The sequence below is a fragment of the Neisseria sp. HMSC069H12 genome (genome assembly GCF_001812735.1).
GTDB lineage: Bacteria > Pseudomonadota > Gammaproteobacteria > Burkholderiales > Neisseriaceae > Neisseria > Neisseria subflava.
Genome location: NZ_KV810284.1, coordinates 15508 through 73178 on the forward strand (window position 1 = coordinate 15508; position 57671 = coordinate 73178).

Here is a 57671-nt window from a genome sequence, read left to right on the forward strand (position 1 = left end):
GCCTTGTCCTGATTTAAATTTAATCCACTATACCGTTTATTCAAAAGCAAAACAGCCCGAAACCTGATTGACAAAAGGTTTCGGGCTGTTTGCGCCTGTTCGCCAGACGAAGCGGGTAGGGCGCAAGGCGTACCAGTTTGGCGGATAGAGGCCTTTGCAAAGGTCTCATGAGGAGGCAGGGCTTTCTTTGGGAAAGAACGATCGTTCCTGATTGATGTAAAAAAGCCTGAACAGAAGTTCAGGCTTTTAAAATTTGGCTCCCCGACCTGGGCTCGAACCAGGGACCTGCGGATTAACAGTCCGTCGCTCTACCGACTGAGCTATCGGGGAATGGGGCGTATTATAATGGCTGGAAAAAATGTGTCAATCAATATTTTTAAGAAAATGGTACAAAATATTTCAAATGTTTGAATGTTAAAAATATTTTGTAATCAAGTTTCACATGCTTCCCAGCCGTTTCAGACGGCCTTTAGTATTTGGCGTTAACCAATTTGCCGTTTCGGAACACTTGCTGCTGCATTACCGTGCCGTTGTAGGCGTAAGTGGTCAGCGAGCCGTTGCTTGGCGTGGCGCGGAACTGCATCAGTTGGTTACGGCTGAGGACGTAGGGGTCCGTGCGTTTTTGGCTGTTGTCGCTGTAAAAGTCTTGGACGACATATTCGTTGTTGCGTTTGCTGATCAGTTGGCGATGGAAGCCGCCTTTGACTGCGCTGTTGCTGGGTGTGCCGTGCGCATCAAAATAGGTTACGATTTGTTCTTCTGTGATGCGGATGCCGTCCGAATCTGTGTCTTTGGTGGTTTTGGTTTTGTCCAAGCCGACAGGGATGTTGATGGATGTACCCAAGCCGACGTGGCGGCCGATGCTGGTGCCGACGCCTAAGCCGACGGAAACGCCGGGTGTGCCGACTGTACATGCGCTGAGTGAAGCGGCCAAAAGGGCAGGTAAGAGAACTTTTTTCATAATGTGTATCCTTGTAATAAGAAATGTTTGTAATGTGGGAAGTATAGTATTTTTGCGGGGTGGCTGGTGTTAGTATTGGTAAAAGGGCGCAATGCCGTCTGAAAAACAAGATAGAAACGGATATATCATTCTGGTGTAGAATGTGCCGAAATAATGATTTAATAAGAATGTGAATGAATAATGAAAACTTTGAAATTTACGAAGATGCACGGCTTGGGCAATGATTTTATGGTGGTCAATGCCATCAATCAGGACTTTGATCCGTTGGCTGCGCCGCTTGCCCAATGGGCGGACCGTTATCGCGGCGTGGGTTTTGATCAGTTTTTGGTAGTGGAGAAGCCTTCTTCTGATGCGGTCGATTTTCGGTACCGCATTTTCAATGCCGATGGTCGGGAAGTAGAACAGTGCGGCAATGGCGCGCGTTGTTTTGCGCGTTTTGTCGTGGATAAGGGTTTGACGGATAAAACGGAAATTTTGGTCGAAACGGCCAAAGGGATTATTGTGCCGAAGCTGTTGGATAACGGTTTGGTTACCGTCAATATGGGTAAACCGCGTTTCATGCCGTCTGAAATTCCGTTTGTACCTGCACATGGTGAAAATGAATATGCGCTGACACATATTGTCTTAGTCGGTTTAGAGTCTGTACCGGTAAGCTGCGTGAATATGGGCAATCCGCATGCGGTGATTTTGGTTGATGATATTGAGACTGCGCCGGTGGAGCATTGGGGCAGCGCTATTGAATCGCACGAGCAGTTTCCTGAACGGGTCAATGTCGGCTTTTTGCAGGTTGAAGATGAGTTGTCAGTCCGCCTGCGCGTGTTTGAACGCGGGGTGGGGGAAACTCAGGCTTGCGGCACTGGAGCGTGTGCGGCCGTGGTGGCCGGCGTGCGCAATGGCTTGCTGAAAGCGGGTGCGCCTGTGCGTGTTACTCTGCCTGGTGGCGAATTGTTTATCAGTTGGGAAGAAGGTGGCGATGTGCAAATGACCGGCCCTGCTGAAACCGTTTTTGAAGGCGAGTTGCAGTATTCATGATGGTTTCTTTGGATTTTTGGTTTGCCGTCGCGTATGCTGCGGTATCGTTGGCGTTTATTTTTCGCGCGCAGCGGTTTCAATGGCTTTGGGCTGCGGTGTTGTTGTGGCTGGGGATTTCGGCACTGGGCGCACGCTTGTTGCCCGGAATGTGGGGCTTTACGCATACAGGCCCTTTGTTCATCCCTCATTTTTATCTGACAATCGCCAGTATTTTCTTCTTTATCGATGACTGCAGTAAAACGGAAGACAAAAAGTTTTGGTCGGCAGGCGAATATGCCGGTTTGACCTTATTTGCGGTTTCCAATGTCGTCATGACTTTGGCTTTTATTTTCTTGGCAGGCGTGGTTTATTTCATCTTGCCATTGGCAGGCGCGGTTTTTGCATGGGCGGCCTTGCTGAAAATTTATGCCTTGAAACCGATTTATTGGTTTGTTTTGCAGGGCGTGTTGATGCTGGTGTTTTATCTGCACCGCGTGGTCGTGTGCAGGCAGTCGGCGGCTTTGTTTAGTGCTACTCAGCTGCAAATGGGTTGGCTGGTTGCAGTTGTCATGCAGGCTGTGGTTGCCATGGCTTTGATTTTTGAACGGGGCGGATATTAATTTATCCAAACTAAAAGTTATAATGAAAGAAATTTTCGATATTGGTTTTTCAGACGGCCTGAGTTTAATATGCAGGCTATATCACATCTAAATCTGGAGCAGGAAATGAAAATTGCAAATAATATTACCGAGCTGATCGGCAATACCCCTTTGGTGAAATTGAATCGTTTGACCGAGGGTTTGAAAGCGCAAATCGCCGTCAAACTTGAATTTTTCAATCCGGGCAGCAGCGTGAAAGACCGTATTGCCGAAGCCATGATTGAAGCGGCGGAGCAGGCCGGTAAAATCAATAAAGATACCGTTATCGTTGAGGCGACCAGCGGCAATACCGGTATCGGTTTGGCAATGGTGTGTGCGGCCCGTGGTTATAAATTGGCGATTACTATGCCTGAAAGCATGAGTAAAGAACGCAAAATGCTGCTGCGTGCATTCGGGGCAGAGCTGATTTTGACACCGGCTGCCGAAGGTATGGCAGGCGCTATCGCTAAAGCCCAGTCTTTGGTGGACGAACATCCAGATACTTACTTTATGCCGCGCCAATTCGATAATGAGGCCAATCCTGAAATTCACCGCAAAACCACTGCCGAAGAAATTTGGCGTGATACAGACGGCCAAGTTGATATTTTCGTGGCCGGTGTGGGTACAGGCGGTACGATTACCGGCGTGGGCGAAGTATTGAAAAAACACAAACCCGAAGTTCAAATCGTGGCTGTCGAGCCTGAAGCTTCTCCAGTATTGAGTGGTGGTGAAAAAGGCCCGCATCCGATTCAAGGTTTGGGCGCAGGCTTTATCCCCAGTGTTTTGAATACGACTGTTTACGACAGTATTGTCAAAGTACCTAACGAAGCAGCGTTTGAAACTGCGCGCGCTATGGCTGAAAAAGAAGGCATTTTGGTAGGTATTTCTTCCGGTGCCGCGGTATGGAGCGCATTGCAGCTGGCTAAAAAAACTGAAAACGAAGGCAAGCTGATTGTTGTCTTGTTGCCATCGTATGGCGAACGCTATCTTTCTACGCCTCTGTTTGCCGATTTGGCATAATATAGGATTGTTGTTAAAGGGCCGTTTTCAGACGGCCTTTTTTACGTATGGGCTTGAGATATAGTATGAAATCTGTTGTAATTCAGTTAATGAGCTTTGAATACCGTTATTCAAAAGTTGGTTTCTTCAACGAATCATGCTTATAATGCGCATTATGAAAAAATACATTCTTCCTATCCTTGCTGTGGCGGTACTTGCCGGTTGTGAATCGATTTATGTTCCAACATTGAAAGAAGTGCCAGTTCGACCAACCAACGTCAAGAAACCTAAGGCTGATTCACAAGTTTCAGCTACCAGTTATCATTTGGCTCCTTCGCATTGGGCAGATGTTTCCAAGATTCATGATGAAGCACGTCGCTTGAGTACCCAAGTGAGCCAAGGTAGTCTGACCAAAGTTCAGGCTGCCCAATATTTGAACCGCTTCCGTATCCAACAAGTGGGACGCAACTCCGTCGATGACAGTATGTACGAAGTTTATCTGCGTTCTGCCGTTGACAGCCAACGTGGTGAAATTACTACCGAGCAATCCAAACAGTACATTCAAGGTGCTTTGCGCGGTTGGCAGCAACGTTGGAAAAACATGGATACCAAGCCAAGCAATCCTGCGTTTACCAACTTCCTGATGGAAGTTATGGGTATGCAGCCTTTGAAATAAAAAAATCATAAACCGAGAAGGCCGTCTGAATATTCAGACGGCCTTCTTCTTATATTCATATATGTGTAGTCGAACTTTATCCAATTAAGAACCAAACAGCTTGTCAGCCGCTTGACGGGCTTTTTCTTGAATATCTTCGGTCAGATAGTTTTTCATCTGAGAATAAACCAATGCAATGACGGCAATGTCATCGCTGAAACCAAATGGAATCAGGAGGTCGGGAATGCTGTCAATAGGGCTGAGGAAATAAACCAGTGCGCCGACAATAATCATTTTGGCCCGTTTGGGCGTGTGTTCGGATTCCCAAAGGTAATAAAGTGCATAAAGTTGACGGACGACAGGTTTGCCCAGGCGGCCAGCAAAGCGTCCAAGTTTTTTCATAAAGCCGGATGTGTCCAAGTTTCGACGACGGAAGGAGGGGATGTAGTCCTCTGGATCGGGTGTGTTTTGATGAGGGGAGTGTGTCATGATACAGCTTCCTTATAAGGTATGGAAACATTGTTGGTGTTGTGCTGTATTTTAGTCCATCTAAGGATAGATGAAATGTCTTTGAATGTATAACTATGTAAGAGTAGTGATGATAATGCAATGGTAATAAGTTAAGAACGGCTTATGCCTTTGTAAAGATTAGGTATCAAGAGTGAGAATTTATCTCACAATAGATACAATTCTCAAATCATAATGATGTTATCGTAAGTGCTTTGATGGAGAGATGGCTTAATTGCAGGAAAGTAACAAAAAAGGCTAGTCACGCAAAAAAAAATCTAAGAATGATTGTTTGATTTTATTAGTCTTTTGGTAAAAATCATTAGAGCATTCATAAATTGCACTGTTCAAAATGAGATAAAACAGGTAAATTATGGTTTATGTAGCTTATTGTAGTGCTGAGCTATAGGTTTTGAGCTGATAATAAATCTAGAGGAACTGACCATGTCCGCCAAATCACGCCCGGTATTTTTGGAAATTCCGAATATCCGATTGCCCATACCGGGGATTGTATCTATTCTTCACCGTATCAGCGGCGTCGGCTTGTTTGTGATGCTGCCTGTTCTCTTGTATTTCTTCTCCGGAACGCTGGATCGCGAAGCGTCGTTTGAAGCATATCGTTCTGCTATCTCCAATCCGTTTGTGAAGCTGATCCTTATCGGTCTGTTGTGGGCATATCTGCACCACTTTTTTGCCGGTATCCGCTTTCTGTTTTTGGATGTGCATAAAGGCTTGGAATTAAATACTGCCCGTGCTACTGCTAAAGTTGTATTTGCTTCTGCTTTGATTCTGACCGTCGTTTTGGGAGCTTTGTTATGGTAGAGCGTAAATTGACAGGTGCGCATTACGGTTTGCGCGATTGGGCAATGCAACGTGCAACTGCGGTCATCATGTTGGTGTACACCGTGGTTCTTTTGGTTGTTTTGTTTACGTTGCCTAAAGAATATTCGGCATGGCAGGCATTTTTTGATCATACTTGGGTGAAAGTATTTACCCAAGTGAGCTTCTTGGCCGTATTCCTGCATGCATGGGTAGGTATCCGCGATTTGTGGATGGACTACATTAAGCCTTTCGGCGTGCGTTTGTTTTTACAAGTTGCCACCATCGTTTGGTTGGTAGGCTGCTTGGTGTATTCAGTTAAAGTAATTTGGGGGTAAATATGGGTTTTCCTGTTCGCAAGTTTGATGCCGTGATTGTTGGCGGTGGTGGTGCAGGTTTACGCGCAGCCCTCCAATTGTCTAAATCCGGCCTGAATTGTGCTGTTTTGTCTAAAGTCTTCCCAACCCGTTCTCATACTGTAGCGGCTCAAGGTGGTATTTCTGCTTCATTGGGTAATGTGCAGGAAGACCGTTGGGATTGGCACATGTACGATACCGTAAAAGGTTCCGACTGGCTGGGCGACCAAGATGCGATTGAATTTATGTGTCGCGCAGCACCTGAAGCAGTAATTGAGTTGGAGCACATGGGTATGCCTTTCGACCGTGTGGAAAGTGGCAAAATCTACCAACGTCCTTTCGGTGGCCATACTGCCGAACACGGTAAACGTGCGGTAGAACGTGCATGTGCTGTTGCTGACCGTACCGGTCATGCGATGTTGCATACTTTGTACCAACAAAACGTCCGTGCCAATACACAATTCTTTGTGGAATGGACAGCGCAAGATTTGATTCGTGATGAAAACGGCGACGTAGTCGGTGTAACTGCCATGGAAATGGAAACCGGCGAAGTTTATATTTTCCACGCTAAAGCTGTGATGTTTGCTACTGGTGGTGGCGGTCGTATTTATGCGTCTTCTACCAATGCTTATATGAATACCGGTGATGGTTTGGGCATTTGTGCCCGTGCAGGTATTCCGTTGGAAGACATGGAATTCTGGCAATTCCACCCGACCGGTGTAGCCGGTGCCGGTGTATTGATTACCGAGGGTGTACGCGGTGAGGGCGGTATTCTGCTGAATGCCGATGGCGAACGCTTTATGGAACGCTATGCTCCAACCGTAAAAGACTTGGCTTCCCGTGACGTGGTTTCCCGTGCGATGGCGATGGAAATCTACGAAGGTCGCGGCTGTGGTAAAAACAAAGACCACGTATTGCTGAAAATTGACCATATCGGTGCAGAAAAAATTATGGAAAAACTGCCGGGCATCCGCGAGATTTCCATCCAGTTTGCCGGTATTGACCCGATTAAAGACCCGATTCCTGTTGTGCCGACTACTCACTACATGATGGGCGGTATTCCGACCAACTACCATGGCGAAGTTGTTGTTCCGCAAGGTGAAGATTACGAAGTACCTGTAAAAGGTCTGTATGCAGCAGGTGAGTGCGCTTGTGCTTCCGTACACGGTGCGAACCGCTTGGGTACTAACTCCCTGTTGGACTTGGTGGTATTCGGTAAAGCTGCCGGCGACAGCATGATTAAATTCATCAAAGAGCAAAGCGACTGGAAACCTCTGCCTGCTAATGCCGGTGAATTGACCCGCCAACGTATCGAGCGTTTGGACAACCAAACCGGTGGCGAAAACGTTGATGCATTGCGTCGCGAACTGCAACGCTCTGTACAACTGCATGCCGGCGTGTTTCGTACCGATGAGATTCTGAGCAAAGGCGTTCGAGAAATCATGGCGATTGCCGAGCGCGTGAAACGTACTGAAATCAAAGACAAGAGCAAAGTATGGAATACTGCGCGTATCGAAGCTTTGGAATTGGATAATCTGATTGAAGTAGCGAAAGCGACTTTGGTGTCCGCCGAAGCGCGTAAAGAATCACGTGGCGCACACGCTTCAGACGACCATCCTGAGCGCGATGACGAAAACTGGATGAAACATACCCTGTATCATTCAGATACCAATACTTTGTCTTACAAACCGGTACATACCAAGCCTTTGAGCGTGGAATACATCAAACCGGCTAAACGCGTTTATTGATGAGTTTTCAGACGGCCTTTATCTTAAAGGCCGTCTGAAACCTAACCATACCCACATTGAACTGCTCGAATTCATAATACAAAATCATTGGGCAGTTTATGAGAAAAGGAACACTTCTCATGGAAAAAATGAGTTTTGAAATTTACCGTTACAACCCGGACGTTGATGCCAAACCTTATATGCAACGTTACGAGTTGGAATTGGAACCAACCGACGTCAAACTTTTGGACGCTTTAGTGCGCCTGAAAGCACAAGACGATACATTGTCTTTCCGCCGTTCTTGCCGCGAAGGTATTTGCGGTTCTGACGGTATGAACATCAATGGCAAAAACGGTTTGGCATGTCTAACTGATCTGCGCGGCCTGAAACAGCCGGTTAAAATCCGTCCTCTGCCAGGTCTGCCTGTTATCCGCGACCTGATTGTGGATATGACCCAGTTCTTCAAACAATACCACTCCATCAAACCTTACGTTGTCAACGATAACCCTATCGATGCGGACAAAGAGCGTCTGCAAACTCAGGAAGAGCGTAAAGAGTTGGACGGTTTGTACGAATGTATTTTGTGCGCCTGCTGTTCGACTGCCTGCCCGTCATTCTGGTGGAACCCTGATAAATTCGTTGGTCCGTCTGGCTTGCTGAATGCTTACCGTTTCATTGCGGATAGTCGTGATACCATCACTAATGAGCGTTTGGATAATTTGAACGACCCATACCGTTTGTTCCGTTGCCACACCATTATGAACTGCGTAGACGTATGTCCTAAACACTTGAATCCGACCCGAGCCATCGGTAAGATTAAAGAGATTATGTTGAAACGATCCGTTTAAGAAATGATGGTTTTTGACGATATTGCCAAACGGAAAATCCGTTTTCAAACCCGCCGGGGATTGTTGGAATTAGACTTAATCTTCGGCAGGTTTATGGAAAAAGAATTCGAGCACCTGAGTGATCAGGAGTTGTCCGAATTTTCCGAAATCCTCGAATTTCAAGACCAAGAGTTGCTTGCCTTGATTAACGGACATTCGGCGACGGACAAGAAACACCTGATTCCCATGCTTGAAAAAATCAGACAGGCATGACGTGTTATAGAGCTTGTTTGCGATGCCAATCCGAACAAGCTCTTTCTATACGGAGGCCGTCTGAAAAAAAGGACCGTGCCGCTTAGGCGGCAACGAAAGCCCCAACTTACAAAGGAGTTTAAGAATGTCTAAATCAGTCAAGTTCACCACCCCAAATCAAGAGACCTTGGAACTGCCAGTATTGGAAGCAAGTATCGGCCATGATGTGGTTGATATTCGTGCTTTAACAAAAAATACAGGTCTGTTTTCCTTCGACCCCGGATTCGTGTCAACTGCAAGTTGCGAATCCAAAATCACTTATATTGATGGCGATGAAGGTCTGTTGTATTACCGTGGTTATCCTATCGAGCAGCTGGCCGAAAAATCCGATTATTTGGAAGTTTGCTATCTGTTGATTTACGGCGAACTGCCTACCCCTGAACAGAAAAAAGAATTTGATGCCACAGTCGGTCGCCATACTATGCTGCATGAGCAGCTGACTTGGTTCTTCCGAGGTTTCCGTCGCGATGCGCACCCGATGGCGATGATGGTTGGCGTGGTTGGCGCTTTGTCTGCTTTCTACCAAGACAGCTTGGATATTACCAACCCTGAGCACCGCAAAATTGCGATTTACCGCTTAATCTCCAAAATCCCGACAATTGCGGCAATGTGTTACCGTTATTCCAACGGTCTGCCGTTCAATTATCCAAAAAATAACCTTTCCTATGCTGAAAACTTCTTACACATGATGTTTGCGACACCATGTGAAGAATACAAACCTAATCCAGTATTGGCTCGCGCGCTCGACCGCATCTTTATTTTGCATGCCGATCATGAGCAAAACGCTTCTACTTCGACTGTACGTTTGGCCGGCTCTTCTGGTGCGAACCCATTTGCCTGTATCGCTGCCGGTATCGCCTGTCTGTGGGGTGCTTCACACGGCGGTGCAAACGAAGCTGTGTTGAAAATGCTGGACGAAATCGGCGATGTATCTAATGTTGCCGCATACATGGAAGGTGTGAAACAACGCAAATACCGTCTGATGGGCTTCGGTCACCGCGTATACCGCAATATGGACCCACGAGCCAACATCATGCGCGAAACCTGTTATGAAGTCTTGAAAGAATTGGGATTGGAAGACAGTCCTAAATTCAAGCTGGCGATGGAATTGGAACAAATTGCACTGAAAGATCCATTCTTTGTTGAACGCAAGCTGTATCCAAACGTCGATTTCTACTCCGGTATCGTCTTGTCCGCATTGGGCATTCCAACTGAAATGTTTACCGTTATCTTCGCATTGTCGCGCAGTGTAGGTTGGATTTCTCATTGGCATGAAATGATTAGCGATCCGGCACTGAAAATCGGTCGCCCACGTCAACTGTATACCGGTGCAGAGCGTCGCGATTACGTTCCGGTAGATAAACGCTAATAGACAATACATTAATATATTGTTGAAAAGTCGTTTGAAAAAATCGAATTGCCGTTTTCAATGAGGTTGGTCGTAATTAATTAAGTTGATAGCAGGTAATTTGATTTGAAATAGGGTAGAATAAAGTGTCATTTCAGACGGCCTGAATTCCGTTCGGAGAACACGGGATTCTACCCTTTGTTTATATTTTAAAGAAAAGAGCTCACGCCATGATGGACGAAAAACTCAATTTCTCTTATCTGTTTGGTTCTAATGCGCCATACATCGAGGAGTTGTATGAAAAGTTTCTGGATAATCCGGAATCTGTCGATGAAAAATGGAAACAGTACTTTACCGATTTGAGTAAACAGCCGGGCGCAGTCGCTGTCGATGTTGCCCATACACCGATTCGTGAATCATTTGCCACTTTGGCTAAAAAGAAAATTGCCGCAGCCGTTGCAGGCGGTGTGGATGAGGCAATGATGAAAAAGCAAGTCAGCGTTTTGCGACTGATTTCTGCCTATCGTATCCAAGGCGTGGGTGCAGCCCAACTTGATCCGCTCAAACGTATTCCTCCTCAAAATATCGAAGCTCTCGATCCTAAATTCCACGGTCTGTCAGATGCCGATATGGCACTTCAGTTCAATATGGGCGAGGGCGATTTTTCCGGTCAGGGCAAACTGCCTCTGTCCCAAATCATCAGCAACCTCAAACAAACCTACTGCGGCCATATCGCGGTAGAGTATATCTACATCCCAAATACGGAAGAGCGCCGCTGGGTTCGCAATTATTTTGAAAGCGTACTGTCTACGCCAAGCTACAACGTTGAACAAAAACGCCGTATCTTGAAAGAAATGACTGCTGCCGAAACTCTGGAACGCTACCTGCATACCAAATATGTCGGTCAAAAACGCTTTGGTGTAGAAGGCGGTGAAAGCGCGATTGCCGGTTTGAACTACCTGATTCAAAATGCCGGTAAAGACGGCGTGGAAGAAGTCATCATCGGTATGGCACACCGTGGCCGTCTGAATGTTTTGGTGAACATTCTGGGCAAAAAACCCAGTGATTTATTCGCTGAGTTTGAAGGCCGTGCCGAAATCAAACTGCCTAGCGGCGACGTGAAATACCACATGGGCTTCAGCTCCGACATCGCTACGCCACACGGCCCGATGCACGTTTCTTTAGCATTCAACCCATCACACTTGGAAATCGTGAATCCGGTAGTGGAAGGTTCTGCACGCGCCAAACAAAAACGTTTGGGCGAAAACGGTCGCGATAAAGTCTTGCCAGTATTGATTCACGGTGACTCCGCATTTATCGGTTTGGGTGTTAACCAAGCAACATTCAACCTGTCTAAAACACGCGGTTATACCACTGGCGGTACTGTTCACATCGTGATCAACAACCAAATCGGCTTTACGACTTCCGATACCCGCGATACCCGTTCTACCGTACATTGTACCGATATCGCGAAAATGGTTTCCGCTCCGGTTATCCATGTGAACGGCGATGATCCTGAACGCGTTTGCTTTGCCATCCAAGCTGCCTTGGATTACCGCAAAAAATTCCATAAAGACATCGTGGTCGACGTTGTCTGCTACCGTAAATGGGGCCACAACGAGGGCGATGATCCGACCTTGACCCAACCGATGATGTACAAAAAAGTATCGCAACACCCAGGTGCACGTGCTTTGTACACCGAGCAACTGATTGCCGAAGGCGTGGTAACTCAAGCTGAAGCTGACGGTTACATCCAAGCCTACCGTGATGCTTTGGACAAAGGCGAACATGTTGAACAAACAACTTTGAGCAACTTCCAACGCACACAAATCGACTGGAGCAAATACCAAGGTAAAGATTGGCGCGAACACATCGAAACCGGTTTGCCTGCCGCAGATATTGAGCGTCTTACTGAGAAGTTTACCGCCGTACCGGAAGGCTTTGCCCTGCATCCGACTGCGAAACGTGTGATTGAAGCGCGTAAAGCCATGGCATCCGGTAAACAAGCTATTGACTGGGGCATGGCCGAAACCTTGGCATACGCAAGCCTGCTGACTAAAGGTCATGGCGTACGTATTTCCGGTGAGGACTCCGGCCGCGGTACATTCTCACACCGTCATGCAGTATTGCACGATCAAAACCGTGAAAAATGGGACGACGGTACTTATGTTCCTCTGCGCCATATGGGCGAAGGCATGGGCGAGTTCCTGGTCATCGACTCCATTTTGAACGAAGAAGCCGTGATGGCGTTCGAGTATGGCTTTGCCTGCTCCGCTCCTGACAAGCTGACCATTTGGGAAGCTCAATTCGGTGACTTCGCCAACGGCGCACAAGTGACTATTGACCAATTCCTGTCTTCAGGCGAAACCAAATGGGGTCGTTTGTGCGGTCTGACCACCATCCTGCCGCACGGCTACGACGGTCAAGGTCCTGAACACTCTTCTGCACGCGTAGAACGTTGGTTGCAACTGTGTTCCGAGAACAATATGCAAGTCATCATGCCGTCTGAAGCGTCGCAAATGTTCCACATCTTGCAACGTCAAGTCTTGGGTTCATACCGTAAACCTCTGGTGATTTTCATGTCCAAACGCCTGTTGCGCTTCAAAGGTGCAATGAGCCCGCTGGAAAACTTCACCGAAGGTTCGACTTTCCGTCCGGTTATCGGCGATACCGCAGAACACGCAAGCAACGACAGCGTGAAACGCGTGGTATTGTGTGCCGGTCAGGTTTACTATGACTTGGAAGCTGGCCGTGCCGAGCGTAAACTAGAAGATGATGTTGCTATCGTCCGCGTTGAGCAGCTGTATCCATTCCCATACGACGAGGTTAAAGCTGAACTGGCGAAATATCCGAACGCAAAATCTGTGGTTTGGGCGCAAGAAGAGCCGAAAAACCAAGGTGCGTTCTACCAAATCCGCCACCGCATCGAAGATGTTATCAGCGAAGAGCAAAAACTGTCTTATGCCGGTCGTCCAAGCAGCGCATCGCCTGCAGTGGGCTACTCAAGCAAACACATTGCTCAATTGAAACAATTGGTTGAAGACGCTTTGGCGTTGTAAACCAAGTGGCATTCCGTCTGAGGCTGCTCAGGCGGAATGCCCATATGCAGAATTAAAAACACACAACAGGCCGTCTGAAAGGGCCATTGGAGACACAAAATGATTATTGATGTAAAAGTACCTATGCTGTCTGAAAGCGTATCTGAAGGCACGCTCTTGGAATGGAAGAAAAAAGTTGGCGAAGCAGTTGCCCGTGACGAAATCCTGATCGATATCGAAACTGACAAAGTGGTTTTGGAAGTACCTTCTCCACAAGCCGGCGTATTGGTTGAAATCGTAGCGCAAGACGGTGAGACCGTTGTTGCCGACCAAGTTTTGGCACGCATCGATACAGCTGCTACTGACGCTGCTGAAGCACCTGCAGCCGCTCCTGTCGAAGCAGCCCCAGCCGCTGCTCCTGCTGCTGCACAAAACAACGCCGCTATGCCTGCCGCCGCCAAACTGGCTGCCGAGACCGGTGTTGACGTGAACACATTGCAAGGTTCCGGCCGTGACGGTCGCGTATTGAAAGAAGACGTACAAAATGCCGCTGCCAAACCTGCCGCAGCCGCTGCTCCTGCCGTTGCACTTCCTGCCGTTGCACTTCCTGCCGGCGCGCGTCCTGAGGAACGCGTACCAATGAGCCGCCTGCGAGCCCGTGTTGCAGAACGCCTCCTGGCTTCTCAACAAGAAAACGCTATTTTGACTACATTCAATGAAGTCAACATGAAACCAATCATGGACTTGCGTGCGAAGTACAAAGATAAATTCGAGAAAGAACACGGCGTAAAACTGGGCTTTATGTCCTTCTTCGTTAAAGCCGCTGTTGCCGCCCTGAAAAAATATCCGGTTGTGAATGCTTCTGTTGACGGCAAAGACATCGTGTACCATGGCTACTTCGACATCGGTATCGCGATTGGCAGCCCACGCGGTTTGGTTGTGCCAATCCTGCGCGATGCCGACCAAATGAGCATTGCTGACATCGAACAAGCAATTGTTGATTACGCGAAAAAAGCCAAAGATGGCAAAATCGCTATTGAAGATTTGACCGGCGGTACATTCAGTATTACCAACGGCGGTACCTTTGGTTCTATGATGTCTACCCCGATCATCAACCCGCCTCAATCTGCAATTTTGGGTATGCACGCCACTAAAGAGCGCGCCGTGGTTGAAAACGGCCAAGTTGTTGTCCGTCCGATGATGTATCTGGCTCTGTCTTACGATCACCGTATCATTGACGGCCGCGAAGCTGTATTGACCTTGGTAGCCATTAAAGACGCGTTGGAAGACCCAGCTCGCCTGTTGTTGGATCTGTAATCGTTTCAGACGGCCTTTTATTTGTTAATGAAAAGGCCGTCTGAATTTTTATTTAGATGTAGCGTAATGTAGTATCGTGCTACAATAGGCTCAACAAACGATTGAGGCCGTCTGAAACATTTGATTCGAATGAATCGGCAGATATGGACTTTCAGACGGCCTTTTCTTAAAACCATCAAAACGCAGTCATTCAAAATAAAAAAGAAACAAAAAGTATCGTTTTTATTTTGAGATACTGCAAAAGCAAAGGATGACACGATGTCTCAATATGATGTAGTAGTGATTGGTGCAGGCCCGGGCGGATACGTTGCCGCCATTCGTGCCGCGCAACTGGGTTTCAAAACCGCTTGCGTCGATGCAGGCGTTAACAAAGCAGGCAATGCCCCTGCATTGGGCGGTACTTGCTTGAACGTAGGTTGCATCCCTTCCAAAGCCCTGTTGCAATCCAGCGAACATTTCCACGCTGCGCAACACGATTTTGCAGAACACGGTATCACTGTCGGCGACGTAAAATTCGACGCGGCCAAAATGATTGAGCGCAAAGATGCCATCGTGACCAAGCTGACCGGCGGCGTGAAATTCCTGTTCCAAAAAAACAAAGTAACCAGCCTGTTCGGTACTGCTTCCTTTGCCGGTAAAAATGGCGATGCCTATCAAATCGAAATTGATAACAAAGGCGAGAAAACCGTTATCGAAGCCAAACACGTCATCGTAGCAACCGGTTCCGTACCGCGTCCGCTGCCACAAGTCGCTATCGACAATGTGAACGTATTGGACAACGAAGGCGCATTAAACCTGACCGAAGTTCCTGCCAAACTCGGCGTGATCGGTTCCGGCGTGATTGGTTTGGAAATGGGTTCCGTATGGAACCGCGTGGGCGCAGAAGTTACCATTCTTGAAGCCGCGCCGACCTTCCTGGCTGCCGCCGACCAACAAATCGCCAAAGAAGCCTTCAAATACTTCACCAAAGAGCAAGGCCTGAGCATTGAATTGGGCGTCAAAATCGGCGACATCAAATCTGAAGGCAAAGGCGTTTCCGTTGCTTACGAAACAGCTGCCGGAGAAGCCAAAACCGAAGTATTCGATAAATTGATCGTTGCCATCGGCCGTATTCCAAACACCAAAGGCCTGAACGCCGAAGCCGTAGGTTTGGAAAAAGACGAGCGCGGCTTTATCAAGGTAGATGGCGAATGCCGTACCAACCTGCCTAACGTATGGGCAATCGGCGACGTGGTTCGCGGCCCAATGTTGGCACACAAAGCCAGCGACGAAGGCGTTGCCGTTGCCGAGCGCATTGCCGGTCAAAAACCGCATATCGATTTCAACAACGTACCGTTTGTTATTTACACCGACCCTGAAATCGCTTGGGTGGGTAAAACCGAAGAGCAGCTCAAAGCCGAAGGTGTGGAGTACAAAAAAGGTACTTCAGGTTTCGGTGCGAATGGTCGCGCATTGGCAATGGGCAAAGCCAAAGGTACGGTTAAAGTATTGGCAGATGCCAAAACCGACCGCATCTTGGGCGTACACATGATCGGCCCGGTTGTCAGCGAATTGGTTACCGAAGGCGTGACTGCGCTCGAATTCTTCGCCAGCAGCGAAGACATCGCCCGCATTATCCATGCCCACCCAACCTTGTCCGAAGTGGTTCACGAAGCTGCATTGGCGGCCGACAAACGCGCTTTGCACGGTTGATAGACATTAAGGCCGTCTGAAACTTTTCAGACGGCCTTAAGGCCTTCGACAAATTGAATGTTCCGAGAGCTCCGTTTTCTGATTTATAATTCCGTCAGACAAACAAACAGCATTTACATTCATTATGAACAAAGAAATAGTCGGTATTTTCTTTATACCGGCGGGCATCATCAGCATGTGTATGGCCGCATTGTGGCAGATGTATGTGATGATGACCGAAACTTATACGCTCAACCGTTTCAAAGATAAAGAATTGGTTTGGCGCGTGGCATTGTTGTTTATCAGTTTCAGCCTTGCCGTTTATCTGCTCTGCCCGAATTCGCGTAAAAAAGGCATCGTCTTTTTTATTCTCGGGGGCGGCGGTGCAGCCATGTATCTGCTGGCGCGGATGTGGTTGCCCTTCAGTAAATAGTAGGGCCGTCTGAAAATATGGGATTGGCCGCAGGGCGATTCCTAAAACCCACTCACCTTAAGGAGAAATCCATGAATTTACACGAGTATCAGGCTAAAGAACTGCTGGCTAGCTACGGTTTGCCCGTACAAGGCGGTATTTTGGCACACAACGGCGAAGAAGCCGCTGCAGCTTACGACAAATTGGGCGGCAAATTCGCTGTTGTCAAAGCACAAGTACACGCCGGCGGCCGCGGTAAAGCGGGCGGCGTAAAAGTCGTTAAAAGCCGCGAAGAAGCTAAAGAAGTGGCTGAAAGCCTGATTGGCACCAACTTGGTAACTTACCAAACCGATGCCAACGGCCAACCTGTCAACAGCGTTTTGGTTTGCGAAGACATGTATCCTGTTCAAACCGAGCTGTACTTGGGTGCAGTGGTTGACCGTTCTACCCGCCGCATTACATTCATGGCTTCTACCGAAGGCGGCGTGGAAATCGAAAAAGTTGCTGCCGAAACTCCTGAAAAAATCTTCAAAGTAACCGTTGATCCGCTGGTTGGCCTGCAACCTTGCCAAGCTCGCGAAGTTGCGTTCCAACTGGGCTTGAAAGACAAACAAATCAACGAGTTCGTCAAACTGATGACCGGTGCGTACAAAGCGTTTATCGAAAACGACTTCGCCCTGTTTGAAGTAAACCCATTGGCAGTCCGTGAAAACGGCGACTTGGCCTGTGTGGACGGCAAAATCGGTATCGACAGCAACGCGCTCTACCGCCTGCCGAAAATTGCCGCTTTGCGCGACAAATCTCAAGAAAACGAACGTGAGCTGAAAGCTTCCGAATTCGACCTGAACTATGTTGCCCTGGAAGGCAACATCGGCTGTATGGTTAACGGTGCCGGTTTGGCGATGGCCACTATGGACATCATCAAACTCAAAGGCGGCCAACCTGCCAACTTCTTGGACGTTGGTGGCGGCGCAACCAAAGACCGCGTGGTTGAAGCGTTCAAACTGATTTTGGAAGATAAATCCGTTAAAGGCGTATTGATCAACATCTTCGGCGGTATCGTACGTTGCGACATGATTGCGGAAGCCATCGTGGCAGCCGTTAAAGAAATCAACGTCAACGTTCCTGTCGTTGTTCGTTTGGAAGGTAACAACGCCGAACTCGGCGCGAAAATCCTGAACGAATCAGGTCTGAAACTGACTTCTGCAGACGGCCTGAATGACGCAGCCGAAAAAATTGTTGCAGCCGTAAACGCCTAAGGAGAAAAGAATGAGCGTATTGATTAATAAAGACACCAAAGTATTGGTTCAAGGTTTCACCGGTAAAAACGGTACTTTCCACTCCGAACAAGCTCTGGCTTACGGCACTAAAGTTGTCGGCGGCGTTACCCCAGGTAAAGGCGGTCAAACCCACTTGGATCTGCCTGTATTCAACACCATGAAAGAAGCCGTTAAAGAAACCGGCGCGGACGCATCTGTAATTTACGTTCCAGCTCCGTTTGTTTTGGATTCTATCGTTGAAGCCGTTGATTCAGGCGTAGGCTTGGTCGTTGTGATTACCGAAGGCGTGCCTACTTTGGACATGCTCAAAGCCAAACGTTACTTGGAAACCAACGGCAACGGTACCCGTTTGGTCGGCCCTAACTGCCCGGGCGTGATTACTCCGGGTGAGTGCAAAATCGGTATTATGCCGGGTCACATCCACACTCCGGGCCGCATCGGTATTATTTCCCGTTCCGGTACATTGACTTACGAAGCCGTGGCACAAACCACCAAACTGGGCTTGGGTCAATCAACCTGTATCGGTATCGGCGGCGACCCGATTCCTGGTATGAACCAAATCGACGCACTGAAACTCTTCCAAGAAGACCCGGATACCGACGCCATCATCATGATCGGTGAAATCGGCGGTACTGCGGAAGAAGAAGCAGCCGAATACATCCAATCCAACGTAACCAAACCTGTTGTAGGTTACATTGCTGGTGTTACCGCTCCTAAAGGCAAACGTATGGGCCACGCCGGTGCGATTATTTCCGGCGGTAAAGGTACTGCCGAAGAAAAATTCGCCGCTTTCGAAAAAGCCGGTATCGCTTACACCCGCAGCCCTGCCGAGCTGGGCACTACCATGCTGGAAGTGTTGAAAGCAAAAGGTTTGGCATAAGACTTAAGTCTTTAAGCTGAATTGAAAAGGCCGTCTGAAGTTTTCAGACGGCCTTTTTTAAATTCCATTTCGTTATTTTCAGAATAAGCACTTAATTTTATTTAAATTAACGTTTATTTCGGAATAAACGGTTATAATTTATTAATAGATAAATAGTCTGTAACCATATCAACCTGTATCAAGGAGAAAAGTATGAAAAAACACGATTTTGAAGCACGTCGCGAGGCTTTGCTGAAAGACATCCGAGAAGTGATGGATGATGTGGAAGAGTTGTACCGCAATAGTGTTGAAGCCGGTTCAGAAGAGGGCAGCAAAGCCCGAGCCAAATTGGAAGAAAAATTGGCTGTGGCTAAAGAACGTTTAAGCCGTTTTGAAGAAGAGGCCGGCGAGCGTCTGCGCCATCATGCCGAGCGTGCGCGTGAAAAATACGAGCAGTTTGAAGAAGCGGCTCAGGAGCGTTTGAAAGAAGGCAAAGAGCGTTTTGCCGAATTTGAAGCCGATGCTGGTGCGCGCTTGAAACGCGGTGCCAAACAAGCTGATGAAGTGGTACATGAAAAACCATATTATGCAATGGGTTTTGCCGCATTGGCCGGTTTGGTTGTCGGTGTGTTGTTGAACCGCCGTTAATGCGAATATGTTAAGGCCGTCTGAACAGGTGTGTACATGAAATCATGGATTTCATTGCGCCGTCCAGACGGCCTCTGCCTTATGTTTTCCTGAAAAAAAAGGATAGTTAAGATGGGAATTCGCCAGCGTTTTGAACATGGCAAGGCTTTGTTGAATCAGGGCGCGGATTTGCTGCTGCTGCGTTTGCAGGTATTGAGCTTGGATTTGACGCGTCAGGCGGAGAATGTGTTCCGGTTGGCGATTTGGCTGGTGTTGTCCGGCGCGCTGTTGATGGTGGGCTTGGTCGGTTTGTTGTTCGGTTTGAACCGCGTGCTGTCGGATGTTGCGGCTTTGTGGGTGTTTTTCGGCATTTTCTTTGTAAGCCTGCTGATTATTGCCGTATTGTTCCGCAAAGTATCGGCGGACTATCGGGAGCAGGGCAGTCGTGTGGCTGAAACCTTGCAGGATATTCGATCGGATATTGCGTATTTGCGCGGTGAGATAGATAAGGATGCGGACGATGAAGCAACAGGAGTATGAAGAAGAGCGCGAGCTGCTGCTTTTAGAAGCCAAGCTGGTGCGGCTGCGGATTAAAGCGGAAAATTTGAAACTGCGTAAAGCGGAAGAAAGTAATGCTCGGCAGACTAATCGTTTGGTGATGTTGGCCGATGTGGCGTATCAGTTGAGCCAAACGCGTTTGCTGTCTCAACGCGCTTTGTTTTCTACATCGCGCCGTCGGCATTGGATTTGGCTGGTATTGGCGGTCATATTGGGCTTGTCGAGATAATCGAGGGCAGAGGTTTGGTCAAAATGATATTTGCGGCGGGTTGTTGGAGCGTGTGAGCTGCTTGTTGAGGACGCTGCGTCATTGTGTTGCCGAAACTGAAACTTTATCTATGTTGAGTATTTTTTACAAAAGACACCGGCCGTCTGAACATTTCAGACGGCCTCAATGTTTGGAGTTTCAGATATAATGGCGGCAATTTTGAAATTATTAAATGAAGGATAAGTGATGAACCGTTTGTATCCCCACCCGATTATCGCCCGTGAGGGCTGGCCGATTATCGGCGGCGGTTTGGCTTTGAGCCTGCTGGTGTCGATGTGCTGCGGCTGGTGGTCTTTGCCGTTTTGGGTGTTTACCGTATTTGCCCTGCAGTTTTTCCGCGACCCTGCGCGTGAAATTCCGCTAAATCCTGAAGCGGTGTTGAGCCCGGTTGACGGCCGTATCGTGGTGGTTGAGCGCGCACGCGATCCGTATCGTGATGTCGATGCTTTGAAAATCAGTATTTTTATGAACGTGTTCAACGTGCATTCGCAAAAATCGCCTGCTGATTGTACGGTAACGAAAGTGGTCTATAACAAAGGCAAATTCGTGAATGCGGATTTGGATAAAGCCAGCACGGAAAACGAACGCAATGCGGTGTTGGCGACTACGGCTTCTGGTCGTGAAATTACTTTTGTTCAAGTGGCCGGTTTGGTGGCGCGCCGTATTTTGTGCTACACCCAAGCAGGTGCGAAACTGTCTCGCGGCGAACGCTATGGCTTTATCCGCTTTGGTTCGCGCGTGGATATGTATCTGCCTGTCGATGCGCAGGCTCAAGTGGCGATTGGCGATAAAGTTACCGGCGTCAGCACTGTATTGGCGCGTTTGCCGCTGACTGCGCCGCAAACTGAATCTCAGCCTAAAGCCGCAGCTCCACAAGCTGCCCCAACTTCACAAGCGGCTCCGGTTGAAACAGTGGCAAGCCAATCTACCGAACAACAGCAAATCGAAGCAGCGGCGGCTAAGATTCAAGCGGCTGTGCAAGATGTGTTGAAAGATTAATAGTCAGTTTTGAATGATTGGTTAAAACAAGAAAAAGGTTTTCAGACGGCCGTCTGAAAACCTTTTTTGTTTGCCTATCTAGTTTTAAAACTTCACGTTCACACCGCCGGTAAAGCTACGGCCCATTTGCGGCGTATCAGAGAGGAAGCTGCTGTGGGCGTAAACGGATTGGTTGAGCAGGTTGTCGGCTTTGATGTACCAATTCCACTCGCCATAGCGCGTATTGCGGCGGTAGTTTGCGCCGAGGTTGAGCATATGGTGTCCGGGCGTGCGCGTTTCGTAGCGGGCGAGTTTGTTTTGGGCGAACACGCGGTAGTAGTCGAGATGGGCATCGATGCGGTCGGTCAGCGCGGCATTCAGGTGGAAGCCGAGTCGCGCGGCTGGAACGCGCGGGGCGTTTTGGTCGGCTTGGGCAATGAGTGGGCGGTTGCCGTAGGCGTCTTCCCTACCGGGCAGCGACGGAAGGTTTTTCAGACGACCTCTGACGTAGTCGCCGGAAAGTCCGATGCGGTAACGCGGTGTGGGTTTGAAGAAGATTTCGCCTTCCGCGCCGTAGAAGTCGGCGCCGGATTGGTTGTAGCGCACGAGCTTCATTTCGCTGTCGTCTTCGATGGATTTGGGGCCGCGTCCGTCGTTTAAGGTTTGGGCGTAGATGTAGTTGCCGAAGCGGTTGCGGTAGAGTGCCAGATTGTATTGCCAGCGGTCGCCTTCGTAGCCCAGCGCGAGTTCGATGTTGTTGGAACGCTCTTTGTTGAGGTGTTTGTTGCCGACTTCAAAGGTGTTGGTGGCAACGTGTTTGCCGTGTGCGTACAGCTCTTGCGTTGACGGCAGGCGTTCCTGATGGGAGGCGGTCAGGCTGAGTTTGTGTTGTGGCGTGAAATACCAGTTGCCGGAAAGCGCGAACGAGCGGGCGGTTTGGCGGTGCGCGCCGAGGTCGGGCAAGGGTTGGTTGTAGTAGTTTTCCCGATCAATCAAGGCTTTGTCGTACTGGATAGATGCTTTTTGTTTTTCCACGCGCACGCCGCCTTCAAGCGAGAAGTTGTCCCAATTTGCCTGTTCTACACCGAAAAAGCTGTAATGATGCACATCGTTGTCGATCAACATCGGCTGTTGGACGGTTTCGGGAATGGCGGAAAGCGCGCTGGATTGTTGGGTGAGGTATTGCACGCCCCAACTGCCTTTCAGACGACCTATGGGCAGGTGGCGCAATTCGATGCGGGCATTTTGCGTTTTGTTTTTAAAGAAGTTTTCCACTGCATCGCCCGCTTTTTCGTCGTGGCGGTAGTCGTTACGGTTCAAATGCACGCGCAGGGCTTCGAAGCCGGGGAGCGGCTGCTTCCATTCGGCGCGGATTTCGTAGCGTTTGTTGCGCAGGTCTATCCACGGTCTGCCGCTGTGGGCGTGCGCGTGTGCATTATCGTCGTCGTGGAAGCCGCAGCTTAAGCCCGGATTGTCGTAATCGACGTCTTCTTCGGTCAACAGGTGCGGATAAAGCTGCAAATAGCGTTTGTTAATCAAACTTTTCTGCCAGATGATGTCGGCGTGGCAGTCGTCGTAGAGGTGGCTGTGCGCAGGCAGGCCGTAGCGGTCGCGACGGTCGCTGTACGCCGCGCCGATAAAGCCTTTCTCGCCGACCCAAGACAGCCCGATGCTGCCCGTTTGCGAATCGGCATGGCTGTCGGGCAGTCGTTTCAGACGACCTTCTTCCTTGTGGTAACGCGGTACAGCGTAGTCGCCCGATTTGCGGTACAGCCCTTCCGTGTGCAACACGAAGTTTTTACCCAGTCCGACATTGATGCCGCCGGACGTGAGTTTTTCCAGATTGCCGCTGCTCAAACGCAGCCCCAGTTCACCCGATACGCCGTTTTCAGGCATTTTTTCGGGGATTTTTCCGTCGGCAACATCCACCAGCCCCGCCACATTGCCCGAGCTGTACAACAGCGTTACCGGCCCGCGCAGGATTTCGACTTGTTGCGACAAGGCGGTGTCCACCATCAGGGCATGGTCGGGCGAGAAATCCGCCATGTCACCCGTTTCGCCGTGATGGTTCAACACTTTAATCCGTCTGCCCGTCTGCCCGCGTATCACAGGCGCGGACGCGCCGCCGCCGTATTGCGAAGCATGGACGCCCGGCACGCCGTTGAGCGCGTCGCCGAGATTGACGGCTTTTTGCCGCAAAGTATCGCCGGCGATGATTTTGTCGGAAGCGGTCGAACTGTGCAGCAGCCCCGAAGTGGCGCGCGGATGGCTTTTGCCGACGACGTTGACCGTTTCCAAGTCCACCGTCTGCTCGGTTTCATGCGCTTGGGAGAGAATAGGGGCGCTGATTAAAAGAATAGATAAAACAATGGGCTTGAGTGTGGTTTGTGTCATTTTAGTTTCTCATCATATTTTGAAAGGCTGTTATTATATAACATTGCATCATTTATATGATAAGATTTTTGAGAAAAAAAGGCCGTCTGAAAACGAAGCGTGGTTTTCAGACGGCCTTTAGCTTGTATGTAGGTTTAAATGAAAATGGAACAATCTCTCTGTTGCCTGGTTTGGGTAAGGCAGAAAGTCATGGCAGATGGTTTGCTTTCATTGAAAGCATTACTTGGTTTAGGCGGCTTTAGCGCCAGCGGTCTCTGCAATCAGATCAAGGAATACCAACGGCTTTTTGCCGATATTTTTGAGTGCGTGGGACTGGCCGGGGCGGGCGATGGTAATGTCGCCGGCGCCGACTTCGGTTTGTTTGCCTTCACTGTCGGTAAACAGGCCTTTGCCGGATACGATGATGTAAACGTCTTCATTGCCGGTATGTTTGTGTTGGCCGATGGAAGCACCCGGCGGTAATGTGAGCCAGCCGATTTCTTTGAATGCGTCTTGGTCGGCGGTTTGATGGCGCGTGAAGGCAAAGCTGCCGAGCAAGGGGCCTTGACCTCTGGCTGCGTTTTCGCGGTTCCATTCTGCTAAGTCGGCTTTTTTGTACACTTGGATGCTGCGGTCGGTGGGGGCGGTTTGTTCGGCAGCTTGCGCGCTTATGGATGTGCCGAGCAGAAGGGCGACAGATAATGCGGCAAATAGTGGTTTCATGGTGGTTCTCCGTTTGTCAGGTTGAGTCAGATAATGCGGATTCCGTTTTCAGACGGCCTGCAGGGTTGAAACGATTAACCCCGCAGGCTTACCCAAGATTTATTTCACATTGCGCAGATAGTTCAACAATAAAGGAACAGGACGGCCGGTCGCGCCTTTTTCACCGCCGGATTTCCATGCGGTACCCGCAATGTCGAGGTGTGCCCATGGATAGTCTTCGGTAAAGTAGGACAGGAATGTTGCGGCGGTAATCGTGCCTGCACCCGGCGTGCCGATGTTTGGAATGTCGGCAAAGTTGGATTTGAGTTGGTCTTTGTAGGTCTCAAAGAGCGGCAGTTGCCATGCTTTGTCGTCCACGTTGCGGGAGGCGGCGAGCAGGCTGTCGACCAAATCTTGATTGTTGCCCATCACGCCGCTGACGTCATGACCCAGGGCGATAATGCACGCGCCGGTCAGGGTGGCGACGTCGATAACGGCTTTGGGTTTGAATTGTTCGGCGTAAGTGAGCGCGTCACACAAAATCAGACGGCCTTCGGCATCGGTGTTCAACACTTCGATGGTCAAGCCTTTCATGCTTTTCACGACATCGCCCGGTTTGTTGGCCGCGCCGGAAGGCATGTTTTCACAAGTGGCGACGATGGCAATCAGGTTGATCGGCAGTTGCAGTTTGACGGCGGCGCAGAAGGTACTGATGACGGTTGCCGCGCCGCACATATCGAACTTCATTTCGTCCATGTTCAGGCCGGGTTTGAGGGAAATGCCGCCGGTGTCGAAGGTAATGCCTTTGCCGACCAATACCACAGGCGCGGCTTCTTTGTCGGCCGCGCCGAAGTAGCTCAATTCAATCAGATAAGGATCTTCCACGCTGCCTTTGGCGACAGACCAGAACGAACCCATGTTTTCTTTGATGTAGTCTTTTTCAATGATTTTGGCGTGTGCGCCCAATTTTTCGGCTTCGGCTTTGGCGGTACGCGCGAGGAATTCAGGCGTGCATTCGTTGGGTGCGGCATTGCCCAAGTCGCGGCAGAGGCTTTGTCCGTAAACCTGCGCTTCGGCAACGCGTAGGGCTTCTTTGACGGCGGTTTCGTGTGCGCTGTGGAACACGGCTTCTGCAAATTTGGCCGGTTTGGCTTCTTTTTTGTAGCGGTCGAAACGGTAGGCGGCATTGCCGAACGCAATCGCAAACGCTTCGGCAACGGCTGCGGCTTGCGCTTCTTCAAAGGCATGAACGTCCACATTGACCATTTCTTGATTTTGCGCCCATTTGGCGGCTTCGGCTGCGGCTTTGTTCAACGCGGCGCGGTCGGTTTTAGCGAGGTGGGCGACGGCAATGGCTTGCAAACCGTTGTTCGTCGGGATTTTGGTGTCGGCGAAATTTTGACCTTCTTCAAGGGAAGCGAAGAGGGCGAGGGCAGTCGGGTTACTCAGTTGCGATGCGTCGGTGCAGACAAATAATTGCGCACCTGCCTGTTGAGCCTGCAAAGTTTCGGCTTTTGTGCTAAATTTCACGTTTATTCTCCTGATTAGTACGGTTGTCGGTTGTTCAGACGGCCTGTTGACCAACCGTCCGAACAGATGAAAATCATTGTACTCCATTTGTGTCATGCCGTCTGAAGCCTTATTAATAAATATAGGCTTCCCATAAACCGTATACCACGCTCAATCTTATGATTTACCAAAGAAACTTTATTAAAGAACTTTCCTTTACCGCCGTCGGCATCTTTGTCGTCCTCTTGGCGGTATTGGTATCCACGCAGGCCATTAACCTGCTTGGCCGCGCAGCCGACGGGCGTGTCGCCATCGATGCCGTGTTGGCCTTGGTCGGCTTTTGGGTAATCGGAATGACCCCGCTTTTGCTGGTATTGACCGCATTTATCAGTACGTTGACCGTATTGACCCGCTACTGGCGCGACAGCGAGATGTCGGTCTGGCTTTCTTGCGGATTGGCATTGAAACAATGGATACGCCCGGTCATGCAGTTTGCCGTGCCGTTTGCCATTTTGATTGCCGTCATGCAGCTTTGGGTGATGCCGTGGGCAGAATTGCGCAGCCGCGAATATGCCGAAATTTTGAAGCAGAAGCAGGAATTGTCTTTGGTGGAAGCCGGCGAGTTCAATAACTTGGGCAAGCGCAACGGCAGGGTTTATTTTGTCGAAACCTTCGATACCGAATCAGGTATCATGAAAAACCTGTTCCTGCGCGAGCAGGACAAAAACGGCAACGACAACATCGTTTTTGCCAAAGAGGGCAATTTTTCGCTGACCGACAACAAACGCACGCTTGAATTACGCGACGGCTACCGTTACAGCGGTACGCCCGGTAAAGCCGATTACAACCGCGTTTCTTTCCAACACCTCAGCCTGATTATCAGCACCACGCCCAAACTCATCGACCCTGTATCACACCGCCGTACCATTCCGACCGCCCAACTGATTGGCAGCAGCAATCCCCAACACCAGGCGGAATTAATGTGGCGTATTTCCTTGACCGTCAGCGTTTTGTTGTTGTGCCTGCTTGCCGTGCCGCTTTCCTATTTCAATCCGCGCAGCGGCCACACCTACAATATCCTGATTGCCATCGGTTTGTTTTTGGTTTACCAAAACGGGCTGACCTTCCTGCGTAATGCCGTGGAAGACGGCAAAATCCATTTCTGGCTCGGACTGCTGCCTATGCACATCATCATGTTTGTGATTGCCGTCGTCCTGCTGCGCGTGCGCAGTATGCCTAGCCAACCCTTCTGGCAGGCGGTTGCCAAAAGTCTGACATTGAAAGGCGGAAAATGAACCTGATTTCACGTTACATCATCCGTCAAATGGCGGTTATGGCGGTTTACGCCCTCCTTGCCTTCCTCGCTTTGTACAGCTTTTTTGAAATCATCAACGAAGTCGGCGATCTTGGAAAGGGCAGCTATAACGGCGCAAAATTGGGGCAGTATGTTTTAATGCAGATGCCTGCGCGCGCATATGAACTGATGCCGCTTGCCGTTTTGATCGGCGGCCTGATTTCCCTCAGCCAACTGGCTTCCGGCAGCGAGCTGACCGTTATCAAAGCCAGCGGCATGAGTACCAAAAAGCTGCTGTTGATTCTGTCGCAGTTCGGTTTGATTTTCGCCATTGCCACCGTTGCGCTCGGCGAATGGGTCGCCCCCGCGCTGAGCCAAAAAGCCGAAAACATCAAAGCCGCGGCCATCAACGGCAAAATCAGTACCGGCAATACCGGCCTTTGGCTGAAAGAAAAAAACAGCATTATCAACGTGCGCGAAATGTTGCCCGACCATACGCTTTTGGGCATCAAAATTTGGCAGCGCAACGATAAAAACGAACTGATCCAAGCGGCAGAAGCCGAATCAGCGGTTTTGAATCCCGATGGCAGCTGGCAGCTGAAAAATATCCGCCGCAGTATATTGGGCGAAGATAAAGTCGAGGTTTCTACTGCCGCCGAAGAAAACTGGCCGATTTCCGTCAAACGCAACCTGATGGATGTATTGCTCGTCAAGCCTGACCAAATGTCTGTCGGCGAATTGACCACCTACATCGACCATCTGGAAAAAAACAACCAAAATACCCAAGTTTATGCCATCGCATGGTGGCGCAAGCTGGTGTATCCCGTTGCCGCATGGGTGATGGCGCTTGTTGCCTTCGCCTTTACCCCGCAAACCACGCGCCACGGCAATATGGGCTTGAAACTCTTCGGCGGTATCTGCCTTGGTTTGCTGTTCCACTTTGCCGGACGGCTCTTCGGCTTTACCAGTCAGTTGTACGGCGTGCCGCCGTTTTTGGCGGGCGCATTGCCGACGGTTTTGTTTGCGCTGTTGGCGGTGTATCTGATACGTCGTCAGGAAAAAAGATAAGGCAAAATAAACTTCAGGCCGTCTGAAAGGCAATCTTCAGACGGCCTGAGTATTTTGTGTGCAAAAAACAAAATGCTAAAGTAAAATAATACCTTTCCAAACCAATGCGGCTATTGAAAATGTCCCAAACCATCTGCTTGAATATGATTGTCAAAAACGAAGCGGCAATCATCGAAGAAACACTGACCAACATCACCGACCACATCAAACTTGACTACTATGTCATCAGCGACACCGGTTCGACCGATGATACCGCCGGCGTGATCCGCCGCTTTTTCGATGCAAAGGGCATCGCAGGCGAGATTCATCATGATGGTTGGCAAAATTTTGCATACAACCGCAATCAGGCTTTGAAACACGCAAAAGACAAAACCGATTACGTGTTGATTTTTGATGCGGACGACCGCTTTGAAGGCAAATTGGAATTGCCCGAGCTGACCGCCGACCGTTACCGCCTCCGCATGAGAAATGCCATGGGCGGCGTGGTTTATTACCGTCCGCTGTTGTTGCGCAATGACGGTACATTCTACTGGCGCGGCGTCTTGCACGAGTTTATCGAAACCGACAAACAAGATACCAGCGAAGCCACGCTTCATGGCGACTATACGGTCCTCAGCGGCCGTTTCGGCGCACGCAGCAATATGGCGAACAAATACCTGCTTGACGCCGTTTCTTTGGAAAAAGCGTTTTACAGCCCTGAAGATGAAGACCTGAAACCGCGTTACGCCTTTTATGCGGCACGCTCTTATTGGGATTCTGATATGCCCGAGCGTGCGAGCGAATGGTTTAAAAAACGCATCGAGTTGGGCGGTTGGATCGAGGAAGTAACGGTTTCTTACCAACAGCTGGGCGAGTGCTACAAATTAATGGGCAAACGCGATGAAGCCTTGGCGACTTGGTTGGCAGGCTACGATTACAACCCGCGACGCGCCGAGTGCCTCTACCTTGCGCAAACCATGCTGCGTCAGGAAGGGAAATACCGTATTTCCCATGCAATCGGCCTGATGGCGAAACGCATTCCGTTCCCGAAAGACGATATTCTTTTTGTCCAAAGCAATGTTTATCAGTTGGACATCGACTATGAATTGTCGGTTACCGCTTATGCGGCCGGCGATTTGCGCCAAGGCTATGAGTCTTGCCGACACTTGCTCTTGCTGAATGTACGCGAGGCATTGACCACGGTGACCATGCAAAATATGTGGCTCTACCGCGAACACGCGCAAACCGAAACGCGCGAAGTATTGGAGCAGCTGGTAGCCGTCATGCAGCCTTATGCCGAGCAGGGCGGACGTTTGGCAGAAGTGGCCGAATATTTTGCCGATATTTTGAAAAACCGTTAATCAGGACTTTGACCCAGCCGTCAGGCCGTCTGAAAGGAAATTTTTTGAGCAAGCGCAATCTGTTTTCCGTCGATAAATCTTTGGAAAAGCCCGAACGCGTCCTCTTGGTCGGCGTGATGCTGACGGCGGACTATTCCGGCGCAAACGAAACGCGCGAGCGCGGCTTTCAGACGGCCTTGACCGAAGCGGCAGAATTGGTAAACGCGGCTGGCGGCGATTTGGTTTCTATCGAAACTTCACGTCGCGATAAACCGCATCCGGCTTTGTTTGTCGGTACGGGCAAGGCGGAAGAGTTGGCGGCAGTGGTTAAGCAGCATGATGTCGGGCTGGTCGTGTTCAACCACGAACTCACGCCGACACAAGAGCGTAATCTGGAAAAAGAGCTTCAATGCCGCGTCCTCGACAGAGTGGGTTTGATTTTGGCGATTTTTGCCAAACGCGCCCAATCGCAGGAAGGTAAGTTGCAGGTGGAGCTGGCTCAGTTGAACCATTTGAGCGGACGGCTGGTGCGCGGTTATGGACATTTACAAAGTCAGAAGGGCGGTATCGGCTTGAAAGGGCCGGGTGAAACCCAGTTGGAAACCGACCGCCGTTTAATCGGACAAAAAATCACGGCATTGAAAAAACAGCTTGCCGATGTCCGCAAACAACGCGCCACGCGCCGCAAATCGCGCATGAGCGGCCGTCTGAAAACCTTTGCCATTGTCGGCTATACCAATGCCGGAAAATCCAGCCTGTTCAACCGCCTGACCAAAGCGGACGTATTGGCGAAAGATCAATTGTTCGCCACTTTGGATACCACTGCGCGTCGGCTTTTCCTGTCGCACGAGGCGAGCGTGATTTTGACCGATACCGTCGGCTTCGTCCGTGATTTGCCGCACAAGCTGGTGTCGGCGTTTTCTGCTACTTTGGAAGAGACGGCGATGGCGGATGTGCTGCTGCACGTCGTCGATGCGTCCAATCCCGATTTTGAACGGCAGATGGACGATGTCAACGAAGTCTTGGAAGAAATCGGCGCGCATGAAATTCCGCAATTGGTGGTGTACAACAAAATCGATTTGCTGCCGTCGGGTATGCGTGAAGCAGGCATTTTGCGCGACAATTCCGGGCATGCCGTCGGTGTGAATGTTTCCGTTGCAGAAAGTTTGGGCTTGGACGGTTTGCGCGAAGCAATGATTGAATTGGCCGTACAGCCAAGTGATTGATAGTATGGAATGAAACAAGGCCGTCTGAATGTTCAGACGGCCTTACCGTAAAATTTTAAATCCGAGGATTATGCCGACAGAGGGCTTTTCTTTTTGAACACGCTTTCGTAAAGCATCCAAGCGGCGAGGCTCAGGTATACGGTGCTGGACAAAATGCCGATAACGGCAAAGATAGGCATAAGGCGATCAATCATGGTGAGGTTTCCCAATAAGTTAGTTTTATAAGTAAATGTGTGTTTTTTTATTTCCGTCTTCGCGGAATGCCTAAAGTATGCTGCTTAAGTGGATTGAGGTCAATAAAAAATGTATTGTAATTTTTAAAAAAGTTCCATTTTTACATTAAAATAATTGGAAGTTTTTAAAGATAAACGGTATTTATATGTTACCGTTCATCATTTGACAAACGGTCAATACTTTGTTTTCTATGTTTTTTATAAAATTCGACAGTCTATTAATTCAAAAGTAAATGAAATGAGGCGGAAAAACGCTTTTTGCTAAAATGTAACACCCTGAGATGATTGTTTCAGGCCGTCTGAAAAATAAATCGAACACATTATGACATCTCCCACACATCCCCAAAAAAACTGCTTTCATTGCGGACTTGAAGTCCCGGAACATCTGCATCTGACGGTTCGTTTTGAAGACGAAGAACACGAAACCTGCTGCGCCGGTTGCCAAGCGGTAGCGCAGAGCATTATTGATGCAGGTTTGGGCAATTATTACAAACAGCGTACCGCCGACGCGGAAAAATCCGAATTGCCGCCGCCGGAAGTGTTGTCGCAATTAAAGCTATATGATTTGCCCGAAGTGCAGGCTGATTTTGTCGAGGTCGGCGCAGGGGATGAGCGCGAGGCGGTATTGATGCTGGGCGGCATTACCTGCGCCGCGTGTGTGTGGCTGATTGAACAACAGTTGTTGCGTATGAAGGGCGTGGTACGTGTGGATTTGAATTACAGCACCCACCGCTGCCGCGTGGTATGGGACAGCGCCCATATCGAATTGTCAGACATTCTGCTGAAAATCCGCCAAACCGGTTATACCGCCGCGCCTTATGATGCGCAAAAAATCGAAGCGCAGGCGCAGAAGGAACGCAAACAGTTTATCGTCAGATTGGCCGTGGCCGGTCTGGGTATGATGCAGACGATGATGTTTGCCCTGCCGACTTATTTTTACGGTGGCGACATCGAGCCGCTTTATTTGGAAATCCTGCATTGGGGCGGCTTTTTGATGGTGTTGCCCGTTGTGTTTTACAGCGCGTTGCCGTTTTACCGCGGCGCATGGCGCGACTGGAAAAACCGCCGTGTCGGCATGGATACGCCGATTGCCATTGCCATTGTGATGACCTTTATCGCCGGTATTTACAGCTTGGCTACCAACGCAGGGCAGGGCATGTATTTTGAATCCATCGCCATGTTGCTGTTTTTCCTGTTGGGCGGGCGTTTTATGGAACAGATTGCCCGACGCAAAGCAGGCGATGCGGCGGAGCGGTTGGTCAAACTGGTTCCGGCATTCTGCCACCGTTTGCCGTCTTATCCTGAAAGCGATGCCATCGAGGAAGCCGCGGTCGTCCGCCTCAATATCGGCGATACGATTGTTGTGAAACCCGGCGAAGTCATTCCGGTGGATGGTACGGTTTTGTCCGGTGAGAGTGAAGTTAACGAAGCCATGTTGACCGGCGAAAGCCTGCCCATTGTGAAAAGGCCGTCTGAAAAAGTAACCGCCGGCACGCTCAACACCAGCAGCCCTTTAATCATCCGCACCGATCATACCGGCGGCAACACGCGTTTGTCCCATATCGTTAAACTGCTCGACCGTGCGCTGGCGCAAAAACCGCGTGCCGCCGAGTTGGCCGAAAAATACGCATCCAGTTTTGTGTTTGGCGAACTTTTGCTTGCGATTCCCGTTTTTATCGGCTGGGCTTGGTATGCAGACGCACACACTGCCTTGTGGATTACCGTTGCCCTGCTGGTCATTACCTGCCCGTGTGCCTTGTCGCTCGCGACTCCGACCGCGCTGGCCGCTTCGACCGGTGCGCTGGCCAAAGACGGCATTCTCATCAGCGGCAAACAAAGTTTGGAAACGCTTGCCCAAATTGACGACGTCGTGTTCGACAAAACCGGTACGCTGACCAAAGGGCAGCTTTCCGTCAACCGTATGTTGCGCACAGGCCGTCTGAACGAAGCCCAAGCCCTTGCTATCGCCCAAGCATTGGAACGGCAATCCGAACACCCCATCGCCCGTGCTATTTTGAACCATACGCTTTCAGACGGCCTGGTATCCGCGCTTGATGTGAAAGTGCAGCAACGGGTCAACCGTATCGGACATGGTGTCAGCGCGCAAATCGAATTTGATGGCGAAACCCAAGTGTGGGCTTTGGGCAAAGCGGCGTTTGTTTCGGAAATTGCCGGTAATCTGCCTGAAACATTTGCCCATATCGACCACACGGGCGGCATTATTTTCTTGGGCAATCAAAGCGGTTTTCAGACGGCCTTTTTGCTGGAAGACCAAATCAAAGACAGCGCCACTGAAATGTTGCAAAACCTAAAACAACACGGCATCCGTCTGCACCTTTTAAGCGGCGACCGTCAGGCTGCCGTAGCCCAAGTCGCGCAAGAGCTAGGCTTGGATGCCTATCGTGCCGAAGCCACGCCTGAAGACAAGCTGGCTTATGTAGAAAATCTGCAAAAACAAGGGCGTAAAGTCATGATGATCGGCGACGGTATCAACGATGCCCCCGTCCTTGCCCAAGCCGACGTATCGGCCGCCGTGGCCACGAGTGTCGATGTAGCGCGAGACGGTGCCGATGTGGTTTTGCTCAATGACGATTTAAACGTTTTGCCCGTGATGATGGAACAGGCACGCCGCACCCATCAAATCATCCGCCAAAACCTGACTTGGGCGAGCGCATACAATCTGGTTGCCGTTCCTCTGGCCGTATTTGGTTACGTGACCCCGTGGATCGCCGCGCTCGGCATGAGTTTCAGCTCGCTGCTGGTGTTGGGCAATGCCTTGAGATTGTTGAAAACCAAAAAGGCCGTCTGAAAACGGCAAATCTATTGCTCAAACGAAAGAATACGCCATGCCTAAAGCCACTTTTTATACACACGTCGCCCAACCGGCCGCCTTTGCCTGCCGCCTGATTGCGCGCGCCATACGCGATGGCGGGCAGATTTTGGTGTGGTCGGATTCTTCTGCGGCAGTGCAGCAACTAGACGTTGATTTATGGCAGCAGATTCCCGAAAGCTTTATTCCGCATGAAGTCTGGCTGCCTACCGACCCCATGCCGTCTGAAACGCCGGTATTGCTTGCGTTTGGAAACGCATTGCCGAATATTCCGCAAGATTGCACGGTTTTGAACCTGTCTGCCGATTTTTGGAGCCAAGCCCCGGCCATTCCAAACCGTATCCTTGAAATTGTAGGCAACAGCTTGGAAGATTTAGCCGAAGCCCGAGACCGTTTCCGAGCTTATCGTCAGAGCGAATTTGAGATTGAGCATTTTTCGAGAGAAGGGAAGGATTGAGTATTGAAACAGCAAAGTTTTAATATAAAAGGCCGTCTAAAACAATAAAGTTTCAGACGGTCTTTTTAATAGGCTGGAATTAGTTACCTAAGTCGAATGCTTTATGCAGAACGCGGGTGGCCAGTTCCATGTATTTTTCGTCAATCAGGACGGATACTTTGATTTCGGAAGTTGAAATCATTTGGATGTTGATGCCTTCTTCTGCGAGGGTGCGGAAGATTTTGGCTGCTACGCCGACGTGTGAACGCATGCCCAAGCCGACTGCGGAGACTTTGCATACGGTGTCGTCGCCGTCGATGTAGGCGGCGCCGATGCTGTCTTGGCGTTGTTGCAGCAGTTCGATGGTTTGTTTGTAGTCACCGCGTGGAACGGTGAAGGAGAAATCGGTTGTGCCTTCGCTGCCGACATTTTGGATGATCATGTCGACTTCGATGTTGGCATCGGCAACTGCGCCGAGGATTTGGTAGGCAACGCCGGGTTTATCAGGTACGCCGCGTACGTTGATGCGTGCTTGGTTTTTGTCGAATGCGATACCGGTTACGGCTGCTCTTTCCATGTTGTCGTCCTCTTCAAAGGTAATCAGGGTGCCGTTGCCGCCATCTTGCAGGCTGCTGAGTACGCGCAGGCGCACTTTGTATTTTCCGGCGAATTCTACGGAGCGGATTTGTAAAACTTTTGAACCGAGGCTGGCCAGTTCGATCATTTCTTCAAATGTAACCGTGTCCATGCGGCGCGCTTCGGGTACGACACGCGGGTCGGTGGTGTAAACGCCGTCCACGTCGGTGTAAATTTGGCATTCGTCGGCTTTGAGGGCTGCGGCGATGGCAACGGCGGAGGTGTCCGAACCGCCGCGGCCTAGGGTTGAGATATTGCCTTCGCTGCTGATGCCTTGGAAACCGGCTACGATAACGACTTTTCCGGCGGCCAAATCGGCACGCATTTTCTCGTTGTCGATGTTTTCGATGCGGGCTTTGGTGTGGGAAGTGTCGGTTTGGAGGGCGACTTGCCAGCCGGTGTAGCTCTTGGCGTCAACGCCGATGTCTTTCAGGGCCATGGCCAGCAGGCCGATGGTCACTTGTTCGCCGGTGGCAAGGACGACGTCGAGTTCGCGCGGATCGGGATGTTCTTGCATTTCGTGCGCCAGTGCGACCAGTCGGTTGGTTTCTCCGCTCATGGCGGATACGACGACTACGATGTCGTGTCCTTCGGCGCGGGCTTTGGCGACACGTTTGGCTACGTTTTTGATGCGTTCGGGCGAGCCTACTGATGTGCCGCCGTATTTATGTACGATTAACGCCATGTTTCGTGCTTTCTTGTGGGGGTTGTCGGGCAGCTTGGTTTGCTGGAAAAAGGGTTATTATTACTATTTTTTACATGGAATTCAAGGATGGAACGCGCTTTTTTGAGTAAATGCGCATAAAAGGATTTTGTTGAAAAAGGCCGTCTGAAAGTTTTCAGACGGCCTTGCTGATTATCGGGCTAAAAGGGCTGCCTGCTGGTGTTGAACCAATTCGGCAATGCCTTTATGCGCGAGGGCAATGAGTTTGCCCAATTCTTCGATGCTAAACGGTGCGCCTTCGGCCGTACCTTGGATTTCGATGATTTTGCCGGATGCGGTCATGATGATGTTAACGTCGCTGTCGCAGCCTGAATCTTCGGGATAGTCCAAGTCCAAAAGCGGTACACCGCCCACTACGCCGGCAGAAACGGCGGCAACGGCTTCTCGGATGGGGTTTTCGCTGATAAGGCCGTCTGAAAGGAGTTTGTCTACGGCGATTTGCAGGGCAACGTAGGCGCCAGTAATGGAAGCGGTACGCGTGCCGCCGTCAGCTTGGATAACGTCGCAGTCAATCAGGATTTGGCGTTCGCCGAGTTTTTCCATATCGACGACAGCGCGTAGCGAGCGGCCGATCAGGCGTTGGATTTCTTGTGTGCGGCCGGACTGTTTGCCTGCGGCGGCTTCACGGCGCATACGGGAGGCAGTGGAAGCCGGCAACATGCCGTATTCGGCCGTTACCCAGCCTTGTTCTTTACCGCGCAGAAAAGGGGGAACGTTTTCGTCGATGGAGGCCGTGCAAATCACTTTGGTGTTGCCGCACTCGATAAGGCAGGAACCATCGGCATGTGGCAGGAAATTGGGGGTGATTTTAATGTTGCGCAGGCTGTCGGCGGCGCGGCCGGTGCGGGTGTAGTCGCTCATGATGGTCCTTTGGGGAGAATAAAAAACAGGTTGCCTTGAATTATAGAGGAATTTGGCACCAAAGGCCGTCTGAAAATCGTCGGTCGGGTGTGTTATAGTGTCCATACTTTCACTCGTATTTGGAAACGGAGTAAAACCATGGCTACAAGACGAACTATTCAAATCCACAGCATGACCGGCTTTGCCAATGCCGCAGGCGAATGCGGCGGCAAGCGGATTAATTTGGAAATCCGCGCGGTCAACCATCGTTATTTGGATGTCCAATTCCGTATGCCGGAAGAGCTGCGCTATTTGGAAGGCGCATTACGCGAACAGATTGCCGCGGCTGTGGCACGCGGTAAATTGGAGTGCCGTGTTCAGCTGCAAGATGCGGCTTCTGGTGGACAGACTTTGGAAGTCAATCAGGATTTGGTCGCACAGCTGGCGCATTTAAACAAAGAATGGCGTAAGGAACACAATTTCGGCAAGCTGAGCGTGGCCGACGTTTTGCGTTTCCCCGGCGTTTTGGCAGGTCAGAGCGAAGACTCCGAGGCCTTGGCGAAAGGTGTTAAAGATTTATTGACCGACGCGTTGAAAGAGTTCACAGCCGCCCGCAAACGTGAAGGCAAAAAACTGGGCGAACATTTGCTGCAACGTCTGACCGCTATGGAAGAGATTGTGGATGCTTTGAACGAGCTGTTCCCAAGCCTGCTGCAAGCGCATATGGATAAAGTCAAAGCCCGTTTGGCGGAAGCCGTCGGCAACATCGACAATGACCGCCTGCAACAGGAATTTGCTTTGTTTATTCAGAAATCTGATGTGGATGAAGAATTCAGCCGTTTGCGCACCCATATCGCAGAAGTGCGCCGCATTGTTACCGAAGGCAAGGGCAGCGCAGGCAAACGCTTAGACTTCTTGATGCAAGAGTTGAATCGTGAAGCTAATACCTTGGGCAGCAAAGCCATCGCCGCCGAATGTACGCAAGCATCGGTAGAACTGAAAGTCTTGATCGAACAAATGCGCGAACAGGTTCAAAATATCGAATAAATCGATCATGAACGGATAGGATAAGGCCGTCTGAAAAGGTTTCAGACGGCCTTTGTGTTGATATTGGGTGGAATCGGTGTGGTGTGTTTTTAAACATTATTGGATGGCGGATTTCCTGTTTCGTTACTGTAATTGCACACAAGAGTTAACATGTGTTAAATTATGATAATTACTGTCATGATAAAAACATACACAGGAGAAAAATAATGAACTTTCTGACCGCTATCAGTCGGCAAATGACCCGCTTCACCGCCCTGATTATCGTCCTTGCCTCCATCATCGCCTTTATCGAACCTGCCACTTTTTCGTGGGTGAAAGGCGATACGCAAGTTGTCGTACTCGGCATTATCATGCTCAGTATGGGCATGACTTTAGGCAAAGAGGATTATCAAATTTTGGCGCAACGTCCGCTCGACATTTTCATCGGCGCCATCGCCCAATACACCATCATGCCGCTGCTCGCCATCGGCATTGCCAAAGCCTTTGACCTTTCGCCCGGATTGACGCTGGGTTTGGTTTTGGTCGGTACTTGTCCGGGCGGTGTTTCGTCCAATATCATGAGTTTTTTGGCTAAAGGCGATGTTGCCTTTTCGGTTGGCATGACGACTGTTTCTACCGTCCTCGCTCCTGTGATGACGCCATTGTGGATGACTTATCTTGTTGGTCAAACCGTCGAAATGGACGGCTGGGGTATGTTCAAGTTTATGTTGCTCGTTACCCTGCTGCCTGTCGTTATCGGCTCTGCCGCCAATATCTTGCTGCATAAAAAACATTGGTTTGAAGACGTACGCGCGATTATGCCTGCCGTTGCCGTTGTCGCGTTTGCCTGCATTGTCGGCGGCGTTGCTGCCGTTCACGGACACCGCTTTGCTGAATCCGCTTTCGTGATGGTACTCGCCATCGCTGCCCACAACATCGGCGGCTACATCCTCGGCTATTACAGCGGTGCGCTGACCGACATGAACACCGCCAAAAAACGCACCCTTGCCATCGAAGTTGGCGTACAAAATGCCGGACTTGCCACCGGTTTGAGTGCTAAATTCTTCCCCGGCAATGCCGAGTCTGCCGTTGCCGCCGCCGTTGCCTGCGTTTGGCACTCTGTATCGGGAACGGTTTTGGGCAACTTGTTTGCATGGTGGGACAAGCGTAAGCAATAAGCTGTAAACATTGCCAAATAACAAAAGGCCGTCTGAACGTATGGTTTTCAGACGGCCTTGTAGGTTGTCAGGACAGGCAAACACGCGCAAAATCGCTTTGCTTTTTTGAGATGGGCATTATGCTTGCAGATTCGTTTTTTTATTATCTGGTATTGGTCGGCTTTGCCGCCGGGCTGATGGATGCGGCCGTTGGCGGCGGAGGGCTGTTGCAGATTCCCGGATTGTTCAACCTATTGCCAAACGCTATACCTGTGGCTTCAGTGATGGGTGTCAATAAATTTGCTTCCTGTTGCGGCACGTTAACCGCGACGGGGCAATATCTGCGCCGAATCCCCGTGCCGTGGAAAATGCTGTTGCCTGCGGCGGCGTTGGCGTTTGCTGCTTCATATTTGGGCGCGAAAACGGTGGTGTATTTCCCCGTGCAATACATGAAACCGGCGATGTTGGTCATCATGCTTGCTATGTGTCTGTACACTTTTTTGAAAAAAGACTTGGGGCAGACGGTACGCACTGAAAAGCTGACACGCCGCGAAACCTTGTGGGGCTTGTTTTTCGGCGCGTTAATCGGGTTTTACGACGGTGTGTTCGGGCCGGGAACGGGCAGCCTGCTGGCTTTCGTGTTCGTCCGCTTTTACGGCTACGATTTTTTAGCGGCGAACGCTTCGGCAAAGGTCATCAATTCGACCACCAATCTTGCTGCGCTGACGTTTTTTATCCCGCAAGACCATGTTGTGTGGGCATGGGCGATACCGTTGGCCGTGGCGAATTTATGCGGCGGCGTGGTCGGCGCGCGCTTGGCAATGCGCGGCGGAACCAAGCTGCTGCGTTACGGATTTATGTTGCTGCTGTGCCTGACCATTGGAAAGTTTGCTTGGGATTTATTGGGTTGATATCGAATGAAAAAAAGGCCGTCTGAATGTTTCAGACGGCCTTTGCGTTTTACAGTTTAACCGAATGCTCGCGTGTTTCATGGAACACGATGTCCGGCCAGCGTTCTTGCGTGAGTCCCAGATTCACGCGGTTAGGTGCGAGGTAGGCGAGGTTGCCGCCGGCGTCGATGGAGAGGTTGCCCGCGTTGGCTCTTTCAAACTCCGCCAGCTTTTTCTTGTCTTCGCACGATACCCAGCGCGCCGACCAGATGGATGCACTGTCGAACACGGCTTCCACGCCGTATTCGTTGGCGAGGCGCGAGGTAACGACTTCAAACTGCAACACGCCGACCGCGCCCAAAATCAAATCCGCGCCGCTCATCGGTTTGAAGACCTGCACCGCGCCTTCTTCGCCGAGCTGTTGCAAACCTTTTTGCAGTTGCTTGATTTTAAGCGGGTTTTTGATGCGGACGATGCGGAACAGTTCGGGCGCGAAGAAGGGGATGCCGGTGAACGCCAGTTGTTCGCCTTCGGAGAAGCTGTCGCCGATTTGGATGTTGCCGTGGTTCGGAATGCCGATGATGTCGCCCGCGTAGGCTTCTTCCACTAGCTCGCGGTCGTGTGACATGAATGTAACCACGCTGGAGGCGGCGATTTCGCGGTTGATGCGCAGGTGTTTCATCTTCATGCCGCGCTCGAATTTGCCGGAGCAGACGCGCAAAAAGGCGATGCGGTCGCGGTGTTTCGGGTCCATATTGGCTTGGATTTTAAAGATAAATCCGGAAAATTTCGGCTCGTCCGGCTCGACCATGCGTACGGTCGCGTCGCGCGGTTTCGGCGCGGGCGCCCAGTCGATCAATGAATTGAGGATTTCCTGAATACCGAAGTTGTTAATCGCCGAGCCGAAGAACACGGGCGTGAGTTCGCCGGCGAGGAATTCGTCGAGATTAAATTCGTTAGAAGCCGCCTGCACCAATTCGATTTCGTCACGCAACTGTTGGATTTCCAATGGAAAGCGTTGTTCCAATTCGGGATTATTGATGCCTTTGATGATGTCGAACTCGTGCGGCAGGCGTTCGCCGCCGGCTTCAAAGAGATAGATTTCGTCGTTCAGGATGTGGTACACGCCCTTGAAGTTTTTGCCCATGCCGATCGGCCAAGTGACGGGCGCGCAGCGGATTTTTAAAATATTTTCCACTTCGTCCAGCAATTCCAAGGAATCGCGTACTTCGCGGTCGTATTTGTTCATGAACGTGACAATCGGCGTATTGCGCAGGCGGCAGACGTTCAAGAGTTTGATGGTTTGCGCTTCCACGCCTTTTGCCGCGTCGATGACCATCAACGCGCTGTCGACGGCAGTCAATACGCGGTAGGTATCTTCGGAGAAGTCTTGGTGTCCCGGCGTGTCCAAGAGGTTGACGGTATGGTCTTTGTAGTCGAACTGCATTACGGACGAGGCCACGGAAATGCCGCGCTGCTTCTCGATTTCCATCCAGTCGGAGGTGGCGAATTTGCCGGTTTTCTTGCCTTTTACCGTACCCGCGCTTTGAATCGCGCCTGAAAACAACAGCAGTTTTTCGGTCAGCGTGGTTTTACCCGCGTCGGGGTGGGAGATGATGGCAAACGTGCGGCGGCGGCGCACTTGGTCGAGGATTTCTTGGGACATGGTTTTCTTTGCAAAAAGTTTCAGGCCGTTTTTTCAGACGGCCTGAAGGATATGGGTGTTGGAAAACAGGCTAAAATAAGGGCGTGTGCAACACGCCCTGCAATAGATTGAAAGATGCGGAATTGTACAAAAAAATGCTTGATAATTCAATGTTTGCACTAAGACAAAGGCCGTCTGAAAAGTTTCAGACGGCCTTTGTTTATAAATCGATGATTAAATATCCATCGGTTTCCATTCCGCGCCTTTTACCGGCGGCAGCCATGATTGCGTATTTAGGTCCTTTTACAGTTATTACGTTGTCATTGTTAGTGAGTTCAACACCAGCAGGCAACACGATAACTTTATTACCAATACGTGACATGTTTATTTTCTCCTGTTAGATTGTCAGGCCACAAGGGCCAGTTTTCACGGGGGGGCATTCGGATTAGAGCAAACCTAGTTTCTTTCGAAAAGCTTTGACAAATTCCTGATATTCTGTCAATACATCAATAGCCGCAGGACTATAACCAATTTCACATAAAAGAGATACAAGGTCATCTTTTGACAATTCAGCCAAAGCGTCTTCTGCAACAATAAGTTTTTCATTCAATTCAGTAGCTTTCATCTTTTTCTCCTAAACTAATTTACTCTCTATTTAGCTGACCGCTGGAGGCAAAGCCCCACAAGGTGTCGGGGAGGCCGTAATGGTCGGCACGCGTTGGGTCGAGTTGCGTTTCGATTTCATCTTCGCGGCCTTCACGGATTTGTGTGGCGATGTGCGGATTAATCATCACGGTTTTGCCCAATGCGATAAATTCTGCCCAGCCGGTTTCATAGGCAGCCAAAATTTGATCGGCGGTAAACAGGTTGCCCACGCCGATAAGCGGCAGTTTGCCATTGATACGGTCGTGGATAAACTGTATACGGGTTTGCGCCGTATCGCCGCCGCGTCGGATTTTTTTGTCGAACTCCCACAAGGAAACGTGCAGGTATTGTAGCGGCTTCTGTATCAGCGCGTCAATCAGTGCGCCGGTTTCGGTCATGGTCAGCCCGTCTTCGCCTGCTTCTTCGGGCGAGAAGCGGTAGCCGATGATGAAGTCGTTGCGCTGGTGTTTTTCACGAACGGCGGTGATAGCATCGACGACGGCGAGCGGGAAACGCATTCTGTTTTTCAAGCTGCCGCCCCATTTGTCGCTGCGGCGGTTGCTTTGGGCTGAGTAAAACTGTTGGATTAAATAGCCGTTCGCGCCGTGGATTTCTACGCCGTCAAAACCGGCACGAAGCGCCAAATCGGCGGCTTGCGCATAAGAGGCGATGAGTGCTTCGACTTCTTTTGCGGTCGCTTCGCGTGCGTGTTCGGCTTCGCTGGCGGAAGCGCTGATTTTATCGAGACCGTCCAAAAGGTCATCCATGGCTTTGGAACCGCCGTGATGAATTTGTAAAATTGCTTTTGCGCCTTGCTGTTGCAGGATTTGTGCGGTTTCTTTCAGGCTGTCGAGGCAGTGTTCGCCTGTGGCTTCAGGTTGGCCGTGAAAGGCTTTGCCGTCTTTTTGAACCAAAGTGGCGGCAGTGATAAACAAGCCCATATCGCCTGCGCGGTTGCTGAGGAAGGTACGCTCTTGGTCGCTGATTGAACCGTCGGCTTGTGAGCCGAAATGGGTCATGGGGGCGACAACAAGGCGGTTTTTGATGGTTACGCCATTATTGAGGGTGTATGTTTGAAAGAGTGGGGCGTATTTTGGATTCATGGAGTTTTACTCTTGATAAGTGAATGGTTGGCAGAGAATTGGGCCATTCGGGAATTTATCAAGTAAACAGGCCGTCTGAAAAGTTTCAGACGGCCTGTTTATTCTTTAAGCCTTAGGATTAAAGATTAGGATTGACAATGATTTTTACTGCGGATTCGTTGTTGTGAATCAAACGCTCGAAGCCTTCGGAAATCAGCTCGTCCAGCTTGATGCGCTGGGTGATGAAAGGTTCGAGGTTGATTTTGCCTTCTTCTACCAGTTTGATGGTTTCGGCGTGGTCGTTACAGTAGGCGATGGTGCCGCGCACGTCCAGCTCTTTCATCACGACGCTGTGGACGTTGATGGTGGCGGGGTGGCTCCAAATGGATACGATGACCAAATTGGCGGCAGGTTTGCAGGCGGCCACCAAAGTATCCAGAACTTTGTTCACGCTGGTGCATTCGAATGCGACGTCTACGCCTTCGCCGTTGGTCAGTTTTTTCACTTCTTCGACGACATCGACTTCGGACGGGTCGAGGATGTAATCGGCAACGCCGGATTCGCGGGCTTTGTCTTTGCGCGCCTTGCTCAATTCGGTGATGATGACTTTGATGCCTTTGGCTTTCAGTACGGCAGCCAACAGCAAACCGATTGGGCCTGCGCCGCCGACCAAGGCGACGTCGCCTTCTTTCGCGCCACTGCGTACATAAGCATGGTGGCCGACAGACAGAGGCTCAATCAAAGCAGCTTGGTCCAATGGGATTTTGTCGGAAATAGGGTGTACCCAACGGCGTTTGACGGCGATTTTTTCAGACAAGCCGCCACCGCAGCCGCCCAAGCCGATGAAGTTCATGTCTTTGGAGAGGTGGTAGTTGCTGCCTTCGCCGGTCGGTACGTCATCGCGGATGATGTAGGGTTCGACCACGACGTGTTGGCCGACTTTGATGTCGTCCACGCCTTCGCCTACGGCATAAACCACGCCGGAGAACTCGTGACCCATGGTGACTGGTGCTGACTCGCCTGAGATTGGGTGTGGATGGCCGCAAGGCGGAATGAAAATCGGGCCTTCCATGAATTCGTGCAGGTCGGTACCGCAGATACCGCACCACGCAACATTAATGCCGACAGTACCCGGAGCTACGGTTGGCTCTGGAATGTCTTCGATGCGGATGTCGCCTTTGTTGTAAAAACGTGCTGCTTTCATTGTAACGCTCCTTTTTTTAAATGGAGGCCGTCTGAAAAAGACGGTCAATTGGGGAAAGGGTAGCAGTGAGGTGTGTGAACTATTTTTATTTGTACGTTTTATTTTTATTATTTTACTACTGATAATATGGAAATGGTTTGTCTTTGCTCAAATTAAGGTGTGTAAATGAAGAAAAGGACGTCTGAAACAGATAATATGTTTTCAGACAGCTTGGGGTCGATAGTTTAAATGCGTTATGGTGTAGGATTGTTACTTTTACCGCGCTTCAAATGCTTTTGGTAGGCGATGACGTAATCGGCCTTGCTCAAGCCTGCCAATACGCGGATGTGGGCGGCGGCGGATTTGGACAGGGATTCCAAGGTATATCCGCCTTCCAGTACGGAAACGACACGTCCCTGACAGCTTGCCGTTGCTTGGACGATTTTGTGCGTCAGCCAGGCAAAATCGGCTTCATGCAGGTTCAGACGGCCTGTTTCGTCTTGTTTGTGTCCGTCAAAACCGGCTGAAAGCAACACCAACTCGGGACGGAAAGCCGTGAGCTTGGGCAGCCATTGTTCGCGGATGGTCGTGCGGAAGATACGGCTGCCTGTGCCCGGTTTGAGGGGCGTATGCAGCATATTCTTATTGCCGGCGTATTGTTCCGCCTGAGGGAAGGGGAAGATGTCGGTTTCAAACAGGTTGAAAAACATCACGCGCGGATCGTCTTGGAGAATCTCCGCCGTACCATCGCCGAAGTGGACGTCGAAATCGATGACGGCGATGCGTTGCAGGCGGTATTGGGCAATGGCGTGCATCACGCCGGCGGCAACGTTGTTGATCAGGCAAAAGCCGCCGGCGCTGTTGCTGTGGGCATGGTGGCCTGGCGGGCGGATGGCGCAAAAAGCATGCCAGGCCTTTTTGTTCATCACCATATCGACTGCTTTGACAACGGCTCCGGCCGCAAAACGGGCGGCTTTAAGGGAGTCGTGGCAGATGACCGTATCGTCGTCGATACGGTGGATTTTGCCGGGAAGCGGCTGGGCGGCCTCCAATTCGTGCAGATAGTTGCGCGAGTGAACCAATGCCAGTTGCGCATCTTTTATTTCGGGTGCTTCAGCGGTTTGCAGATGACGCCAGATGCCTTCCTTTTTTAAGGCGGCTTGAATGGCGCTGATGCGTTCGGGCTTGTCGGGGTGGTTGGTGCCCGGCTGATGCTGCAAAAATATCGGATGGGAAATCCATACGGTGCGGGCGTTTTTGCCAAACAAACGGCGTAGGCGGGTGCTGATGCGCCAAAGGATTTTTTTGAACATGGAACAGTATGTGTCGGACAAGTCGTAAAGACTGCTAAATATGGTTAATAAATACGGAAATGCTTGGAAATTTTTCAGACGGCCTTTAGAATAGCTCAATTTTACAGTCCGACCAACTGCGTTTTGGGCTGTATGCAGTTTTTTACTTTATCTTAAAACTCAAAAGAACGGATATATTATGAATCAAGCTGTGGCTCAATTTGCCCCTTTACTGCTGATTATGGTGGTGTTTTACTTCCTGATTATGCGTCCTCAACAAAAGAAATTCAAAGCACACCAAGCTATGCTGGCTGCTTTGAAAGTAGGCGATAAAGTCGTTTTGGCTGCAGGTTTCAAAGGCCGCGTGACTAAAGTCGGCGAGCAATTCTACACTGTCGACATCGGTCAAGGTGTGAGAATCGAAGTAGAAGTGGAACGCAACGCGATTGCCGCGAAAGCCGAATAATCCGTTTTTTTGCGAAAAGCCGCCTCATTTTCCGAGTGCGGCTGTTTGCCTTTATAAATAAAGCAAAGGTTTACCATGAACCGTTATCCTTTATGGAAATACCTGCTGATTGCGTTCACGATTGTGGTTGCGGCTGTTTACTCGCTGCCCAACCTTTTCGGTGAAACGCCTGCCGTACAGGTATCGACCAACCGACAAGCCATCGTTATCAATGATCAAACTCAGTCTAAAGTGTCTTCTGCGTTGCAAAGCGCAGGTATTCAGACGGACGGTATGTTCATTGTCGATAACTCGCTGAAAGTGCGTTTTAAAGATACTGAAACGCAACTGAAAGCGCGTGATGTCATCGAAAACACTTTGGGCGAAGGCTATATTACCGCGCTTAACCTTTTGGCGGACAGCCCTGAGTGGATGGCGAAAATTAAAGCCAATCCGATGTTCTTGGGTCTTGACTTACGCGGCGGTGTGCATTTCACCATGCAGGTGGACATGAAAGCCGCGATGCAGAAAACGTTTGAACGTTACGCCGGCGACATCCGCCGCGAATTGCGTCGCGAAAAAATCCGTACCGGTACGGTGCATCAGGCTGAAAACGGTCTGACCGTACCTCTGCAAGATGCCGCTGATGTACAAAAGGCCTTGCCTCAGTTGCAAAAAATGTTCCCTGAAGCCACTTTAGTTGCAGACAGTAACAATATCGTGCTGACTCTGTCTGAAGAGGCGATTAATAAAGTACGCTCTGATGCGGTTAAGCAAAACATCAATACTTTGCACAACCGTGTGAACGAATTGGGTGTGGCAGAACCGGTTATCCAGCAATCCGGTCTTGACCGCATTGTTGTACAGCTGCCGGGTGTACAAGATACTGCCAAAGCAAAAGACATTATCGGTCGTACTGCGACTTTGGAAGTACGCATGGTGGAAGACGATCCGATTAAACTGCAAGAAGCCTTAAACGGTAATGTACCGACTGGTTATGAGTTACTGTCAAGCGGTGGCGATCATCCGGAAACTATTTTGGTCAACAAACAAGTTGAACTGACCGGCGACAACATCAACGACGCGCAACCTAGCTTTGACCAAATGGGCGCTCCTGCTGTGAGCCTGAGCTTGGACAGCGCAGGTGGCAGCATTTTTGGCGAATTGACTTCGGCCAATGTGGGTAAACGTATGGCTATGGTGTTGATCGACCAAGGTAAATCCGAAGTTGTGACTGCGCCTGTCATCCGCTCCGCCATTACCGGTGGCCGTGTGGAAATTTCCGGTAGCATGACAACTGCCGAAGCCAACGATACTTCATTGTTGCTGCGTGCCGGTTCGCTGGCTGCGCCTATGCAGATTGTCGAAGAACGTACCATCGGCCCGTCTTTGGGTAAGGAAAACATTGAAAAAGGTTTCAATTCCACCTTGTGGGGCTTTGCCGCCGTTGCCGCATTTATGGTGGTTTACTACCGCCTGATGGGTTTCTTCTCTACCATCGCTTTGAGTACCAATATCTTGTTCTTGGTAGGTATTTTGTCTGCCATGCAGGCAACGCTGACCCTGCCGGGTATTGCTGCGTTGGCATTGACATTGGGTATGGCGATTGACTCCAACGTATTGATTAACGAACGTATCCGTGAAGAATTACGCGCAGGTATACCACCTCAACAGGCCATCAACCTCGGTTTCCAACATGCTTGGGCAACCATTGTCGACTCTAACTTGACCTCTCTGATTGCCGGTATTGCTTTGTTGGTATTCGGTTCCGGCCCTGTACGTGGTTTTGCTGTTGTGCACTGTATCGGTATTCTGACCTCGATGTATTCGTCTGTGGTCGTGTTCCGTGCTTTGGTTAACCTGTGGTACGGCCGCCGTCGCAAATTGCGGAATATTTCCATTGGTGCGGTATGGAAGCCGAAAGCTGAAATGGCAGAAGGCAAGGAGTAAAACATGGAATTATTTAAAATCAAACGCGATATTCCGTTTATGAGCTACGGCAAACTGACGACCTTTATTTCGTTGGTTACGTTTATCGCCGCCGTGTTCTTTTTGGTAACCAAAGGCCTGAATTTCTCCGTCGAATTTACCGGCGGTACGGTAATGGAAGTCCAATATCAGCAGGGCGTGGATGTGAATCAAACGCGCGAACGCCTCGATACGCTGAAAATGGGTGATGTACAGGTTCAGGCATTGGGTACGAATAAACATATCATGATCCGCCTGCCGAACAAAGAAGGCGTAACGTCTGCCCAGCTGTCCAACCAAGTGATGGATTTGCTGAAAAAAGACAATCCTGACGTTACTTTGCGCCAAGTCGAATTTATCGGCCCTCAGGTTGGCGAAGAATTGGTTACCAATGGTTTGATGGCATTGGGCTTCGTAGTGGCAGGTATCATTATTTACTTGTCCATGCGTTTTGAGTGGCGTTTTGCAGTATCTGCGATTATTGCGAATATGCACGATATCGTGATTATTCTCGGCTGTTTCGCCTTCTTCCAATGGGAATTCTCACTGACTGTCTTGGCAGGTATTTTGGCAGTTTTGGGTTACTCCGTGAACGAATCCGTGGTTGTGTTTGACCGTATTCGTGAAAACTTCCGTAAGCCGCATATGCGCGGCCACACCGTGCCGGAAGTCATCGACAACGCGATTACCGCAACCATGAGCCGTACCATCATTACCCACGGTTCGACCGAGGCAATGGTTGTTTCTATGCTGGTGTTCGGCGGTGCAGCCTTGCACGGTTTCTCTATGGCGCTGACCATCGGTATCGTGTTCGGTATTTACTCTTCCGTATTGGTTGCCAGCCCGCTCTTGCTGATGTTTGGCTTGAGCCGTGAGAACATTGCCAAAGAAGTGAAGAAAAAAGAAGAAGTTGTAGTCTAAACACTGCAATAATTCGATAAAGGCCGTCTGAAAATTGTTTGAATCAGTTTTCAGACGGCCTTTTGTATTTAAATTTCAGAATATTTTGTTTTAATGAAATAGAAAGGGATAAATGTGAAAGAAAAAGAAAAAAATAGGAACAATATAATTTTGTGATGAATCAAGTTTATTGTCTGATATGCCCTTAATTGCTTGTCAGTCCCAATATTTTAAAACATAATACTTTTGCCCCCGATGCTGGAGTTTTACTACAAGTACATGATTTGCAAAAAATCTGTTGGGCGTGCAGACCCTGCCAATCAACCTCAAAAAAGGAAGGCCAAGAATGAAAGTAACCAGTTTCGGCGAAGTGCTGTGGGACGATTTTCCAAACGGAAAGGTATTGGGTGGTGCACCCCTGAATGTTACCGTTCGTTTGCAGTCTTTGGGTATCGATACTGCCATCATCAGCCGTCGTGGCGATGATGCCGATGGCGAAGAATTGCTACGCCAGATTCAAAGCAAAAACGTCAATACTGATTATTTGCAGGTTTGTCATGAATGTTCGACCAGCTTGGTGAAAGTACATTTGGATAAGTGTGGCAGCGCGTCTTATGAGATTGTCTATCCTTGCGCGTGGGACAGGATTGCGGTTGATGATGCGGCAATCAAACGTGTGGCAGAATCCGATGCTTTCGTTTTTGGCAGCTTGGCAACCCGTGATGAAGTTTCGCGTAAAAGCTTGGCTGTTTTGCTGAAAGAAGCCAAATTCAAAATTTTTGACGTTAATCTGCGCAAGCCCCATTATGATCTTGACCGCTTGTTGGAGACCATGAAACAGTCCGATATGGTCAAACTCAATGATGATGAGTTGTATGAATTGGCTGCGGCCTATGGCTCTCCTTATCACAGTATCGAGCAAAATATCGGCTACCTCGTTGAGCTGACCGGCGTCAAAATCCTTTGCGTGACTTTAGGCAGCCATGGCGCGGTTTTGTATAAGGACGGCGAGTTATACCGTCATTGCGGTTTCCGCGTCAAAGTGGTGGATACCGTTGGCTCCGGCGACAGCTTCCTTGGCGGCTTGACTTACAAACTGCTGAACAATGCGCCTCCTCAAGAAGCCATTGCTTTTGCTTGTGCGTTGGGTGCATTGGTGGCTTCACGCCATGGCGCGACGGCGGATATTTCTTTGGAAGAAATTGAAGCGTTTATGTATCCGGCTTGATGCTTCGATAATAGATATAAAAAGGCCGTCTAAACAACCATTAAATCAGGTTTTCAGACGGCCTTAGTGTTTTCAGGCTTTACCAATAAGTTGTAAAACATTCCAAGTTGGTATTTTTCGGGCCGCCGCCTTCTTCTGTCGGCGAACCAATCATCATCAGACCGATGATTTTGTCTTTGTCGGCACACTCAAATGCTTCGCGCAACAATGGGCTGTTGACCCACATGCCCGTAATCCAAACGTTGTCGAAGCCTTGAGCAGAAGCAGCCAGTTGTAAAGCATAGGCGGCGCAGCCGGCAGTCAGCATTTGCTCCCATTCAGGTTTGGGTTTTGCCACTTCACGGTTTGGCGTAAATGTAACGCCGATAATCATAGGCGCCATGTTGCCGACGCGTTCGGCTTTTTTCATGGTATCATCGCCGAAGTTGAGTTCGGTAACGGTATTGCTCAACAGCTCGCGGAAACGTTGTAAGCCGACTTCGCTTTGAATCACAGTAAAGCGGTAAGGGCGCATATTGCCGTGATCAGGAACTTGTGTTGCCGCTTGCAGCATTTGTTCCAGTTGCTCGGCATTGGGTGCCGGAGCAGTCAGTTTTTTGGAAGAGCGACGCGTGGTGAGGAGATTTAAGGCATCCATTTTTATTCTTTCTTGTGAATTCGAATGAGAATAATTATATAGCAGAACGATAAATAAATCAGCAAAGGACTAAGGCCGTCTGAATTAAGGTTTCAGACGGCCTTTGAGTTTTACAGGATACCGTTGTTTTGTGTATTTTCAGTAATCAGTGCTTTGTTGATTTCGTCGGCGGTGTAGCTCTTACCGTTTTCGAATACAAAGCTGTCGACATTATTGTTGGCAATGTCATGGATGGTCAGGGTGTCGCCTGTATCTTTGATGGTTAAGACCCAATCATCGCCGGTTTTCAACTGTAAACCGTATCATCTCTGCCATTTGGGTTTTCAATGATTTTATCGTCGCTGCGGGTTACATAATAAACGTCATCTCCCGATGTGCCTGTTGTTGCTTGTGCAAGGGGGGATGGCTGCAATTGCTCTAAATGTCGTAATTCAAATTGCGCATTGCGGATGCGCATTGCTTTTTCGATTGTCATGATATTTTCTTTAGATATTGATGAGAGTAACAAGGAAGTAAACGTATCCGGCATATGGCCGGTATTGCTTAATTTGTATTGTGTTTAGGCTGTATATACTAGTGCCGAAATTTGAGAAAAACAACAGAAACGTTAAGATATGACAATATGTAGCGAGCCTTATCAGGCTTAGTTTGCCGTCTATTCTTTTGCCAAATGGCTTTGCCTTGTGCGGCTGTTTTGTTTCTTATATACCACACATCAATTTCAATAGTTTCAAACTATGAATGGTTGTAAAAAGGCCTCTGAAAAAAAGAAGCAGGTTTCGCATTGCAAAACCTGCTTCTGATTTTTCAGACGGCCTGTTTGATTACAGAGTACGGGCAACTTCGACGATGTCGAAACATTCGAGTTGGTCGCCTTCCATAATCTCGTTGTAGCCTTTGAGCATCAGACCACATTCGAAGCCCATACGGACTTCTTTGACGTCGTCTTTGTAGCGTTTCAAAGAAGACAGCTCGCCGGTATGGATAACCACGTTGTTGCGGATGAGGCGGACATGGGAATCGCGTTTGACCACACCGTCGGTAACCATACAGCCTGCAATGTTGCCGACTTTGGAAACGGAGATAACCTGACGGATTTCAACCGTACCGGTTACTTGCTCTTTCTCTTCCGGAGAGAGCATACCGCTCATGGCGGCTTTCACGTCGTCGATGGCATCGTAAATGATGTTGTAGTAACGGATTTCCACGTTTTCATTCTCAGCCAGTTTGCGTGCGGAAGCATCTGCACGGACGTTAAAGCCGATGATGAATGCGCCGGAAGCGATGGCCAAGTTGACATCAGATTCGGTAATGCCGCCGACGCCGCTGTGCAACACGTTCACTTTTACTTCGTCGGTGGACAGTTTTTTCAGGCTGCCCGCCAAAGCTTCGTAAGAACCTTGTACGTCTGCTTTGATGATGACGGACAAGGATTGGGCTTGGTTTTCGCCCATATTGTTGAACATGTTTTCCAGTTTCGCGGCCTGTTGTTTGGCCAAGCGCACGTCGCGGTATTTGCCTTGACGGAAGAGGGCGATTTCGCGCGCTTTTTTCTCGTCGGCCAATACCATTGCATCTTCGCCTGCGTTCGGTACATCCGACAAGCCGAGGATTTCGACAGGGATAGACGGGCCGGCTTCATTGATGGCTTTGCCGTTTTCGTCAACCATTGCACGGATTTTACCGAATGCAGTACCGGCCAGCAGCATATCGCCTTTTTTCAGTGTACCGCTTTGAACCAGCAATGTGGCAACCGCGCCGCGGCCTTTGTCCAAACGAGCCTCAACGATGATGCCTTTGGCAGGTGCATCGACAGGGGCAGTCAGTTCCAAAACTTCGGCTTCGAGTAAGACGGCTTCGAGCAATGCATCGATGTTCAGGCCTTTTTTAGCAGAAACGTCGATGAACTGTACGTCGCCGCCCCATTCGTCAGGTACAACTTCATGCGCAGTCAGCTCTTGGCGGATACGCTCAGGGTTGGCAGCTTCTTTATCGATTTTGTTGACGGCAACCACCATCGGTACGCCCGCAGCTTTAGCGTGGGCAATCGCCTCGATGGTTTGCGGCATCACGCCATCGTCGGCTGCTACAACAAGAATCACGATATCGGTTGCTTTCGCACCGCGCGCACGCATGGCGGTAAACGCTTCGTGACCCGGAGTATCCAAGAAGGTAATCACGCCGCGAGGGGTTTCAACGTGGTATGCACCGATGTGTTGGGTAATGCCGCCCGCTTCGCCTTGTACCACTTTGGCACGGCGGATGTAGTCCAGCAGGGAAGTTTTACCGTGGTCAACGTGACCCATCACGGTAACAACCGGCGGACGTGGCAATGCTTCGGCTTCTACTGCTTCAACGCCTTCATCCAGGAATGCTTCAGGGTCGTCGGCTGCGGCAGGTTTACCGATGTGGCCGAGTTCTTCCACCACAATCAGGGCAGTGTCTTGGTCGATAGATTGGTTGATGGTTACCATCATGCCCATTTTCATCAGGGCTTTAACCACTTCGACGCCTTTAACGGCCATTTTGTGTGCCAAGTCGGCAACGGTAATGGTTTCAGGCACCAAAACTTCGTGTACGACAGGTTCGGTCGGCGCTTGGAAGGCGTGTTGGTTTGGCTCAAGTTTGAGTTTTTTGCCTTTTTTGCCGCCGCGTACGCGCTCGTCGTCGCCATTGCGAGCATTATTGCGGTCACGGCCGCCTTTGCCGCTTTTACCTTTGGCGTTACGGCCTTGGTTTTCTTCATCACGGTCACGACGGTCTTCTTTTTTACCGCGCGCGTTGTGTTCGGATTTGCCTTCGCCGGATGCTGCTTTGGCTTTCTCGGCAGGTTTGTTGCGTTCGCCTGATTTGGCTTCTTTAGTAGGTTTTGAGTCTTGATCGGCCTGTTGTTTCATGGCTTCACGGCGTGCTTGACGCTCTTGTTTTTCTTTCAATAAGGCTTCTTGGTGCGCACGCAGGGCGGCGGCACGACGGGCCTCTTCATCGCGTTGAGCCTGTTCTTCTACGCTGACGACAGGTTGCGGTACGGCAGGAGCGGCAGGTTTGGCAGCTTTTTTCGCTTCTTTGCCTTTGCCGCCTTTGTCTTGTTTGGCTTTGGCAGGTTTTTTGGCTTCGGCTGGTTTTTCAGCTTCAACGGATTTTTCAGACGGCTTGTTGTCTGCTTTAGCCTCAACTTTTGCTTCGGCCTTGGCTTCTACGGCTTCAACCGGTTTGGCTTCTTCTTTTTTGGCTTCTTCTTTTTTTGCTTCGGCAGGTTTGCCTTCCGCTTTTGGTGCGGCTTTGGCTGCTTTCAGTCTGGCTGCTTCGGCCTCTGCTTTGGCACGTGCTTCGGCTTTTGCGGTAGCTTCTGCTTCAGCTTTGGCTTTTTCTTCGGCAGCTTGGGCGGCTGCTTTTTCTGCCTCGGCTTTTTGGTTTTCCGCTGCTACTTTGGCTTTGGCTTCCGCTGCCAATTCTTCGGAAGAAGGAATGGTAACGGCACGGCTGCGGCGGCGTGTTTCCACTTTTACGCCGTCAACTGTGCTGACTTCGGTTTTTTTACGGCGGATGCTGATGGTGCCGCTGTTGCTGCCGTTTTTCTTTTGCAGGTAAGCAGTCAACAGTTGTTTGTCGTCAGTGGTTATGCTGTCATTGCCGCTGTTTTTGTTGACCCCGGCTTCTTTCAATTGTTTAAGCAAATCATCGACGGGGCGGTTTAGTTCGGCGGCAAATTGCGCTACGGTTGTATTACTCATTCAGTACCCCCTTAGTTGTTTTCTTCAGTAAACCAGTGTTCGCGTGCAGCCAAAATTACTTTTTTGGCTTCTTCTTCGTCAACACCGGTAATTTCGACCAATTCGTCAACAGACAATTCGGCCAGATCATCGCGTTGGGTTACGCCGGCTTCGGCAAGTTTGCGCAACATATCGGAATCTACGCCGTCCAAATTGCGCATGTCTTCAGACACTTCACCCAGTTTTTCTTCTGCGGCGATGGTAATGGTCAGGATCGCATCGCGTGCGCGATTGCGCAGGGTTTCAACGATTTCTTCGTCAAAGCCGTCAATCGAGAGCAATTCTGCCGCTGGAACGTAAGCAACTTCTTCCAATGTGGCAAAGCCTTCTTCCACCAAGATATCGGCGGTTTCGTCGTCGATGTTCAAGTGGGTGGTGAAGAGGTTGCGGATAACCGCGTCTTCGGCAGCATTGCGCTCGTCGGCTTCTTCAATGGTCATGATGTTCAGCTGCCAGCCGGTCAGGATGGAAGCCAGGCGGACGTTTTGACCGCCGCGGCCGATGGCCAGCGCCAGTTGGTTTTCATCAACGATTACGTCAACAGCGTGTTTGTCTTCGTCAATTACGATGCGGCTTACTTCGGCAGGAGACAGCGCATTCATCACGAATTGGGCAGGCTCAGGAGACCACAATACGATGTCGATGCGTTCGCCGGACAATTCGTTGCTCACGGCGTTAACACGGGAACCGCGCACGCCGATACAAGTACCTTGCGGGTCGATGCGTTGGTCGTTGGCTTTAACGGCAACTTTGGCGCGTTGGCCGGGGTCGCGTGCTACTTCGCGGATTTCCAACAGGCCGTCTGCAATTTCAGGTACTTCGTTAGCGTAGAGTTTGGCCAAGAAGTCGCCGCTGGTACGGCTCAAAATGACTTGTTTGCGGCCGGTATTGCCGATTTCGTCCACACGCAGGAAGAGGGCGCGGATGCGGTCGCCGCTGCGGAAGTTTTCGCGCGGAATCATTTCTTCGCGCGGAATCAGGGCGTCAAGTTTGCCTGCGACGACTTCCACGATGATGCCGTGGCGCTCGACACGTTTTACCGTACCGGAAACGATGTCTTCTTTAAAGGCGAGGAACTCGTTCAGGTTTTGTTCGCGCTCCGCATCACGGATGCGTTGCAGGATGATTTGTTTGGCAGTTTGCGCGGCTTGGCGGCCGAAACCTTCGTTTGGCAGCTGCTCTTCGTAGTATTCGCCGATTTGGATGGTGGTACCTGGAATTTCTTCTTGGATTTCCTCGATGGTTTTTTCTACGTCGGGGTAGGTGTAGTCTTCATCGGCAACAATCAGCCAACGGCGGAAGGTTTGGTATTCGCCGGTATCGCGGTCGATTTCGACGCGCACGTCCATGTGCTCGCGGTCGGCTTTTTTCTTGGCAGCAGTAGAGAGGGCGAATTCAAGGGCTTTGAATACGACTTCCGTTTCAACGTTTTTTTCACTTGCCAGCGCTTCGGCCAGCTGTAACATTTCGCGACTCATTTTCTAGAATCTCCAAGTAATCGGTTTTTAAAATTTAAATTCGGGGCGCAAACGGGCTTTGTCGATGTTGCTCAATTCGATTTGGGCGGTTTTGCCATCGAAAGAGACGGTAACGATGTCGTTTTCGCAGGATTCGATGCGGCCGATGAAGTTTTTCTGACCATCAATCGGCAGGCGTGTTTTGATTTTGGCGTTCTGGCCGGCAAAGCGCACAAAGTCGGCGGCTTTTTTTAACGGACGGTCAAGGCCCGGGCTGGAGATTTCCAAACGTTTGTAGTCGATGTCTTCAACCATAAACACGCGGCTCAGATGGTTGCTGACAGTGGCGCAGTCTTCGACGGTAATGCCGCCTTCTTTATCGATGAAAACGCGCAAATCTCCTTGTGCGGTCAGTTCGAAATCGACTAGCTCGTAGCCCAAGCCGGGCAGGGTTTTATCAAGAATGCTTTGAATATCCATGCTTCTCCAGAAGTACATAAACAAAAAAATGGCCGCGCGGCCATTTTTCGTGTGATTTGAAAAATTGGCCTATTATAACTGTTTTCAAGATAAAAGAAAAGTGTTGATTTGGCGTGGATTTTTTGAAGTGATTGCTTAAATGTAAAGGGTAGGGTCGAGGCCGTCTGAAAAGGAAATTGTTGACAAGTTTTGATATAGCGTTTTTGAAATTATTTTGGAAAACAAAGAATTGGTGTTGCTTTGTTTTCAGACGGTCTTGGATTTTCTGATTTTTCGTGCTTGCACAATGTGCAAGGCGGTTCTACAATTTCCTTATACTCTCCGAATAAGAAAGAAGACCGCCATGTCCGCACACCCGATTTACAATTTTTCCGCAGGTCCTGCCGTATTGCCGGAAGTGGTATTGCGTACCGCGCAACAGGAAATGCTCGACTACAACGGTACGGGTTTCCCCGTGATGGCGATGAGCCACCGTTCGGATATGTTTTTGAGTATTCTACATCATGCCGAACAAGACTTGCGCCAGCTTTTGAATATTCCGTCCAACTATAAAATCCTGTTTTTACAGGGCGGTGCGACCACGCAATTCAATATGGTGGCCATGAATTTGGCGCATGGTTTTGCGACTGCCGACGCGGTGGTAACGGGTAACTGGAGCCGTATTGCCTATGAACAGATGAGCCGTTTGAGCAATGCCGAAATCCGTTTGGCCGCGCATGGCGGCGAGCAATATGCCTATAAAAACCTGCCTGCGGTGGAGGATTGGGATGTCAATCCGAATTCTGCGTTTATTCATTTTGCGATTAATGAAACCGTCAACGGCTTGCAGTATCAAAACGTCCCCAAACTTTCAGACGGCCTGCCGCCGCTGGTGTGCGATATGTCGAGCGAGATTTTGTCGCGTGAGTTTGATGTATCCGATTACGGCTTGATTTATGCAGGTGCACAAAAAAATATCGGCCCTGCCGGTGCGACCGTGGTCATTATCCGCGAGGATTTGCTGGAGCGTTGTCCGAAAGATATTCCCGATGTGTTCAACTACCGTTCGCACATCAACCGCGACGGTATGTACAACACGCCTTCTACTTATGCGATTTATATGTCAGGTTTGGTGTTCTGCTGGCTGCAAACGCAGGGCGGTGTGAAAAAAATTGAAACGGTCAATCGAATAAAGGCACAAACCTTGTATGAGACGATAGACGGCAGCGGCGGTTTTTACATCAACGATATTCATCCTGATGCGCGTTCCAAAATGAACGTGGTCTTCAAAACCGCAAGCGAAGACTTGGACCGCCGTTTTGTGTTGGAAGCTGAGTTGCAGGGCTTGTGCCTGCTCAAGGGCTATAAAACCGTCGGCGGTATGCGTGCCAGCATTTACAATGCGATGCCGCTTGAAGGTGTGAACGCGTTGGCTGACTTTATGAAAGATTTCCAACGACGTTACGGTTAAGATGAAGATATAAAAAGGCCGTCTGAAACTGGGTTTCAGACGGCCTCTTGATTTG

The 57671-nt window shown here is 50.0% G+C and carries 53 protein-coding genes, 1 tRNA gene and 1 pseudogene; 34 read left to right on the forward strand and 21 right to left on the reverse strand.

The genetic code is table 11. The features are described from left to right. Positions 1-254: 254 nt before the first annotated feature. Both HMPREF2872_RS06060 and HMPREF2872_RS06065 read right to left on the reverse strand, forming a co-directional pair. Positions 255-330: transfer RNA gene (locus HMPREF2872_RS06060), tRNA-Asn, on the reverse strand. Between the two features lie 139 nt (positions 331-469). Then, positions 470-961 carry a NemA protein gene (locus tag HMPREF2872_RS06065; RefSeq protein ID WP_070632069.1) on the reverse strand — a complete coding sequence of 164 codons (492 nt, stop codon included), beginning with the start codon at positions 959-961 and terminating at the stop codon, positions 470-472. Positions 962-1141: 180 nt separating this feature from the next. On the opposite strand from HMPREF2872_RS06065, the gene dapF reads away from it, so the two are divergent. The 4 genes from dapF (at position 1142) to HMPREF2872_RS06085 (ending at position 4285) form a co-directional block, all read left to right on the forward strand. Next, on the forward strand, positions 1142-1993 hold the full coding sequence (dapF, locus tag HMPREF2872_RS06070) for a diaminopimelate epimerase (RefSeq protein WP_070632072.1): 852 nt from the start codon (positions 1142-1144) through the stop codon (positions 1991-1993). Continuing rightward, positions 1990-2592, forward strand: a complete 603-nt coding sequence (locus HMPREF2872_RS06075; RefSeq protein WP_049329784.1) for a hypothetical protein — start codon at positions 1990-1992, stop codon at positions 2590-2592. Before dapF ends, HMPREF2872_RS06075 begins: the two co-directional genes overlap by 4 nt. 105 nt (positions 2593-2697) lie before the next feature. Then, positions 2698-3630, forward strand: coding sequence for a cysteine synthase A (gene cysK, locus HMPREF2872_RS06080; protein WP_141752850.1), 933 nt, complete (start codon positions 2698-2700; stop codon positions 3628-3630). A 145-nt stretch (positions 3631-3775) separates the two neighbouring features. Further along, the gene (locus HMPREF2872_RS06085; RefSeq protein WP_003686038.1) at positions 3776-4285 is read left to right on the forward strand and encodes a membrane lipoprotein lipid attachment site-containing protein; all 510 of its coding nucleotides are present in this window, start codon (positions 3776-3778) and stop codon (positions 4283-4285) included. Positions 4286-4369: 84 nt separating this feature from the next. Here the strand turns inward: HMPREF2872_RS06085 and HMPREF2872_RS06090 are convergent, their stop codons facing one another. Further along, entirely contained in the window at positions 4370-4753 is a 384-nt protein-coding gene (locus tag HMPREF2872_RS06090; protein WP_049329785.1) for a YkvA family protein, read from the reverse strand. 462 nt (positions 4754-5215) lie between these two features. Between HMPREF2872_RS06090 and sdhC the strand changes: the two genes are divergently transcribed. The 16 genes from sdhC to HMPREF2872_RS06170 all read left to right on the forward strand — a co-directional run bounded on the left by sdhC (position 5216) and on the right by HMPREF2872_RS06170 (position 21189). After that, positions 5216-5593 (forward strand): succinate dehydrogenase, cytochrome b556 subunit, encoded by a 378-nt coding sequence (gene sdhC, locus HMPREF2872_RS06095; RefSeq protein ID WP_003686156.1) that lies wholly within the window; start codon positions 5216-5218, stop codon positions 5591-5593. Continuing rightward, on the forward strand, positions 5587-5928 hold the full coding sequence (gene sdhD / locus HMPREF2872_RS06100) for a succinate dehydrogenase, hydrophobic membrane anchor protein (protein ID WP_049329786.1): 342 nt from the start codon (positions 5587-5589) through the stop codon (positions 5926-5928). The genes sdhC and sdhD overlap by 7 nt, the downstream gene beginning before the upstream one ends. Positions 5929-5930: 2 nt before the next feature. Next, entirely contained in the window at positions 5931-7694 is a 1764-nt protein-coding gene (sdhA, locus tag HMPREF2872_RS06105; protein WP_070632078.1) for a succinate dehydrogenase flavoprotein subunit, read from the forward strand. A 119-nt stretch (positions 7695-7813) separates the two neighbouring features. After that, positions 7814-8521: a succinate dehydrogenase iron-sulfur subunit gene (locus HMPREF2872_RS06110; RefSeq protein WP_070632080.1), complete on the forward strand. Its 708-nt coding sequence runs from the start codon at positions 7814-7816 to the stop codon at positions 8519-8521. 3 nt (positions 8522-8524) lie between these two features. Further along, on the forward strand, positions 8525-8773 hold the full coding sequence (locus tag HMPREF2872_RS06115) for an FAD assembly factor SdhE (protein WP_003678830.1): 249 nt from the start codon (positions 8525-8527) through the stop codon (positions 8771-8773). A gap of 124 nt (positions 8774-8897) precedes the next feature. Beyond that, the gene (gltA, locus tag HMPREF2872_RS06120) at positions 8898-10181 is read left to right on the forward strand and encodes a citrate synthase (RefSeq protein WP_070632083.1); all 1284 of its coding nucleotides are present in this window, start codon (positions 8898-8900) and stop codon (positions 10179-10181) included. A 209-nt stretch (positions 10182-10390) separates the two neighbouring features. Then, a complete protein-coding gene (locus HMPREF2872_RS06125; protein ID WP_070632085.1) occupies positions 10391-13219 on the forward strand; it encodes a 2-oxoglutarate dehydrogenase E1 component in 2829 nt (942 codons plus the stop codon). 99 nt (positions 13220-13318) lie between these two features. After that, entirely contained in the window at positions 13319-14515 is a 1197-nt protein-coding gene (odhB, locus tag HMPREF2872_RS06130; RefSeq protein ID WP_070632088.1) for a 2-oxoglutarate dehydrogenase complex dihydrolipoyllysine-residue succinyltransferase, read from the forward strand. Positions 14516-14773: 258 nt separating this feature from the next. Further along, entirely contained in the window at positions 14774-16207 is a 1434-nt protein-coding gene (gene lpdA, locus HMPREF2872_RS06135; protein WP_070632091.1) for a dihydrolipoyl dehydrogenase, read from the forward strand. A gap of 124 nt (positions 16208-16331) precedes the next feature. Further along, positions 16332-16619 (forward strand): hypothetical protein, encoded by a 288-nt coding sequence (locus tag HMPREF2872_RS06140; RefSeq protein ID WP_002225316.1) that lies wholly within the window; start codon positions 16332-16334, stop codon positions 16617-16619. 17 nt (positions 16620-16636) lie between these two features. Then, a complete protein-coding gene (gene sucC, locus HMPREF2872_RS06145) occupies positions 16637-17857 on the forward strand; it encodes an ADP-forming succinate--CoA ligase subunit beta (RefSeq protein ID WP_349267085.1) in 1221 nt (406 codons plus the stop codon). Between the two features lie 10 nt (positions 17858-17867). Then, positions 17868-18758: a succinate--CoA ligase subunit alpha gene (gene sucD, locus HMPREF2872_RS06150; RefSeq protein ID WP_002244992.1), complete on the forward strand. Its 891-nt coding sequence runs from the start codon at positions 17868-17870 to the stop codon at positions 18756-18758. A 192-nt stretch (positions 18759-18950) separates the two neighbouring features. Beyond that, the gene (locus HMPREF2872_RS06155; protein WP_070632095.1) at positions 18951-19385 is read left to right on the forward strand and encodes an ElaB/YgaM/YqjD family protein; all 435 of its coding nucleotides are present in this window, start codon (positions 18951-18953) and stop codon (positions 19383-19385) included. 111 nt (positions 19386-19496) lie between these two features. Then, positions 19497-19904, forward strand: a complete 408-nt coding sequence (locus HMPREF2872_RS06160; RefSeq protein WP_070632098.1) for a phage holin family protein — start codon at positions 19497-19499, stop codon at positions 19902-19904. Further along, entirely contained in the window at positions 19885-20151 is a 267-nt protein-coding gene (locus HMPREF2872_RS06165) for a hypothetical protein (RefSeq protein ID WP_070632100.1), read from the forward strand. The genes HMPREF2872_RS06160 and HMPREF2872_RS06165 overlap by 20 nt, the downstream gene beginning before the upstream one ends. 225 nt (positions 20152-20376) lie before the next feature. Beyond that, on the forward strand, positions 20377-21189 hold the full coding sequence (locus HMPREF2872_RS06170; protein ID WP_070632103.1) for a phosphatidylserine decarboxylase: 813 nt from the start codon (positions 20377-20379) through the stop codon (positions 21187-21189). Positions 21190-21273: 84 nt separating this feature from the next. Here the strand turns inward: HMPREF2872_RS06170 and znuD are convergent, their stop codons facing one another. From znuD to HMPREF2872_RS06185, 3 genes are all read right to left on the reverse strand, one after another. Beyond that, complete coding sequence (znuD, locus tag HMPREF2872_RS06175; protein ID WP_070632105.1) at positions 21274-23562, reverse strand: TonB-dependent zinc receptor ZnuD; 2289 nt, start codon at positions 23560-23562, stop codon at positions 21274-21276. Between the two features lie 228 nt (positions 23563-23790). After that, complete coding sequence (locus HMPREF2872_RS06180) at positions 23791-24264, reverse strand: cupin domain-containing protein (RefSeq protein WP_070632108.1); 474 nt, start codon at positions 24262-24264, stop codon at positions 23791-23793. A 99-nt stretch (positions 24265-24363) separates the two neighbouring features. Beyond that, entirely contained in the window at positions 24364-25773 is a 1410-nt protein-coding gene (locus HMPREF2872_RS06185) for a leucyl aminopeptidase (protein ID WP_070632111.1), read from the reverse strand. 158 nt (positions 25774-25931) lie between these two features. Between HMPREF2872_RS06185 and lptF the strand changes: the two genes are divergently transcribed. From lptF to hflX, 4 genes are all read left to right on the forward strand, one after another. Next, positions 25932-27047 carry an LPS export ABC transporter permease LptF gene (lptF, locus tag HMPREF2872_RS06190; RefSeq protein WP_003686055.1) on the forward strand — a complete coding sequence of 372 codons (1116 nt, stop codon included), beginning with the start codon at positions 25932-25934 and terminating at the stop codon, positions 27045-27047. Further along, positions 27044-28114, forward strand: a complete 1071-nt coding sequence (gene lptG, locus HMPREF2872_RS06195; protein ID WP_070632116.1) for an LPS export ABC transporter permease LptG — start codon at positions 27044-27046, stop codon at positions 28112-28114. Before lptF ends, lptG begins: the two co-directional genes overlap by 4 nt. A 119-nt stretch (positions 28115-28233) precedes the next feature. Continuing rightward, positions 28234-29454 carry a glycosyltransferase gene (locus tag HMPREF2872_RS06200; RefSeq protein ID WP_283118999.1) on the forward strand — a complete coding sequence of 407 codons (1221 nt, stop codon included), beginning with the start codon at positions 28234-28236 and terminating at the stop codon, positions 29452-29454. Positions 29455-29498: 44 nt separating this feature from the next. After that, entirely contained in the window at positions 29499-30659 is a 1161-nt protein-coding gene (gene hflX / locus HMPREF2872_RS06205; RefSeq protein WP_070632119.1) for a GTPase HflX, read from the forward strand. Between the two features lie 68 nt (positions 30660-30727). Here hflX and HMPREF2872_RS12035 read toward each other — a convergent pair whose 3' ends face one another. Beyond that, the gene (locus tag HMPREF2872_RS12035) at positions 30728-30853 is read right to left on the reverse strand and encodes a hypothetical protein (RefSeq protein ID WP_003678791.1); all 126 of its coding nucleotides are present in this window, start codon (positions 30851-30853) and stop codon (positions 30728-30730) included. A 361-nt stretch (positions 30854-31214) separates the two neighbouring features. On the opposite strand from HMPREF2872_RS12035, the gene HMPREF2872_RS06210 reads away from it, so the two are divergent. Continuing rightward, positions 31215-33701, forward strand: a complete 2487-nt coding sequence (locus HMPREF2872_RS06210) for a heavy metal translocating P-type ATPase (protein ID WP_070632122.1) — start codon at positions 31215-31217, stop codon at positions 33699-33701. Between the two features lie 37 nt (positions 33702-33738). Next, on the forward strand, positions 33739-34179 hold the full coding sequence (locus tag HMPREF2872_RS06215) for a DNA polymerase III subunit chi (protein WP_070632123.1): 441 nt from the start codon (positions 33739-33741) through the stop codon (positions 34177-34179). A 79-nt stretch (positions 34180-34258) separates the two neighbouring features. On the opposite strand, the gene HMPREF2872_RS06220 is transcribed toward HMPREF2872_RS06215, so the two are convergent. Both HMPREF2872_RS06220 and rph read right to left on the reverse strand, forming a co-directional pair. Beyond that, positions 34259-35479: an aspartate kinase gene (locus HMPREF2872_RS06220; protein WP_070632128.1), complete on the reverse strand. Its 1221-nt coding sequence runs from the start codon at positions 35477-35479 to the stop codon at positions 34259-34261. A 171-nt stretch (positions 35480-35650) separates the two neighbouring features. Beyond that, positions 35651-36379: a ribonuclease PH gene (rph, locus tag HMPREF2872_RS06225; protein WP_003686003.1), complete on the reverse strand. Its 729-nt coding sequence runs from the start codon at positions 36377-36379 to the stop codon at positions 35651-35653. 171 nt (positions 36380-36550) lie between these two features. Here rph and HMPREF2872_RS06230 point away from each other — a divergent pair, with 171 nt between their 5' ends. From HMPREF2872_RS06230 to HMPREF2872_RS06240, 3 genes are all read left to right on the forward strand, one after another. After that, the gene (locus HMPREF2872_RS06230) at positions 36551-37405 is read left to right on the forward strand and encodes a YicC/YloC family endoribonuclease (RefSeq protein WP_036473235.1); all 855 of its coding nucleotides are present in this window, start codon (positions 36551-36553) and stop codon (positions 37403-37405) included. A gap of 206 nt (positions 37406-37611) precedes the next feature. Next, positions 37612-38562 (forward strand): bile acid:sodium symporter family protein, encoded by a 951-nt coding sequence (locus HMPREF2872_RS06235; RefSeq protein ID WP_070632131.1) that lies wholly within the window; start codon positions 37612-37614, stop codon positions 38560-38562. Between the two features lie 119 nt (positions 38563-38681). After that, positions 38682-39452 carry a sulfite exporter TauE/SafE family protein gene (locus tag HMPREF2872_RS06240; protein ID WP_070632228.1) on the forward strand — a complete coding sequence of 257 codons (771 nt, stop codon included), beginning with the start codon at positions 38682-38684 and terminating at the stop codon, positions 39450-39452. 49 nt (positions 39453-39501) lie between these two features. Here the strand turns inward: HMPREF2872_RS06240 and HMPREF2872_RS06245 are convergent, their stop codons facing one another. The 6 genes and pseudogenes from HMPREF2872_RS06245 to HMPREF2872_RS06265 all read right to left on the reverse strand — a co-directional run bounded on the left by HMPREF2872_RS06245 (position 39502) and on the right by HMPREF2872_RS06265 (position 45299). Beyond that, positions 39502-41097: a peptide chain release factor 3 gene (locus HMPREF2872_RS06245; RefSeq protein WP_070632133.1), complete on the reverse strand. Its 1596-nt coding sequence runs from the start codon at positions 41095-41097 to the stop codon at positions 39502-39504. A 271-nt stretch (positions 41098-41368) separates the two neighbouring features. Next, positions 41369-41458: pseudogene (rplF, locus tag HMPREF2872_RS12135) on the reverse strand (50S ribosomal protein L6); the annotation flags it as partial. Between the two features lie 63 nt (positions 41459-41521). After that, the gene (locus HMPREF2872_RS06250) at positions 41522-41701 is read right to left on the reverse strand and encodes a hypothetical protein (protein WP_000648250.1); all 180 of its coding nucleotides are present in this window, start codon (positions 41699-41701) and stop codon (positions 41522-41524) included. Between the two features lie 19 nt (positions 41702-41720). Beyond that, on the reverse strand, positions 41721-42824 hold the full coding sequence (locus HMPREF2872_RS06255; protein ID WP_070632136.1) for an NADH-dependent flavin oxidoreductase: 1104 nt from the start codon (positions 42822-42824) through the stop codon (positions 41721-41723). 118 nt (positions 42825-42942) lie between these two features. Then, the gene (locus tag HMPREF2872_RS06260) at positions 42943-44007 is read right to left on the reverse strand and encodes a 2,3-butanediol dehydrogenase (protein WP_070632139.1); all 1065 of its coding nucleotides are present in this window, start codon (positions 44005-44007) and stop codon (positions 42943-42945) included. 233 nt (positions 44008-44240) lie between these two features. Further along, a complete protein-coding gene (locus tag HMPREF2872_RS06265; protein ID WP_070632142.1) occupies positions 44241-45299 on the reverse strand; it encodes a histone deacetylase family protein in 1059 nt (352 codons plus the stop codon). Positions 45300-45477: 178 nt separating this feature from the next. On the opposite strand from HMPREF2872_RS06265, the gene yajC reads away from it, so the two are divergent. The 4 genes from yajC (at position 45478) to HMPREF2872_RS06285 (ending at position 49819) form a co-directional block, all read left to right on the forward strand. Then, complete coding sequence (yajC, locus tag HMPREF2872_RS06270) at positions 45478-45744, forward strand: preprotein translocase subunit YajC (protein WP_070632146.1); 267 nt, start codon at positions 45478-45480, stop codon at positions 45742-45744. A 75-nt stretch (positions 45745-45819) separates the two neighbouring features. After that, positions 45820-47673 carry a protein translocase subunit SecD gene (secD, locus tag HMPREF2872_RS06275; protein WP_070632148.1) on the forward strand — a complete coding sequence of 618 codons (1854 nt, stop codon included), beginning with the start codon at positions 45820-45822 and terminating at the stop codon, positions 47671-47673. A 3-nt stretch (positions 47674-47676) separates the two neighbouring features. Next, positions 47677-48612: a protein translocase subunit SecF gene (secF, locus tag HMPREF2872_RS06280; protein ID WP_049350727.1), complete on the forward strand. Its 936-nt coding sequence runs from the start codon at positions 47677-47679 to the stop codon at positions 48610-48612. A gap of 325 nt (positions 48613-48937) precedes the next feature. Then, on the forward strand, positions 48938-49819 hold the full coding sequence (locus HMPREF2872_RS06285) for a carbohydrate kinase family protein (protein WP_049350726.1): 882 nt from the start codon (positions 48938-48940) through the stop codon (positions 49817-49819). A 79-nt stretch (positions 49820-49898) separates the two neighbouring features. Here the strand turns inward: HMPREF2872_RS06285 and HMPREF2872_RS06290 are convergent, their stop codons facing one another. The 6 genes from HMPREF2872_RS06290 to rimP form a co-directional block, all read right to left on the reverse strand. Further along, positions 49899-50456, reverse strand: a complete 558-nt coding sequence (locus HMPREF2872_RS06290; protein WP_049350725.1) for a nitroreductase family protein — start codon at positions 50454-50456, stop codon at positions 49899-49901. A gap of 110 nt (positions 50457-50566) precedes the next feature. After that, complete coding sequence (locus tag HMPREF2872_RS06295) at positions 50567-50746, reverse strand: calcium-binding protein (protein ID WP_049350724.1); 180 nt, start codon at positions 50744-50746, stop codon at positions 50567-50569. After that, positions 50743-50931: a hypothetical protein gene (locus HMPREF2872_RS06300; protein WP_003686017.1), complete on the reverse strand. Its 189-nt coding sequence runs from the start codon at positions 50929-50931 to the stop codon at positions 50743-50745. The genes HMPREF2872_RS06295 and HMPREF2872_RS06300 overlap by 4 nt, the downstream gene beginning before the upstream one ends. Before the next feature lie 349 nt (positions 50932-51280). Beyond that, positions 51281-54190, reverse strand: a complete 2910-nt coding sequence (infB, locus tag HMPREF2872_RS06305; RefSeq protein ID WP_070632151.1) for a translation initiation factor IF-2 — start codon at positions 54188-54190, stop codon at positions 51281-51283. 11 nt (positions 54191-54201) lie between these two features. Beyond that, positions 54202-55707: a transcription termination factor NusA gene (gene nusA, locus HMPREF2872_RS06310; protein WP_070632154.1), complete on the reverse strand. Its 1506-nt coding sequence runs from the start codon at positions 55705-55707 to the stop codon at positions 54202-54204. Between the two features lie 27 nt (positions 55708-55734). Then, on the reverse strand, positions 55735-56166 hold the full coding sequence (gene rimP / locus HMPREF2872_RS06315) for a ribosome maturation factor RimP (RefSeq protein ID WP_003685973.1): 432 nt from the start codon (positions 56164-56166) through the stop codon (positions 55735-55737). A 343-nt stretch (positions 56167-56509) separates the two neighbouring features. Between rimP and serC the strand changes: the two genes are divergently transcribed. Then, positions 56510-57616 (forward strand): phosphoserine transaminase, encoded by a 1107-nt coding sequence (serC, locus tag HMPREF2872_RS06320; protein WP_070632156.1) that lies wholly within the window; start codon positions 56510-56512, stop codon positions 57614-57616. Positions 57617-57671: the final 55 nt, after the last annotated feature.

Bases quoted from the DNA above. Each gene is read 5' to 3' on its own strand.
- secD (WP_070632148.1), top strand. From the start codon at position 45,820: ATGAACCGTTATCCTTTATGGAAATACCTGCTGATTGCGTTCACGATT.
- lptG (WP_070632116.1), top strand. From the start codon at position 27,044: ATGAACCTGATTTCACGTTACATCATCCGTCAAATGGCGGTTATGGCG.
- rimP (WP_003685973.1), bottom strand. From the start codon at position 56,166: ATGGATATTCAAAGCATTCTTGATAAAACCCTGCCCGGCTTGGGCTAC.
- serC (WP_070632156.1), top strand. From the start codon at position 56,510: ATGTCCGCACACCCGATTTACAATTTTTCCGCAGGTCCTGCCGTATTG.
- HMPREF2872_RS06125 (WP_070632085.1), top strand. From the start codon at position 10,391: ATGATGGACGAAAAACTCAATTTCTCTTATCTGTTTGGTTCTAATGCG.
- HMPREF2872_RS06245 (WP_070632133.1), bottom strand. From the start codon at position 41,097: ATGTCCCAAGAAATCCTCGACCAAGTGCGCCGCCGCCGCACGTTTGCC.
- HMPREF2872_RS06260 (WP_070632139.1), bottom strand. From the start codon at position 44,007: ATGAAAGCAGCACGTTTTTACAACAAAGGCGACATCCGCATCGAAGAC.
- HMPREF2872_RS06250 (WP_000648250.1), bottom strand. From the start codon at position 41,701: ATGAAAGCTACTGAATTGAATGAAAAACTTATTGTTGCAGAAGACGCT.
- secF (WP_049350727.1), top strand. From the start codon at position 47,677: ATGGAATTATTTAAAATCAAACGCGATATTCCGTTTATGAGCTACGGC.
- HMPREF2872_RS06065 (WP_070632069.1), bottom strand. From the start codon at position 961: ATGAAAAAAGTTCTCTTACCTGCCCTTTTGGCCGCTTCACTCAGCGCA.
- sdhD (WP_049329786.1), top strand. From the start codon at position 5,587: ATGGTAGAGCGTAAATTGACAGGTGCGCATTACGGTTTGCGCGATTGG.
- HMPREF2872_RS06265 (WP_070632142.1), bottom strand. From the start codon at position 45,299: ATGTTCAAAAAAATCCTTTGGCGCATCAGCACCCGCCTACGCCGTTTG.
- odhB (WP_070632088.1), top strand. From the start codon at position 13,319: ATGATTATTGATGTAAAAGTACCTATGCTGTCTGAAAGCGTATCTGAA.
- HMPREF2872_RS06155 (WP_070632095.1), top strand. From the start codon at position 18,951: ATGAAAAAACACGATTTTGAAGCACGTCGCGAGGCTTTGCTGAAAGAC.
- yajC (WP_070632146.1), top strand. From the start codon at position 45,478: ATGAATCAAGCTGTGGCTCAATTTGCCCCTTTACTGCTGATTATGGTG.
- HMPREF2872_RS06210 (WP_070632122.1), top strand. From the start codon at position 31,215: ATGACATCTCCCACACATCCCCAAAAAAACTGCTTTCATTGCGGACTT.
- HMPREF2872_RS06090 (WP_049329785.1), bottom strand. From the start codon at position 4,753: ATGACACACTCCCCTCATCAAAACACACCCGATCCAGAGGACTACATC.
- HMPREF2872_RS06215 (WP_070632123.1), top strand. From the start codon at position 33,739: ATGCCTAAAGCCACTTTTTATACACACGTCGCCCAACCGGCCGCCTTT.
- sucD (WP_002244992.1), top strand. From the start codon at position 17,868: ATGAGCGTATTGATTAATAAAGACACCAAAGTATTGGTTCAAGGTTTC.
- lpdA (WP_070632091.1), top strand. From the start codon at position 14,774: ATGTCTCAATATGATGTAGTAGTGATTGGTGCAGGCCCGGGCGGATAC.
- nusA (WP_070632154.1), bottom strand. From the start codon at position 55,707: ATGAGTCGCGAAATGTTACAGCTGGCCGAAGCGCTGGCAAGTGAAAAA.
- HMPREF2872_RS06085 (WP_003686038.1), top strand. From the start codon at position 3,776: ATGCGCATTATGAAAAAATACATTCTTCCTATCCTTGCTGTGGCGGTA.
- sdhA (WP_070632078.1), top strand. From the start codon at position 5,931: ATGGGTTTTCCTGTTCGCAAGTTTGATGCCGTGATTGTTGGCGGTGGT.
- gltA (WP_070632083.1), top strand. From the start codon at position 8,898: ATGTCTAAATCAGTCAAGTTCACCACCCCAAATCAAGAGACCTTGGAA.
- HMPREF2872_RS06160 (WP_070632098.1), top strand. From the start codon at position 19,497: ATGGGAATTCGCCAGCGTTTTGAACATGGCAAGGCTTTGTTGAATCAG.
- HMPREF2872_RS06290 (WP_049350725.1), bottom strand. From the start codon at position 50,456: ATGGATGCCTTAAATCTCCTCACCACGCGTCGCTCTTCCAAAAAACTG.
- HMPREF2872_RS06285 (WP_049350726.1), top strand. From the start codon at position 48,938: ATGAAAGTAACCAGTTTCGGCGAAGTGCTGTGGGACGATTTTCCAAAC.
- HMPREF2872_RS12035 (WP_003678791.1), bottom strand. From the start codon at position 30,853: ATGATTGATCGCCTTATGCCTATCTTTGCCGTTATCGGCATTTTGTCC.
- znuD (WP_070632105.1), bottom strand. From the start codon at position 23,562: ATGACACAAACCACACTCAAGCCCATTGTTTTATCTATTCTTTTAATC.
- sucC (WP_349267085.1), top strand. From the start codon at position 16,637: ATGGGATTGGCCGCAGGGCGATTCCTAAAACCCACTCACCTTAAGGAG.
- dapF (WP_070632072.1), top strand. From the start codon at position 1,142: ATGAAAACTTTGAAATTTACGAAGATGCACGGCTTGGGCAATGATTTT.
- HMPREF2872_RS06140 (WP_002225316.1), top strand. From the start codon at position 16,332: ATGAACAAAGAAATAGTCGGTATTTTCTTTATACCGGCGGGCATCATC.
- HMPREF2872_RS06165 (WP_070632100.1), top strand. From the start codon at position 19,885: ATGAAGCAACAGGAGTATGAAGAAGAGCGCGAGCTGCTGCTTTTAGAA.
- cysK (WP_141752850.1), top strand. From the start codon at position 2,698: ATGAAAATTGCAAATAATATTACCGAGCTGATCGGCAATACCCCTTTG.
- HMPREF2872_RS06115 (WP_003678830.1), top strand. From the start codon at position 8,525: ATGATGGTTTTTGACGATATTGCCAAACGGAAAATCCGTTTTCAAACC.
- HMPREF2872_RS06240 (WP_070632228.1), top strand. From the start codon at position 38,682: ATGCTTGCAGATTCGTTTTTTTATTATCTGGTATTGGTCGGCTTTGCC.
- HMPREF2872_RS06170 (WP_070632103.1), top strand. From the start codon at position 20,377: ATGAACCGTTTGTATCCCCACCCGATTATCGCCCGTGAGGGCTGGCCG.
- HMPREF2872_RS06255 (WP_070632136.1), bottom strand. From the start codon at position 42,824: ATGAATCCAAAATACGCCCCACTCTTTCAAACATACACCCTCAATAAT.
- HMPREF2872_RS06200 (WP_283118999.1), top strand. From the start codon at position 28,234: ATGTCCCAAACCATCTGCTTGAATATGATTGTCAAAAACGAAGCGGCA.
- HMPREF2872_RS06180 (WP_070632108.1), bottom strand. From the start codon at position 24,264: ATGAAACCACTATTTGCCGCATTATCTGTCGCCCTTCTGCTCGGCACA.
- HMPREF2872_RS06230 (WP_036473235.1), top strand. From the start codon at position 36,551: ATGACCGGCTTTGCCAATGCCGCAGGCGAATGCGGCGGCAAGCGGATT.
- HMPREF2872_RS06235 (WP_070632131.1), top strand. From the start codon at position 37,612: ATGAACTTTCTGACCGCTATCAGTCGGCAAATGACCCGCTTCACCGCC.
- HMPREF2872_RS06075 (WP_049329784.1), top strand. From the start codon at position 1,990: ATGATGGTTTCTTTGGATTTTTGGTTTGCCGTCGCGTATGCTGCGGTA.
- HMPREF2872_RS06300 (WP_003686017.1), bottom strand. From the start codon at position 50,931: ATGACAATCGAAAAAGCAATGCGCATCCGCAATGCGCAATTTGAATTA.
- infB (WP_070632151.1), bottom strand. From the start codon at position 54,190: ATGAGTAATACAACCGTAGCGCAATTTGCCGCCGAACTAAACCGCCCC.
- HMPREF2872_RS06110 (WP_070632080.1), top strand. From the start codon at position 7,814: ATGGAAAAAATGAGTTTTGAAATTTACCGTTACAACCCGGACGTTGAT.
- sdhC (WP_003686156.1), top strand. From the start codon at position 5,216: ATGTCCGCCAAATCACGCCCGGTATTTTTGGAAATTCCGAATATCCGA.
- lptF (WP_003686055.1), top strand. From the start codon at position 25,932: ATGATTTACCAAAGAAACTTTATTAAAGAACTTTCCTTTACCGCCGTC.
- rph (WP_003686003.1), bottom strand. From the start codon at position 36,379: ATGAGCGACTACACCCGCACCGGCCGCGCCGCCGACAGCCTGCGCAAC.
- HMPREF2872_RS06220 (WP_070632128.1), bottom strand. From the start codon at position 35,479: ATGGCGTTAATCGTACATAAATACGGCGGCACATCAGTAGGCTCGCCC.